Consider the following 57,671-nt stretch of genomic DNA (forward strand, 5'->3'; position numbering starts at 1 on the left):
GCAATTTATACAAAATTGTATTGATATGGAAAATAACCAGTTACTTTAAAACTTCCGTGATCTTTTGTGCTGCCTCTTTCAACTGAATAGCCGAGAATACCTTTAGCCCTGATTCTTTGATGATTTTAGCTCCTTCTTCGGCATTGGTTCCTTGCAATCGCACAATAATGGGAACCGGTATGTTGCCCACTTTTTTGTAGGCTTCTACCACGCCATTGGCTACCCGATCACACCTTACAATTCCACCAAAGATGTTGATTAATATGGCTTTAACATTGGGATCTTTAAGTATAATTCTAAATCCAGCCTCTACCGTTTCGGCATTGGCACCACCGCCCACATCCAAGAAGTTGGCAGGCTCACCACCCGATAGCTTAATGATATCCATAGTGGCCATAGCAAGGCCTGCACCGTTCACCATACAACCCACATTGCCATCCAATTTAACATAGTTGAGGCCTGATTTACCAGCCTCCACTTCCAATGGATCTTCTTCCGAAATGTCTCTTAATTCTTCTAAGTCCTTGTGCCTGAACAAAGCATTGTCGTCTAGGTTAACCTTTCCGTCCACCGCCAAGATTTTGCTATCGGATGTTTTTAGCACGGGGTTGATCTCGAACATGGAGGCATCTAATCCGATATATGCTGCGTAAAGTGAGTTCACAAATTTCACCATCTCTTTAAAGGCATTTCCCTCTAAGCCCAAAGCGAAGGCAATCTTTCTTGCTTGAAACGGTTGCAAGCCAATAGTAGGGTCAATCCATTCTTTTACAATCTTTTCAGGATGGGTGGCCGCCACTTCTTCAATGTTCATACCTCCTTCGGTGGAGGCCATGATCACGGGCTTGCTGGTAGAGCGATCCAACAAAATACTCATGTAGTATTCTTTGGGTTCAGATTCGCCCGGATAGTAAACATCTTCGGCAATCAATACTTTGTTAACTTTCTTTCCGGCAGGGCCTGTTTGAATGGTTACCAATGTGCCGCCCAAAATGGCTTTCGATTTTTCAAATACTTCATCTACGCTTTTGGCCAATACTACACCGCGCGAACCGGTTTCTTTAACCGTTCCTTTTCCACGGCCACCAGCATGGATTTGTGACTTTACCACAAACCATTTAGACCCAGTCTCGGTCATTATTTCTTTGGCTGCTGCAACTGCTTTGTCAGGTGTATCGGCAACAATACCGCGCTGCACGGCCACACCAAACTTTTTTAGAATATCTTTCGCCTGGTATTCGTGAATATTCATGTGAAATAGATTAGGATATTAATTTTGGAAGCAAGCTAGTTTTTTTAAACCTTTATTTCAAGAAATAAATTTTCATGCTAAAAGGAAGATCATTGACAAAAAAGTATGGCGACTTGCCCGTGCTAAAAGGGGTGGACATCGACATCCGAAAAAGTGAGGTGGTATCCATTGTGGGCGCATCGGGTGCTGGCAAAAGTACGCTGCTTCACATATTGGGTACATTGGATACACCCGATGCAGGTATGCTGGAGATTGATGGACAAAATGTAGTTGGTCGCAAGCCTGCCGACTTAGCAGCCTTTCGAAATGCAAACATCGGGTTTGTGTTTCAGTTTCATAATCTCTTGCCCGAGTTTTCGGCTTTGGAGAATGTAATGATACCCGGATTGATCGCGAAGAAATCTCAAACGCTTGTAAAAGATCGGGCCATTGAATTGTTGACGATGCTTAGATTGAAAGAACGAGCCGAACACAAACCTGCTGAGTTATCAGGAGGGGAGCAGCAGCGTGTGGCCGTGGCGCGGTCGCTGATCAATTCACCTAAGTTAGTTTTAGCCGATGAACCGAGTGGAAATTTAGATTCGAAAAACGCAACCGAATTGCATCAACTGTTCTTTAACCTGCGCGATCAATTTGGGCAGACATTTGTGATTGTTACCCACAACCAAGAGTTTGCTTCTACCACTGACCGAAAGTTAGAGATTAAAGATGGAATGATGCGGGTTTGAGATTCTAACAAAAAAAGGCAGTTGCCTGACTCCCTTTTTTTTCCACTTCTACTTTTTTAAACCGCTTTGGTTCAGCTTTGCTGCGTTTGTACTTCGGGCTGATTTTCGAATATCTGTTTTGCGCGAGCTGCCCGACATCTCGTATTCATCTGAGTCTTTGCCGAACTCCGATGCCACACATGTGACCATGCGCCATTCTGCTGTTGTTGATCTTTGACCGTGGGAGATGAGGAAGTGCATCACCAATAATCGATATGAATTGTTTCCTGTTAGCGCGCCCTTGATCGTCAGTACTGGATTGGAGCAACAATTCTAAAAGTGACACTTTCTTTTTTTGATGATGAAAAAGTCTAATTTTCTATTGATGCGAATGGGTCTCATGTCGTTTCAAAAAACGTGCCTTCGGTACATCAGCAGATAGAGAACTTTGCAGTTACAGTATTAAAAATCCCAGAGGCTATCGAACAAACCAAATGGTAGAGTAAGAAATTGGTAGAGTAAGAAATCACGCCACTAGCGCCTTAAGTCTTTTTAACAATGGCGGATGTGAATAACAAAAAAACACGTAAACCGGATGTGGATAAAGATTGTCTAAAGAATCCACCGAAAGTTTTTTAAGTGCATTGGCTAGCGACAAACCATTAAAGGTTTGCTTCGCATACGCATCGGCCTCAAATTCATTTTTGCGACTGTAGATGCTCATGAGCAAACCAGTAATCCCTGAAATAGGGGAGAACAATATCCCAAAGGCAATCAAGTTGAGATGCAATGCTTGTTGCGTACCGCCTAGGGCAATAGACAATTGTTGATTGAACACCATCAACGACAAAATATAAAGTGTGAAAGCTATTTGCATGGCCGAGAGTACGAACGCATACACAATATGCTTCTTTTTAAAATGTCCTACTTCGTGTGCAAGCACAGCTACCAGTTCATCTTTGCTATGATTTTTAATGAGCGTATCAAATAGAACAATTTTCTTTTTTTTACCAATGCCAGAAAAGAATGCATTCGCTTTATTTGAACGCTTTGACCCATCCATCACAAAGATGTTATCCAACGGGAAATTTACTTTCTGTGCAAACGTCTCAATACTTGTTTTGAGTTCACCTTCTTCTAGCGGAGTAAGCTTATTGAATAGTGGCAGTATCAACGATGAGTAAAACATGTTCACAAAGAAAATGAAAGCAATGGCGATTAATCCAAACCAAATCCAAAAGTTATCACCTATGGATTGGATCAAATAAAGTAAAATAGAAATAAGCAATCCCCCAATAATGACACCAAGGGCATACCCTTTCAACTTATCGGCAACAAAAGTTCTAATGCTTGTTTTGTTGAAGCCGTATTTTTCTTCAATCACAAAGGTGTCGTATAGTTGAAATGGAATCGTAATAATGTCTGATACCAGTATAGTGGCCCCAAAAAAAGCCAACGCTAGGGGTATTTCTTGTGTGATATAATTTCTGAGAAAATTGTCTAACCAGCCAAAACCACCTAGCACTAAAATCGACATCGACAATAAAAAACTGAAACCTTCTTTAAAAAAACCAAAGAGCGTTTGTTCGTTTGTATAACTCAAAGACTTAAGATACTTTTCTTGATCGTAGAAAGATGCTATTTCCGATGGAATTTCTTTTCGTTGTGCTTTTAAATTTACTATTTCCAAAAGTAAATCAAACACGTAGCTAACAATCGAAATAGCCAAAATGATATAGAGTATTATTTGGGGCGTCATATTCGTTTGATAACTTTGTTGCAAAGGTATTAGATTAACTTTTTTATGCAATTCACTATGTTGATCCGTGTTTGGAAAAGAGTTAGCGACAATTGGAAATGAAAAACAGCAAACCCGAAGCGATAAAACGAGAACAATCAACAGGCGAAGAGATTGCCAACAGCATCAGCCACGGGGTAGCTGCAGTGGGTGCAATAGCCATCACGCCTATTATGATTGTGAAGGCAATACCTGCGGGTGCGGCTGCCGTTGTTGGTGTGAGTATCTTTGGCACTACCATGATTTTGCTCTACTTATCATCTACACTTTATCACGCCTTCACGCACAATTTAACAAAAAGGATATTCAACATTTTTGATCACGGTGCCATTTTTCTGTTGATCGCGGGAACCTATACCCCTTTTACTTTGGGTGTGCTTCGGGGTGTGTGGGGTTGGTCTTTATTAGTAGTGGTGTGGGTGTTAGCCATTTTGGGTGTTGTTTTAAAGTCAGTAGCAGGCGCGCGCAGCGGAAAACTTTCTACCGGATTGTACCTTGCCATGGGTTGGCTGGCGGTTTTGGCGATAAAACCATTTTGGCTACACATGCCGGGTTTGGGGTTGATTTGGTTAGTGGCAGGTGGACTGATGTATTCGGCTGGAGTTTTCTTTTTTGTTGCCCATCGAATTCGATACCATCATTTCATTTGGCACATTTTTGTAATGGCAGGCACCGCTTGTCATGTGGTGGCTGTGATGGGGTATGCTTTTTAGCCTTCGCCCTTGGCAAGCCTGGCTACTCAACGTTTGATTTGGTAAATTGACAACCAATGCAACACCAGAGAAGATGGAAAAACTGCTCTTGTATGCTGGCAAGGATCTGCAGGATTTAACTAGGGAGGAGTGGCTGAAAACCAAAGCCCCGATACTGCAGCCAATTGCCAAAAAATGGTTTACTGAAATCAAAAATTGCGGAGAGGATGTTCAAATCATTTTTCACGATGGTTATCCAATAGGGTGTGTCCACCAAGCACCATTTACCTATGTGAACGCTTTCACCGCCCATGTCAATGTTGGTTTTTTTTATGGAGCCGAGTTGCATAACCAAAACGGAATGCTGGAAGGTAGCGGAAAACGGATGCCTCACATCAAGATAAAACCGCACATAGTCTTTGATGAAAGAGAAATTGTACGTTTAATGCGGACAGCTTATATAGATATTAAAAGAAGGTTAAGAGAACAATAACTATGAGCGAGGAGCGAATTCAGACATTACATCCCCAAGCGGGTAAAAAGAATAAGCTTATCTCATTGAAAAAATATGAGATCATAAAAGGTCAGCTACTAAAAATATTGACTAAAAGAGAATTGACCCATACGGAATTGATGGAAGAACTTTATAGTCGAGTGAAAAATACTTTTGAAGGTGGCGTGCAATGGTATGGAGAAACTGTAAAACTAGATCTGGAAGCAAGAATGATTATTGAAAGAACATCGAGCATGCCAGAGAAATATCGATTGAGAGAGACTGACAAGTGAGGGGTAATTTCGCCACTGCATTTGCCTAAATCCTGTGGTAATCTTCAATAAATTTAGTCAAAAATCCTCCGCAATATCTTCCACCTTCTTGTCTTTATCTCCATGCATGATTTTGATCACGGGCACCGAGCGGTAGGTGAGATGGCTGACTTGCCCTTTTTTGGACTTTTTTATTCAATTTTAGTTTTGGAATTAGTAAGCTTGGTTTGGATTGTGACTAATTCCTGCGGTGTGGATTTTACAGATAATCTCAAACTAAAATAAGACAAAATTGACCTCGCCATTCGGAAATTTTAATAAACCAAGATACTTCTATAATAGATGGCCTTTGAACTGGCGGCCAACAGTTTGTTTCATAATTGCGTTGATTTTAAAGTGCGTTTCGGTCAATGCGCAGAATGACTACCTGATAAACCCAACCAATTTAGACCCGCAATTTCTTTGTCGTCTTATTAAAAATGAGCAGGACAGCCTTAGAAAAAAGTTAAAACATGTTCCGCTCGTTAACCACGCAAGGTTGCAGTTTTTGGCACAAAAGGCAGCAGAGCAAAATCTCGAATTTAAGAAACTAAAGAAGACCCCGAAAAGAAAATCGTTACGAGCAGAATTGACCGATCTTGGATTTACGCTAGAGCTAGAAGGTGAGCTTTCAGTTATTACCTATTTGGAAGAGCCAATCAATTATTTTGCACCGTTAGAACTATTTACATTTCGCAACCAAACCTATAAGCAAGCTGCTAGAAATATTGTGGCGATGCTGAAAACCCAAGCCGCTCATTCAAGGATGATTTCAGATCCACGTGACTTGCAAATGGGAATAGGCATGGCAATAGACACCTTAACAAATATGCTTGCAGTTGTGCAATATTTTACTGCTGGCTTACCAGAGCAAACCGCATTTTATAAAGAGTTTTCTGAAAAAGAGTCTTTTCAGGCCTATGCAAAGTCACCTAAGCCATGGTTTAAACGTGCGCCTCGCACCAACCGAAACCTCCGACTTGCACAGAAATGGACAAGCAAAAAAAGTGCTTTTGAAGGTTGGATTACCACTTCCAAGAAAGATTTAAAGAGGGCATTCCGATGGTACCATCCACGTAGTGGGTTAGTGCTTGAAGTCAATTCAGAATCGCAATTTGAAAAGAAAAATGCATACCTAGCCACGCCATCTCGGAACAACCAACAGGCAATTGTTAATGGCACCATTGGAACACTCATTAAGCGAAAAGAAATTATTAGCGAATGGAAAAAACAGGCCAAGCCTCAGCCATTGAAAATTCTAGGGCTAACAACTCCGTTAAAAAGATGGCCACGCTACTCATCCATCAAATTGCCAGGCACCAATCAACAACAGAGATCTGCCCAAGTATTGGTTATCCGAAGAGGAAAGCTCTGCAATATCTTAGGGGTTTATCCAATTCCTGCTTCCGAACTTGACCCACCTTTTTCAAGACTGCCTTTTTTATTTCCCTCAGTGGGTTTTCAAATGGATAGCCTAGCTACTAATTTTTCAGATTCAAGCGCGTTTCAGGTTTATTATTTACCTGCAGTCACACAACTCCACGAGGACGACCAGCAGGCACTTTTAGGGTTAGTTCCTACTGGAGCTCAAATAAAAAAGATACGAATTCACGCGTTCGCTAGCATCGAAGGGAATGCTATTGATAATGAAAAACTGTTTAAAAAACGAGCGGCCAACATCCAAATGTTTCTTGAGCAACAAAATCTGGCATCAAGCAAAACGCAAATGGAGCTTTTCACTGAAGAAAATTGGAAACAAATGCGAGAACAGTTGGCCACCGATACTATTCTGTTACCGCTAACTAACTCACCAGAACCTAAGATTCGGGAATATATCAATAAACATGTAGGTGATAGCTTGATCCGTTCATGGCTTGATGCACAACGCTACGCATGGATTAGTTTTGAGTTGAATTGGCCAGAGCGGAAGCCTGAATCAATTGAAAGCGTCTTAAGCCAATTTGAGGAAATTCTGAATCAACCCAAGCAAAATACCACCTCATTAAATAAGCTCGCCTTTTTACAAAGAAAGTATTATGGCCTTTTGGTAGTAAACCAACAGGCACTTTCAGACAAGCTTACCTTTCCACCCGATGTCATATTCTCATTGCTTCGTTATCAAAAAGCCGTGTTTCAATATAAACAACAAGCCTTGCTTGAAAGCAAGTTTCTTGCTGAGTTAATGGCATTGGCCAGTACCAAAGGTTTAAGTGCAACGGTTCGACAGTATTGCGTGCAGCACCATCAAGTATATCTCGCCAATGCCATGTTTCATGACTTATCTTTACTGCCCAAAGAAGAAGATTGGAATTGCCCATGGGAGAAAAATAAAAGTTTGAATTTGATTGAGCCCAAGAAACATAAGCATGCCTATAGCGATTTACCATCGCTTGTTGAGGCACTGGATGTTCTATCCATTTTGATACAACGATATCAACCTTACAAGATTTACCGAGAAACTATTCGATCGTTGGATTTTTACTATCTCGTTACTCTGGCTCAGGCGTTACTTCGGCAGGACAAATTCAACTATTTGCCAATGGTGAAGGGATTGGCAACTAAAATATGGAATCGACATGTAATGCCTTACACACACACGGAAAAGGAGAGTATTGAGTTTGCGTTATTCTTCAACTTGACCAATCAGCGTTCATACTCCATTAAACTTTTGCAACCGTTGGTTATGCGCGCACATCCAAACCCTGACGCATTGATGATTTGGATTTCATTAAACTTTAATAGCCGCAATGAACTAAAAACTGAGAATGCATTGCTGGAAGCCCGTAAATATTTAACTATAAATCAATGGTGCGAATTAGTAGGTTCTGGAAACTATATACCGCTGAACTTTTTGGAGAGATTTAAGGTGAGGAAAGCTTGGTATGAAGCCTGCAAAAGTTTGGAGTTGTATTGATTTGCAAAAAAACTAACTCAAAAATCCTCCGAAATCTCTTCCACCTTCTTGTCTTTATCTCCATGCATGATTTTGATCACGGGCACCGAGCGGTAGGTGAGGGTAAGGTGCTTGTTGTGGCCTTTGAAAATCAGACTCAATGTATCTTTGGCTGTCCAGTAGTAGGTTTCCATGCGAATGCTGTAGATCGCTTTGCCATACAATTTCTCTAGGCCGCGCATAATCTGTGGGTCTTTGTCGGTGTGCACGAGTATTTCGTAGATGAGGCCTTTGTAGGTTTTGAGTTCAATCTTTTTTACAGGCACGCTGCCCACCTTCGAATATTCAGGATGCTCTACTTCAAATAGCTTGGCCGAAAATTGTTTGTGGGCTACAATGTCTTTTTTGAATAGGGCTCCTTTTACGCTATCGATGTGCATCCCTAGCTTTATATCTTTAAAGCCGTTTCGTTTGGCTAATTCGCTTTGCGCGAAGAGTAGGTAATTGGTGAAAACGAGCAGTGTGATTAGAATCAATCGCATAGAAGTCTAAGTGTTTGTCACAGATTCACAGAGAATGCAGATTCGAAAAACAATAGCGGTGAAAATCTGAGTCATCTGTGGCTTATCAATGATCATTTCGGTTCTTGAAATTGAATAGGAAATGTAACTTTGGTTTTGTCCCACAGCAGTGAGATAGTGGCCTTATCAGTTTTTTGGTCGATGAGGATGGTGAAAGGTTCGTACACTACCTCGGTGAGTGTTTCTACGGATACATCAAAGCGGAGTACATCTTGCTTGATGTTATAATTGTAAGAGCCCCACATGCCCACATCGCTGTTGACAATGATGGTCCAGTTCCCTTTGCTGGGAATAGTCAACAAAGAATAAGTGCCGGCTTTCAACGGTTGGTTGTTGATAAGTATGTCTTTGGTGATGGTGATTTCGGTTGTTTCGTTGGCACCCGTGCGCCAGACTTGGTTATAGGGTACGGTCTTTCCAAAAATTTCGCGGCCGCGCTTGTGCGGCTGGCTGTACACAATTTTTAAGTAGGTGTCTTTATAGCGAGCAGTGGCAATGGCCAAGGGGCTTGGTCTAGGAGTGACGGCCAGTTGCGAATAGCCAACTTCAGTTATAAATAATAAAGTAATGAGTAAAGTGACAGGTATGGCACAACTAACGAATAGTGGAGTGCGCACTCGGGGAGATCTCGCAGGAAGGATTTGCACCAAAAAGCCCGCCCGCCCGCATAGTATAAACTGAAATGAATTTACTAAAGCCATGTTTCGGTTCGAAAGATAAGAATTTGATGGCAATTGGATATTTTTACCACATGAGTGATAAACCGGCATTTGACGATATATATATGGAGTTGGCCGTTAACCTGGCCAAGCGGAGCCACTGCATCAAGCGGCATGTAGGCGCAGTGCTTACCAAAGACACGCGGATTATTTCGATTGGCTACAATGGCCCGCCATCTGGTACGCACAATTGCGATGAGGAATGGCCACAGCAAGGTTGCCCAAGAGATTCCAAGGGAGGGTGCTCTTTGGCCATCCATGCCGAGCAGAATGCAATTTTATATGCAGTGAAAAACAAAACGGCTGTGGAGGGTGCAACTTTGTATGTCACGCTATCGCCTTGTCTGGCGTGTTCGCGCATTATATATAGTATGGGCATCAGCAAAGTAATTTACTTAAACTCGTATGCGCAGTTTAAAGGATTGGCATCTGACGAAGGCGTTGACTTTTTGAACAAGTTTGGGGTAACGTGCCAGCACTATGAAGGTGAACTGAGTAATGTGACGCACATGATTTAAATGAGGTATTGGGCACGAGTACCAAAAACAAAAAAGGCTTCGATTCAGTCGGAGCCTTTTGATTTAGAATGCTTGTTCAACTAAGCATTCAAAGCTTTTTCAACATCGCCAATCAATTTGGCGGTAATGCCTTTTGTCTTTTTTGTCAATGCTTCTTTTAATATCGGCAACGCCTTTGCTGAAGTCTCGAACAAGCCCACTGGATTTTTGTCGTGGCTGTAGCTGCCGAGGCACCACTCCATTTCAGATTGTAATTCGGGTGATAGGCTTGCAGCCTTCAACTTTTCTAAAATGGTTTTAGATATGTCTTCAATGCTTACGGTTTTGCTGGCAGCGGCTGGCTTAGCGGCAGCTTTCTTTACTGCGGGCTTTGCGTCTGTTGTTTTGGCGATTTTTGCCATAGGTTTAATTTTTTTTGTTACAAAGTTATGTTGATAACTTTTTAGCAAGCAAGTGTTGACGTGAGTTTATTTACGCAACCGTTAACTGAAAAAAAGAATTTGCAAACGAGTAAAGGTTGGTTTGGCTTATGATTTAGCAGGTTTACTACTGACATGTTTCATTTTTAGTTTTACGAAGTTCATTCTTCAACCATGTCTTTTCTTATGGTTTGCTGTGAAAAGGAATTCAAATTCATTCTATCTATCGTTCGGCAATTACAAATAGTGTACTGCCACGGTAAACCGAATCCCTCACTTTTTTTGCCACAGAATTCCAGGAATACAAACAGAAGTTGTGTCTTGTGGGCTGATAAAAATATCAAGTACTAGTATTTGTTCTTTGTGGCAAATACAAGTGCGATAAAAAAATTGGATAAAAAAAAAGAGCAGTGATCCTAGATCACTGCTCTCCGAGAGAATCAAGCGTTGCTTGATTACTTCTTCTTCTTAGCAGCCTTTTTTGCTTTCTTAGCTGCTTTCTTAGCGGGTTTTTTTGCCATAGCGTTTTAATATTTTGGTTTAAAACTTACGAAATGTATAACAATTATTTAATCTGAAAAAATATTTTGCAAAATATTTTTTTATGACCGAAGAAATTCATGTCGATGATTTTTTATTTCGAGCGCATAACTGCTATTTTTTTTCATGCGATGATGTTTACTTCGGGTGTGAGTGTAACACCAAATTTTTCTTCAACACTCGCGATAATTTTTTGTGCGAGTGAAAAAATTTCAGCGCCATTTCCGTTTCCATAATTCACCAACACCAACGCTTGTTGTGTATGCACACCTACTTCATTTATTTTTTTTCCTTTCCATCCGCATTGTTCGATGAGCCAACCAGCTGGTACTTTAACTTCTTGATTTACAGAAGGATAATTTGGTATGCTTGGATTATTTTTTTGTAATGATTGATAGTGATGGAGAGATATGGAGGGATTCTTAAAGAAGCTACCTGCATTGCCAATCACACGTGGATCAGGCAACTTACTTTGTCGTATCGCCATCACTGCATTACTCACGGATTGAATGGTTGGTTCAGTGATGTTCATCTGCCGAAGTGTGTCTTGTATTGCTCCATACTGTAGGTTGATGCGATGACTTTTTTTGCTAAGAGTTAAAGTAACACTTGAAATAAAAAATTTTTCTTTCAGCGTGTGTTTAAAAATACTTTCGCGGTATCCGAAGGCACATTCATCTGCTTGGAAGGATCGCTCTTCTCCTGTAAGTAAGTCAATACCATGCACCGATTCAATCACATCTTTTACCTCTACACCATATGCACCGATGTTTTGTATTGGTGCGGCACCCATTAAGCCGGGTATCAATGATAGATTTTCGATTCCACCCCAATTATTTTTGACACAATGAAGCACAAACCCGTGCCATGCTTCACCCGCTGCTACTTCTAGCGTAATGATTTTGTCATTCTCGCGCACGATGTTGATTCCTTTCAGTTCAGTTTTGATAATCAGCCCATCAAAATCATGTAAGAACAGCACATTGCTGCCTGCACCAAGTATCAATCGCTTATTCTGTAGAAATACGTTTGTCTGTTGAAGTTCTTTTAATTCTGCGAGTGATGAAATAGTACAGAAATACCGTGCCGTGGCTGCAATGCCAAAGGTGTTGTAAGGCTTCAGGTTTTTATTTTCCTCGATCTTCATACTAAAGTGGAAGCAAGGAAAGAAAAACATACGACAATAATAAACGATGAGTTAATTTTTGATTGTGGATACTGGTTTTTAGATTCTAGCAACCAGTAACTTTTTTTGCGTTTTTTCTTGATTATTTTTCTTTGGTAAAGATTTACCCATTTTTGTTTAACAATTAGGTAACCATTGCAGATGAAACTCATTGAATGCCCCCGCGATGCCATGCAAGGCATCCACACCTTTATCCCCACCGAAAAAAAAGTACACTATATTAATAGTCTTTTAGAGGTAGGATTCGATACGCTGGATTTTGGCAGTTTTGTTTCACCCAAGGCAATCCCTCAATTGCGCGATACGGTTGAGGTACTTTCGCAATTGAAAGTATCTGACACAAAATTGTTGGCGATTGTGGCCAATACCCGAGGAGCAGAAGAAGCCAGTCAACATGACCGAATTACTTATTTGGGTTTTCCGCTTTCCATTTCCGAAACCTTTCAACAACGAAACACCAACAAGTCAATTGCCGAGGCATTGAATACGCTGGACGAAATCCAACAAATCTGTCTGCAAAGCAATAAGGTGTTGGTCACGTATATTAGTATGGGATTTGGTAACCCATATGGCGACCTCTACTCGGTTGACCATGTACTGAAAATCACGGATGTGTTAGCGACCATGGGTGTTGCCATTGTTTCATTGGCCGATACGATTGGGGTTTCGCAACCCGAACAAATTGAAAATTTGTATTCCCTTGCGGTGAAAAATTTCCCTTCTATTGAATTTGGTGCGCACTTGCATTCATCATCACAAAAAGCTTGGGAAAAAATTGCTGCTGCTTATCAGGCAGGTTGTCAACGGTTTGATGGAGCACTAAAAGGTTTTGGCGGTTGCCCCATGGCAGAGGATGAATTGGTTGGAAACTTAGCCACCGAAACAATTTTGTCTTTCCTCGATTCGAAGCAAGCTGCACCAGATTTAAATCGGGATGCGTTTTCAGAGGCCATGAAAATAGCGGATGACGTGTTTAGTTATAAATAAATGAACTTACAACCACTCCATCTTCACGATTCCCGCCTTCAACTGGTCCCGCTAAGGCGCAATGATTTTGAAAGATTATATTCAGTTGCATCCGACCCATTGATTTGGGAACAGCACCCCACTAAAGACCGCTATAAACGCGAAGTGTTTCAATCTTTTTTTGATTCAGCCATCGATGGCAAGGCTGCCTTTTTAATTGTGGATGCCAAAACAAATGAACCCATTGGCAGCAGTAGGTATTATGAGTATGATGAGGCAAAGAAATCAATTGCCATTGGCTATACTTTTTTAGCGAGAAAGTACTGGGGAGGAAATTGGAACCAAGCATTGAAGAAACTGATGCTCGACTATGCTTTTCAATTTGTAGATAAAGTCATCTTTCACATTGGCGAACACAACCTGCGTTCACAAATAGCAACACAACGTTTTGGTGCAAAAAAACTAGATAGAATTAAAGAGAAGGCCAACGGTTCTCAGGTCGTTCGCAATTTTGTCTATGAATTGAAGAAAGAAGACTGGAATCAACACAATCAATAATACAACAAGTCTTCCCCCCGATTTATAACCTGAAGCATGAAACGTGTACCATGTCGGCCATTGTCAACCTATTGCCGGTACAGCACCTCATATTCATCATTCAACACCTTCTTTCCATTCACTGGAATTTTTAGATTGAAATCAAATTTATGGATTTCTGAACAGGAAGCTACTTTAATTTAAGTAATTTAAGTCGGTATTCCTTTCCTGGAAGCGATTCAACTGCATTCTTAAATTCCAATCCCAACAATAAAGAGGCAAGCGATCCGGGCGATAACTCGCTCCGCCACATCAGTTCATCTACTTGTATCGGACTTTTTTCTTTTAGTACGTTCAAAATTTTCTTTTCATCATAGTCAAAGGCTGACCAATCAGTGGTCTCGGTTGATTTACTTTCTACTTTTTCGCCAGCCGACCAATTCATGATGTACTCTAAATCTTTCACTGAAGTATAAAGGTGGGCCTTGTTGGTTTTTATCAGCTTGTTGCAACCTTCTGAAAATGTTTCGCCTAATTTGCCAGGGATGGCAAACACATCTTTGTTGTAGGAGTTGGCAATATCGGCTGTGATGAGCGCACCCCCTTTTTCGGCTGCCTCGATTACAATCAAGGCATCGCACAGCCCTGCAATGATGCGATTGCGAGCAGGGAAATTATGTGCATCGGGTTTCGTGCCAAAAATATTTTCGGTCAAAAGGCCGCCTTGCTCTACCATCTTAGTAGCTGTTTCTTTATGCGCTGCCGGATAAATCACATCCATGCCGCTGCCCATCACACCAATGGTTTCTAAATTATTTTTCAAAGCTTGCTTGTGCGCATGAATGTCAATCCCATACGCAAGCCCGCTCACAATCAAAGCTTGATGCAACGCTAATTCGTGAACAATTCGCTCCACACTTTCTTTTCCGTAAGCCGTTGCTTGTCGTGTGCCAACAATGCCAACTGTTTTGAGGTGGTTTAAATTTGCGTTGCCTTGATAGTAAATCAGGGCAGGAGCGTCTTCAATTTTTTTTAGTCGGGCGGGATATTTTTTGTCTGTATAAAAAAGTATTTCGGTGTTGTTCTTTTCAGCTTTCTTGATTTCTTTTTCGGCTTGCGCGATGGATTTCTCAGAGACGATCGCCTCAGCCGTTACGTTCCCCACCCCTGGAATTTTCATCAACTTGCCTTTGGGAGTTTTGAATACTTGCTCGGCCGAGCCACAATAACTTACCAATTGCTTCAGCAGGTAATCGCCCACACCCGAAATGCTGTGCAAGGCAATAAATGAAAGTCGTTCTTGATTCACCTAGGCAATTTGAAATGGGACAATTTGAAGATTTGAAAATGCAAAGTTGTAGGTAGATTTCCAACTACGAGGCAGATAAGATTTAAATGTGGCTATTAGTTAATGACTGAGTCAATTTTCAAATTAACTCATCTTCAAATTCTCAAACTTGATTAAGAAAGCTTTTCTCTCACTTCCACCAAGAATTGGCGTACTTTTTTAAGAGAATCAAGCAAATCCATTTTGTCTTTAACGGATTGCGTATCATTCTTCAGCATTTCCTTAGCGCCATGTAGCGTAAAGCCTTTCTCTTTCACCAAATGATAGATGGTGCGAACGTTATCAATGTCTTCTTTGGTGAACTGCCGATTGCCTTTTCGGTTTTTCTTTGGTTGGATGGTTTCAAACTCTGATTCCCAGAAGCGGATAAGTGAAGGGGCTACATTAAACTGCTCGGCTACTTCACCGATTGAGTAATAAAGCTTCTCAATTTCTTTTTCTTTGTATGCCATGCAGCGGTTCAGGGGCGTAAGATGCTCAATTCAGCATTGAACATCATGCAAAATAGCAATTCTTTGTTCGCGGTGCAAAAGTGTGTTACTTTTTTATTGACAAGCTATTCAAATTCACCGCGTGGATTTCTTTTTGATTATTTTTAGGTTATAATAATGTGGTCAAGTATGTGTACTGCTTAAATCGAATGCTAAAGCGCCTTTCCGTCACCACAATAGTGTGCCACATCGCATTTAACTATTGTTTTTCTTCAGAAAACTATAATCTGCTCATTCAAGATACCCTTGACCTGACAAAAATTTCTTTCGCGATAAGTGATTCTTCCTTGCTTACTTCCATTTTGTCGGTGCCTTCTGATACTTTTTCCTCTACGAGTTATACTAGATTAAAAGGTATCACCACTTTTCGGGGTGGCCCCTATCGCGACCGCGCCTCTATCGGACGAATTTCGAAACGACCTGATTCACTGGTGATAAAATGGTCTGCTAAAACGGCTCCACAGGGTGAGTGGGGTGGTGGTGCTGGGTGGACGGGGCAGCCTAGCGTGGTTCAATGGCCAAATGAGCTCCGTACAAAAATGAATATTGACCCAAAATTTAGTGATTCATTATTTGTGGAGGTGATAGCTGCTTCTTTGGATGGAAATGTGTACTTCCTCGATTTGGAAACCGGCACTCCCTCTCGTAAACCAATAAAAATAAACAACCCCATTAAGGGTTCTGTCTCGATTGATCCACGCGGTTTTCCCATTTTGTACGTTGGCCAAGGTATCGCTAATAAGAAAATTTTTGGATTTAGGATCTTTAGTTTAATCGACCAGCAACTGCTTCATTTTTTGGATGGTAACGACCCTTTTTCTATTCGTAATTGGGCTGCTTTTGATGGTTCACCTCTCATTAATGCAGCAAATGATGTAATGTACCTCGGAGGCGAAAACGGATTACTGTATTGCGTCAAGTTGAATACACGCTACGATTCACTGACAGGGAAAGCGAATATTGCTCCACAAGAATTGCGACTGAGATACAAGGTAAATGATGACCATAAAGTTGGGATTGAAAATAGCGTGGCCGCTTATGGCAATAAAATTTTCTTTGCAGATAATCACGGGTACATACTGGCAATCGACCTTTCCACTCTCAAACCTTTGTGGGTTATCCATAATTATGACGATACTGATGCTTCACTCATTATTCAACCAGAAGCAGGAATTCCATATCTATACACGGGTAGTGAAGTAGATAAGCAGGGCAAAATGGGATTTTCCTATTTGAAAAAAATAAATGGACTTACAGGCGCTACGGTTTGGGAAAAGAAATACCCTTGCCTAACGGTGTTAGGCGACCACCCAGTGAATGGTGGAATGCTCGCAACACCTATTATTGGGAAAATGAATTCTTCAGGAAAAGTTATTTTTAATTTAGCTAGATACAAAGAATTGAACAAAGGATTGTTGGTTGCCTTAAATCAAACTACTGGCGAAGTGTTGTATGAAGTTTCGTTGCCAAATTACTCATGGTCTAGCCCTGTTGATATTTATGATGAAGAAGGAAACATGTTTATCTTTTTAGCTGACAGCAAAGGGTACGTAATGTTGCTAGATGGAGAAAATGGCACGATGATTTACAAAAAGAAAATTGCGGAATTGTTTGAAGCCTCACCAGTTGTTTTTGACAACAAGATTATTATCCCTTCGCGACCCAATAAAATATTTTGCTTGGAGATCCGATAATGCAGGTGTCTTTCACTTGTGTAGGCAGATTTTAAATCGCATCGGACACCTTCTTCTTTTTTCAATCAAGCTTCTTAGGCCTCACTTTAATGATTTTATTATACTCGTCTTGTGCTAAAGTAGTATTGAGGAAGTGAATCGGATTAACATAATTTCCATTATACATTACTTCATAATGTAAATGGTCGTTGGTAGAGGTGCCAGTGTTACCAACAAAACCAATAAGCTGGCCTCTTTTCACTGTTTCTCCTTCTGTAACATTGTATCTGGATAAATGCGCGTAACGTGTTTCAAATCCAAAACCATGATGGATAAAAATCACGTTGCCGTAACCAGCGTTTGGCCGCGCAAAAGTAACATATCCATCACCAGAGGAATATACTGGAGTACCGTGCGGAGCAGTTAAATCTAAACCATTGTGTGGACGTACATAATTAAAAATTGGATGCAGCCGCATTCCAAAAATAGTATTCAATCGAGTAAGGTCGCGATTATTGATAGGTTGAATGGCAGGCCTCGCAGCCCACATTTTTTCTTTTTTCTGAAGCTCGTCTTTCAACTGAGTCATCGATTGAGATTCAATGTCCAACCGATTGACGATTTTCTCTGATTTTTCGTAAGCCTTTCGAATGAGCGGGTATTCAATAGTCGCACTTTCTTTTTCTCTACCCCCCGCACCGGCCTCGCGTTGGCTCGATGATAGTGGTTCTAAATTCAAAATAATTCTGAAGTTTTGGTCATCATTTTGTTCAAGTGCCAATAACTGTTCTGATACATTTTCCATTTGTTGGTAAAGCGCACTCCATTCAGATTTTAGCTCTTGATTCTTTTGAAGTTGATAGATTTCATCTATCAATGGCATTTTTATAGTCACATAAACCAATCCCGTAAGGCCAAGCAAAAACGAAATACCTAAAAACCGAAAAATGTTTTTGCCCATTTGCTTAGGCGTAACCACAATCGGCTCATACTTACATGTTTCGGGGTTATATGTGTATTTTATTTTCGCCATCGAAACTTAATCAAGTGATTGGTTTAGCTTATTGCTATTATTTACCATTTGCTGATACTCCGTGCTACTAAGGCCTCCAATCATATATTTTACAGGGTTCACCTTATGGCCATCTTTTATTACTTCATAATGAAGATGCGGAGCAATAGAGCCGCCCGTGCTACCAATAGTACCAATTATTTGTTCTTTGGTTACGCGCTGACCGTACCTGATTTTTACTTCTGCCAAATGTGCGTAGCGAGTAACAATCCCTTTGCCATGGTCAATATCTATATAGGTACCATAACCTGCGAGCAAATTACTTTGACCAATATTTACAACCAGTCCTGGCCCACTTGCCAAAACATTTGTTCCGATGGTGGCAGCAATATCCACACCTTCGTGAGAATCTAAGCCCTTGTGAAACGGGTTGATACGCCTTCCAAATCCGGATACCAATTTGTCAACCTCAAAATTTTGAATAGGCGGGATGGTTGGTAGATTTTTCAAAATCCTAAGCTCATGCTTTTCGATACTCGCACTTTCAGAAAAATAGTAATTGTTTGTTTTGGCTTGCGCACTTACCATTTCTGATTTTTCTACTACCGAGGTCATCCAATTTGCAAAAGAACTTGAATTGGCCGTGAGTATCTCTTCCTTGTAAGCTGTGGGATCAGACTCTCCAGTTTCAAGTGTTGTTTCAAACAACTTTTCGTATAAATCTTTATTCTCTGACTTTAGTCTTTTAATCCTACCTGACGAAGCTTGCAACCTGCTGGCCAAAATTACTTGGTGGCTTTCCAACGCCTCGTTTTCAGCCCTTAACTTAGTTTCCAATTCAGTGTCAAAAATAGAATTCTGCAAAAGTACCAATGCCACCAAGAAGAGGGAACCAAAACTAAGGTAGCCAATCACTCTAAACGTAACGCCCAATATAGAAATACCGGCCCGCTCGTAGCGCAAGGTTTTGGGGTCATACTTGAATTTTGTTACAGCCATTCTATTAATCTATACCTTTTGGCGATTATAGTTTTCAAAAGACGCTAAATGCCAGTAAATTTGACGTTTTGGACGATTTTGAACTCATAAATATATAGAAAAAAAGTTGTTTACAAAACACATAAATCGTTGAGTGTCATGGATTCCCGTCAAATACGCAATAATTTCCTTGAATTTTTTGAAAACAAGGGCCATAAAATTGTCCCTTCTGCTCCCTTGGTACTTAAAAATGACCCAGCTCTGGTATTTACCAACTCGGGCATGGTGCAGTTCAAGGACTATTTTTTGGGTAATGCAATGCCCCCAAGCAAGCGAATTGCGGACACACAAAAGTGTCTCCGCGTTAGTGGAAAGCACAATGACTTGGAAGATGTGGGATTGGATACCTATCACCACACCCTGTTTGAAATGCTCGGCAACTGGAGCTTTGGCGACTATTTTAAGAAAGAAGCCATTGCCTGGGCTTGGGAGTTACTCACAGAAGTTTATCAATTGCCAAAGGACAGATTATATGTGAGTGTCTTTGGTGGGGATAAAGATGACAATCTTTCAATCGACCAAGAAGCATTCGACTTATGGAAGTCATTTGTTGAAGAAGATAGGATAATACTGGGGAATAAGAAAGATAATTTTTGGGAAATGGCAGATGTGGGGCCCTGTGGTCCATGCTCCGAAATTCATATTGACCTAAGACCAATTGATGAAGTAAAAAAGAAACCGGGCAAAGAACTCGTCAATAATGATCATCCCCAAGTAGTTGAGATATGGAATTTGGTTTTCATGGAGTTTGAGCGCTCTTGGAAAGCGGGAGGATCAAATGCTTTGATGCAATTTGACCTAAGTTTAACCAATACCGATAAGAAAGCTCGTGAAAAGCTACGATCTGCGTCAACCACGCTTAAACCGCTTCCTGCAAAGAATGTTGATACGGGCATGGGCTTCGAGCGGCTGTGCATGGCAATTCAAGCGAAAACTTCCAATTATGATACGGATGTGTTCCGCCCACTGATGGATTTTATTTGCAACAATGTTAAGCCAGAGTCTTATAAATACGGAACTGATACCAAAAAAGATATTGCTGTTCGTGTTATGGCAGATCATATCCGTGCTGTATCCCTTGCTATCTCCGATGGGCAGTTGCCAAGCAACACAGGTGCTGGTTATGTGATTAGAAGAATTTTACGAAGAGCGGTGCGCTATGGATTTTCGTATTTGAATTTCAAAGAGCCTTTCATGCATCGATTGGTGCCGTTGTTGGCCTTGCAATTAAAAGATGTTTTTCCGGAGTTGCATCAACAATTGGAATACGTGAGCAAAGTGGTGCATGAGGAAGAAAAGTCATTCTTGAGAACACTAGACGATGGTATATTTTTATTCAATCATAACTTCTTAACCCTGATTAGGAAATCACTTCGTAATTATCTCATGCAACAGAACGTAGAATGGGAGCAGGTACCTGGCAATGAAAACTTCCCAGATTTTTTTCTACGAAAACATCAGTTGGTTATTGAACTGAGTTCAAATTTTGAGAACAAATCGCTGAACAAATCCAAAAAGACAATTGACGGCACATTAGTGACGGTAATTAGTTTGAATCCTTTTTTAGTATTGAAAGATTCTACTTGGCGTGATGGCGATTTGAAAACAATTTTTAACTCGATTCCGGACCTACAAAGAGTTATTGACGGTTGGACTGCCTTTGAATTATATGACACGCATGGGTTTCCAATAGATCTAACTCAACTCATGACGAAGGAAATTGGATTTACAGTTGACATGGATTCTTTTAACCAGTATTTGGCTGAACAAAAAACCCGCTCTAAAGCCGATGCAGCCAAAGAAACAGGAGATTGGGTAGTGGTGTCTGAGGGAGAAAAACCCGAATTTATTGGTTATGACAATTGGAGTGCATCATCCAAAATTTTGCGTTACCGAAAAGTGAAGCAAAAAAATAAAGAGTTGTTTCAATTGGTATTGGATAAAACACCTTTCTATGCCGAGAGTGGCGGTCAGGTGGGCGATACGGGTATATTGGAAATTGGTACTGAAAAAATCCATATTATCGACACCAAAAAAGAAAATGATTTGATTGTGCATTGGGTGGAGAAATTGCCCATTAATTTAGAAGGTAATGTGAATGCTGTGATTGATTCGCACAAGCGCACACTTTCCATGAGCAATCACTCGGCTACGCATTTGTTGCACGCTGCATTGCGCCAAGTATTGGGTAAGCATGTAGAGCAAAAGGGTTCGTTGGTGAATGATAAGATTTTACGTTTCGATTTCTCGCACTTTGCGGCCATGACCAGCGAAGAGATTTATAAAGTTGAAACGTTGGTAAATGAAAAAATCAGAGAGAATATTCAATTGAATGAGCAGCGCAATGTGCCCATCGAAAAAGCAAAATCACTTGGTGCGATGGCTTTGTTTGGTGAAAAATATGGTGATTTTGTTCGCGTGATTACGTTTGATCCAAAATATTCTGTGGAGTTGTGTGGAGGAACACACGTGCTCTTTACAGGCTCAATTGGTTTCTTGAAAATTACTTCAGAAAGTTCTGTGGCCGCTGGTGTGCGTAGAATTGAAGCGGTGACATCCGAAGGTGCTCAGGAATTTGTTAATCAATCACTGGCGATGTTGGGCGAAGTAAAATCCTTGCTAAAAAATCCGAAAGATTTAGCAGCTTCTGTGCAAAGTTTGATAGAAGGGAAGCATTCGCTGGAGAAGAAATTGGAAGTGATAAACATCGAGCGTGCTAATCTCATCAAAGAAGACTTGGTGCGGAAGGCTGTAAAACAAAATGGAATTACATTAATTAATGAGAAAGTGACCGTGCCTAGTGCCGATGCACTGAAAAATATTGCTTACGCGCTCCGAAATCAATTTGAAGATTTGGTCATGGTGCTAGCGGCCGATGTTGAAGGCAAACCCAACGTGGCTGTGATGTTGGGCGAGAAGATTGAAGCTTCTAAAAAATACCATGCTGGCAATATGGTGAAAGAGTTGGCAAAAGAGATTGATGGTGGAGGAGGAGGGCAACCTTTTTATGCTACGGCCGGGGGAAAGAACTTGGGAGGATTAGAAATAGTTAATGAAAAAGCAAAAGGATTAATTGGTTAACTTTGCGGTATGCTGGAACATGCTAGAAAAATTCACTTGATAGAAGAGCTCCTGAAAGTAGAGGATAAGTCTACATTGGAACAACTGGAAAAAGTTATCAAGAAGTCGAAAAAAGCACAACGGATTTCTGCAAAGGAAAAATTTCTGAATGAACTAAAGGCCTCAATTGAGGAGGTCAAGCTTGCCAGAAAAGGGAAAGTAACACTTCAGTCTGCTAAGGCTTTTCTTAATGAACTTTGAGGTTTGTGTTACTTCGTATTTCAAAAGGCAATCTAAAAAGTTGCTGAAGAAGTACCCTTCGCTGAAGCATGAACTTGCTTCCTTAATTGAAAATCTTTCAACCCTTCCGATTCAAGGTAGTTCGTTAGGAAGAAGCTTTTATAAAATCAGATTGTCCATTGCATCAAAGGGTAGTGGCAAATCGGGTGGCGCACGGGTGATAACTTATGTTCAGGTGATTGACAAGAAAGTCAATTTGCTTTCGATATATGACAAATCAGAAATCCCAAATATCTCTGGTAATGAACTTTCCACCCTTCTCAAAAGTATTGAATGATTGACAATTTGTCTGATAAGTACCGAATAGTGGTTGGACTAGAAATCCACGCACAACTTCTTACCAAAACGAAAATCTACAATTCGGATTCAGCCGCATACGGTGGCGAGCCAAATACCCATGTGAGCACCATTACTTTGGCGCACCCCGGAACACTACCCAAATTGAATAAGAAGGTAGTGGAGCATGCCATTAAAATGGGCATTGCTTGTGATAGCAAGATTTCGCGCCATCAAATATTCGACCGCAAAAATTATTTTTATCCTGATTTACCAAAAGGGTATCAGCTTACACAAGACAGAACTCCTATTTGTGTGGGTGGATTTATAAGCATCAAATCAAAAGATGGAGCAGAACGGAAAATTGAATTGAACCGTATCCACATTGAAGAAGATGCTGGTAAATCCATTCACTTGGAAAATGAGTCCGACACATTGGTAGATTTTAATCGTTCGGGTGTGGCGTTAATTGAAATTGTTACCAACCCGGTAATCACAAGCGCTGAAGAAGCAGCCACTTCATTTGCAGAAGTGAGAAAGCTGGTTCGCTATTTGGAAATCTGCGATGGCAACATGGAAGAGGGTTCTTTGCGGTGTGATGCCAACGTGTCGGTGATGTTGAAGGGTGCAAAGGAACTGGGCAAGAAAGTTGAAATCAAAAACATGAACTCGGTACGCAATGTGCAGTATGCGGTTACGTACGAAGCCGAGCGACAAATAGCGTTACTCGAAAAAGGAGAGTCCATTGTTTCGGAAACGCGAACGTTCAATGCCGATAACGGAAAGACCTACGGCATGCGCACCAAAGAGGAGCTAAACGATTATCGCTATTTTCCTGACCCCGATCTAAGTCCGCTAGTGGTGTCAGATGAGTGGTTGGAGAAAATAAAATCCTCTATGCCCATGCTTCCCAAGCAATGGTTTGAGAAATTTGTTTCGCACTTTGGGTTGCCGACCTACGATGCCCACGTTTTAACCGAGTCGAAAGAAATGGCGATTTATTTTGAGCAGGTGGCGAGCCACACGCACTACTACAAAGCGATTTCAAATTGGTTGATGGGGCCAGTAAAATCCTATCTCAATGAGAAGAATTTGGAGATAGAAAACATAAGTTTGAAACCGGCCACCCTTTGCAAATTGATTGAACTGGTCGAATCGGGAAAAGTAAGTTTTGCGGTGGCAGCGCAATCTATTTTTAATGAATTGTTAACAGATGATTCGCTTGAACCTTTGGCCATTGCCCAGCGTTTAAATCTTATTCACGAAAGCAATGCCGATGTTATTATACTTTTGATTGATGAGGTGATAAACGAATTTCCGTTGAAAGTAGAAGAGTACAAAAAAGGAAAGAAGGGAATTGCAGCCATGTTTATGGGTGAAATTATGAAACGCAGCAAAGGCAAAGCAGACCATAAACTCACAAATCAGTTATTGGCGAAACGGTTAGCGGAGGTGAGTGGTAAATAGTATTCAATAATCAGTTTTCGGTAATCGGTAGTCAATCAACAAATCAACGAATTAGCACATTAACACATCAAAACATGAAATACATTCTCACATTTCTTCTTACGATCTCGTTGTTGGCCAATTGCTCTCCGGAAAAAAAGACAAACGAGGCGAGTTCGACAGCATGGGTTGTTACAGTACGGGGTAAAGTAATAGTGCCGGTTGCAGGAGGACAAATTTTAATCGAAGAGATTAAGCAAGATGGCACGGGAACAAAACAGTCCACTATTTTGAAAGCCGATAATAGCTATGAAGCAAAATTAAATTTGTCATCACCCGGATATTATCGCTTCAACTTCTTTAATCGCCAAGTGCTCAACATTATGGTGAATAAAAGTGACTTAGAATTGAATGTTGATGGTAGCCAGCAACAAGGTTTTTGGGAAATCAAGGGCTCACCTGACCACGATTTGATTGCCAAAGTTCAAGCGATGGTGCAACAATCACAAGCAGGCCCAGAAATGCAAGCCATAGAAACTGAATATCAGCAAGCTGCGGCTTCTAATAATGAAAAGCGTGTGGAAGAATTGCGAAACCAAGCCATGGCGTTGATGGAAAACAATAGCGTGAAGTTGGCCAGTTTTTTAAAGGAACAGCCCGTTTCACTGGCCTTGTTCAATTTGCTGCAAGACCCCAACTTGATTGACAAAGACAAAAACCTTGATTTGTTTATTTCTACATCTGAAAAGTTTAAGAAGGAGTGGCCAAACTACGTTTTTACGAAAGAACTTTCCAACCAAGTGCAGAAAATGAAAGTAACGGCCATTGGTCAATTGGCACCCGAGATTGCATTGGCAAACCCCAACGGACAAATTGTAAAATTATCTTCCTTGCGTGGCAAATATGTATTGATTGATTTTTGGGCGAAGTGGTGTGGCCCCTGTCGCAGAGAAAACCCGAACGTGGTAAAAGCCTATCAACGATTTAAAGACAAAGGGTTTGAAGTATTTGGCGTTTCACTCGACCGAACAAAGGAAGATTGGGTAAAAGCCATTGCCGAAGATGGATTGACATGGACGCATGTGTCTGACTTAAAATATTTTGAATCACAAGCGGCCAGAGATTACAATATCAACGCCATTCCATTTTCCATTTTGCTGGATAAGACAGGAAAGATTATCGCGAAGAATTTGAGAGGTGCTGCGTTAGAACAAAAATTAGAGGAAGTGTTTAAAGAGTAGAGGAAGCTGAGAAACCTCCTCTACTCTGAATACCTAGCCTAGTTTAAATACAATGGGCACTGTAAATTTCTGCCTGACGATTAAACCAGCTTGTTTTCCTGGCTTCCATTTTGGTGATGCAGCCAATAATCACCGCAGCAAGTCCGATATTTACTTGTAAGTAGTAAGTTGGTAAACTCATGGCTTTTTCTGTTTAAGTTCCTCCAATTGTTTTACGAGCAAGTCAATATCCTGCACACCCATTTTATTTTCCGCTGCGAAAAAAGAAACCAAGCTTTGAAAGGAACCTCCAAAATATCCCTTCACTAGATTGTTCAAATAGAAGTGCGTGTACTTGTCTTTTGCGATCAACGGATAATACTCGTGAGTCTTTCCATACGCAGTATATCCAACAAATCCTTTTTTCTCAAGAATTCTCACAATAGTGGAGACCGTGTTATATGCCGGCTTCGGGTTGGGTAGTTGATCAACAATGTCCTTTACAAAAGCTTTTTTCAACTTCCATAAAATTTGCATGATTTGGTCTTCTGCTTTCGTCAATTCTTTCATAACTATCAATTACGTTGTAAAACTAAATAATTGGTTATAAGAAACAAATCAATCGTAAAACTATGTTTGGAGTGCCCGAATTTTGATTTTTAAATTGAAGTTGGGAAAAGACTACGACCTAAAGTCCTCATGAGTAATGCTCACTAATTTCAATTTGCCGTAAAGCAATACGAAATAAGATTGGCACCCATTTTTAAAGCCTGTTGCCTTTTTTCTTCCGGGTCGTTATGGATGCGAGCATCTTCCCAGCCATTTCCCAGGTCGCACTCATACGAATAGAAGACGACCAATCTGCCTTGATAAAATAACCCTAGTCCTTGAGCGGGCTTTCCATCATGCTCGTGGATTTTAGGCAAGCCATTTGCAAACTTAAATTTTTGGTTGTAGACGGCATGATTGAAGGGAATCTCGACCAACTCTAGTTCAGGGAAAACCTTTTTTAATTCGATGCGTACAAATTTGTCCATGCCGTAGTTGTCGTCAACATGTAAAAAGCCTCCGCCTATTAAGTAGTTTCTAAGATTGGAGGCATCTGAAGAAGTGAAAACCACATTGCCGTGGCCAGTAATATAAATATAAGGGTAACTGATAATGCCCGGGCTGCCTACTTCAATCACATCCTCTTCTTCGTTCAATTCAGTACTTAACTCTTTGTTGCAGAAGTTGATGAGGTTAGGCAATGCAGTTTTGTTCGCATACCAATCGCCACCTCCATTATACTTCAGTTTGGCGATTTTTAGGCTCTGCCCGGTTGCCGGTAAGGTTATTAACAGCAAGACCGCTGCAATACAAGCCAAACTCTTGGCTATGCATGAAATGTGGAAAACTGAAAGCAATTCAGCGATTTTTAAATTTTTCCTTTGTGCCATTAAACCAAGCGTTAAGTTCTATCTTTAAGCAATAAACAAATTTAAAAACCTCTATGAAAGCATTGAAAAGTGTATTTACATTTAAAACGATTTGGATCTTAGCTATATCCATGGTGTTAAACTTGGTGTACTCTCTTGCTTGCCGGATTTCTAATAAAGGTTTCATAGCTGTAAGCGGCACCAAAGTATTTGTGGTCGATAGCAAAACGTACACGATAGATTAAGGAGATGGTAACTGAGATAACGACATTACCGTTACAGTAGGGTAGTTTCCAAAACAATTAATGTAAACGCAGACGGTAACTAACCTAGCTGATAAGTGATCAAACAGAGCCCTGCAATTGCGGGGCTTTTGTTTTTTTTGAAAAAATATTTTTGAAAGAGATTAAACCTTACCAAGTGGATCTGCTCTAAATGACAAAACCAACAAAAAACACGCATGAAAACAATCAGCAATTTATTCAGTCTAAAATCAGCCTCCGCACTGGCAACAGCCCTTGTGCTGACGTTGGCCTCGTGTAACAAAACCAACGAGGCTTCCCTTTCAAGTTTAAACAACGAAACAGCCATCGATTCGAAGGTTGATGAGGTAAACGACATTGCCAGTTCGGCATTGAATAGCAATGACGCGCCCACGGGGAGAGTAGAAGATCGAGATGATCGTTTGGATTGTGCCACCGTTGTTAAAGATGCAGGTAACACAAAAGAAACAGGAAAAATTACATTGACTTTTACTGGAGACTGCAAAGATGACGATGATGATGTAAGAACAGGTAAAATTATCATTACTTGGTCTGGCGGAAGGTGGTTTATCCCAGGTTCTGTTCACATCATCACATTAGAAAATTATACTGTGAATGGGGTCGTGATGAATGGCATACGAACGGTAAAAAATATCAGCACAACCGAGTCTCCACTTAAATGGACTATTGAAGGAGACCACAACTCCACTTGGCCCGATGGCACTACTGCTCAACGCACTGTAAAAAGAACTCGTCAATGGATGAGATCATCTACTAACCCTCTACAAGACAAATGGATTATTTCACAAACGGATCCAGCAGTTCCCGCAGCAATAGGCACTAACCGCAATGGAAAAAACTACTCTGTACAAATCACTACCCCTTTGCAATATGTGAGGGCATGTGGGCGCAGGGTACACATACCTGTATTGGGTGTAAAAACCGTAACTGTAGACACTGAAGTTTTTGCGGTTGATTATGGAGATGGAACTTGCGATAACCTGATAACGGTTACCAAAAACGGGGTTTCTAAAACTGTTAAAGTCAACAAAGACGGTAACTAGGGTTACTTCAATTTGAGTAGGAATCAAAAGCCCCAAAAATGGGGCTTTTTTAGTTTTTGAACAACTACATTTACTATCAGGGAAATCGCTTTTAAGAAATTTTCAGATAACAAAATGATTATGAAGTATTTGGAGCAAGGGCAGTGATACTGTATTTTTGATTCATCAAAATGAGTTACGTGAAAAAAAATGCGTAGCCCAAATCCCCTTAGAGATAGCAACTCGGTTTTCCATACATCCTTCAGCCCCTTGCCCGACCCTCGCAGAACCACCAAAGGCCACTTTCAATACCCGCTGGATGAGATTTTGTTTTTAGTGATCTCGGCCGTACTGAGCGGGGCCGATGGCTGGTGCCCCGTACACGTTTTCGGGAAAGCCAAACTGGACTGGTTGCGCCAATACCTTCCCTATGCAAATGGGATACCTTCACACGATGTGTTGGGGAAGGTGTTTGCGTTGATCGACCCCGTTGAGTTCAACCGGTGTTTTATGCTTTGGGTCAATTCCCTGTCCAAACTAACGGACGGGGAAGTGGTTGCCATAGATGGGAAGACGCTTTGTGGATCAGCTTCGCAAGACCGGACAGCTTTTCACCTGGTCTCTGCTTATGCCACCCAAAACAGGCTTTGCCTGGGCCAACAATGTGTGAAGGAAAAGAGCAATGAGATCACCGCCATCCCTGTTTTATTGGACATGCTTGCCATTGAAAGCTGTGTGGTCACTGTGGATGCAATGGGCTGCCAACAGGATATTGCCCAGAAAATCCTCGACAAGAAGGCCGATTATATTTTGATGGTGAAGGACAACCAGAAAAGTCTGAAACAACAGATCGAGAAAGTGTTCACCCTTGAAAAACCTTCCCATTCCCATAGGCAGACAGATATGGGGCATGGGCGTGCAGAAAAAAGGGGATGTGATGTGATCAGTGGGCTGAGGTTTTTAGATGACCGTTCGAATTGGCCGGGGCTTCAAAGTATCGTGCGGATAAGATCAGAACGGGCAGAAAAGAAAACAGGGAAGATCACGCGGGAGGCCCGCTATTATATTTCTTCTTTGCGCGGGGATGCCGCACAGTTCAATGCCAAGATCAGGCAACATTGGGCAATCGAAAACAACCTGCACTGGTCATTGGATGTGCTCTTCAACGAAGATGCCCTGCTGATGAAATCCGGAAACTCGGTTATCAATTTCTCGATTGTCAACAAGATGGCCTTGGCTTTGTTGGACAAAGAAAAATCCACCAAAATGTCCAAACGATCTAAACGGTTGACCGCTGCACTAGATGATGGTTACAGAAGTTTGGTGCTGAAATGTTAAAAGCGATTTCCCTGCATTTACTATAAGCCGTATACCGATATTGGTTTATTTTGTTGACTTTTGTATGTGAATGTAACCTGTTAATTAAGTTATGATAAAATATAGGTTTGGCTTTCTCATCGTATCAATTACCCTTTTGTTACAAAGATTTCAAAGATCTATCTGCTGATAGTTCGGTCGTTGCAGATAATGATGTTATTTCTGATTCCTATTCAGTTGATTTAGAGGATATAACTTCATTGGCTTTGCTGTCCGATCCAAATTCAGGTGGCCGAGAGCAGTCGGGTGGTTTGGACGATCGGTTTACTTGTGCCAACATTACGCGTACACCTAGCACTACAGAACAATATTCAGGAACAATTGAAATAGATTTTGGTACAGATGGATGTAAAGATTCAAAAGGAAACATTCGGAAAGGCAAGATGATTATCGCTTATAAAGGAAAGAGATATTTGCCTGGATCTAAGGTTACTACCAATTTGGAGAATTATTCGATCAACAATTTAAAGGTAGAAGGTGTTCGTGCTACTACATTTGGCAGCGCTAGCAAAGAGACAAGGCCCGTAATCACTACGGAATTAAAAGATGGAAAAGTAACTTGGCCGGATGGCACTTTTAGTACTCACGATTTTGTACATAACAGAACATGGTATCGCGAGACCAATCCTGCCCAAGATTATTGGACGGTAACAGGAAGCGGCAAGGGCACTACCAAAAAAGGTGTGAAGTATGACATGGTTATAAGTAAAGACTTACTCTATAAAAAACAATGTGAAGCAACGGGAGTCTTTATAGCTGTTTCGGGTATTAAAACAATTACCAAAGAGGGTAAGAATATTGCCATCGATTATGGAAATAGCATTTGCAATAACTTGGTGACTGTAACCAGCAATGGTGTCAGCAAAGTGATTGAAATCCACAAAAAAGGTTGGTAAGGTCTTGCAAAGCTTAGGATATTTAAAAGGCTCCTAATTGGGGAGCCTTTTTATTTATCCAATTTGCCATTTCCATTATATTTGTTGCACATCCCTATTAATGAAACAATACCACGATTTACTAAAACATATATTGGCTGCTGGTGCCACCAAAACAGATCGCACGGGCACAGGCACACTTTCAGTTTTTGGCTACCAAATGCGATTTGATTTGCAAGAGGGTTTTCCGTTGGTCACTACCAAAAAACTTCACTTGCGCTCCATCATTTATGAATTGCTTTGGTTTTTGAATGGCGATACCAACATCAAATATTTAAAAGACAACGGTGTAAGTATTTGGGATGAATGGGCCGACAAAAATGGCAACTTAGGGCCCGTGTACGGATACCAATGGCGGTCGTGGCCGGGTAAAAACGGTACCACCATTGATCAGATTACCAAAGTAGTGGAGCAGATTAAAAAAAAACCAGACTCCAGAAGGCATATGGTTACGGCTTGGAATCCGGCCGATGTAGATGACATGGCATTGCCGCCTTGCCATGCGTTGTTCCAATTTTATGTAGCAGACGGAAAACTGTCCTGTCAACTGTACCAGCGCTCGTGCGATACTTTTTTGGGTTTGCCTTTCAACATTGCATCGTATGCGTTGCTTACCCACATGATGGCGCAGCAATGCGATCTGGAAGTGGGAGAATTTGTGTGGACCGGTGGTGATGTCCATATCTATTCGAATCACCTAGATCAAGTACAAACACAACTTGCGCGCGAACCTTTTGTATTACCTACCTTACACATCAAACGGAAACCGAATTCGATATTTGATTATCAATTTGAAGATTTTGAAATCTTGAATTATCAAGCCCATCCTTCCATCAAAGCCCCCATTGCGGTATAGATAGCTATGCGAAATCTTGTTTCTTTAGTATTTCTTTTGCCGATGATCTGCTGTGAGGTAAACTCTTCTAAAAAAGAGTCCAAAGACGGCAAAAATGGAATTGTTAGATCATATTATGATAATGCCAAGAAGATAATCAAAGCTGAAGTGACCATGAAAGATGGTAAGAGAAATGGCCCAGCTATTCAATACTATAGAACCGGCAAAAAGTCAATTGAAATGAATTATGTCAACGGGGAACGGGATGGGCTCTCTACTCGTTATTTTGAGAACGGTACAATTGGTCAGCAAACGACTTTCGTAAAAGACAAAATGCATGGGGTTCAAAAAAGATTTCGTGAAAATGGTAAGCTGTTGTCGGAGATAACTTTTTTCAATAATCAACCTTGCAAAGGGCTGAAAGAATATTTTAATGATGGTACTTTAAAAACCGAAAAGGACTTTCCTCGAATTGTTATCAAGCCTATTGATAGAATATTTACGGATGCTATTTACTTGTTGAAGTTATCCTTATCAGAAAAGGCCAATGAAGTTGAGTTTTATGTAGGTAGCCTCACCGATCAAAAATATTTAGGTGATAAAGCTTTAAGGGCTTGGAGCGTTGATTCCAAGGTTGAGGCAGATTTGGTTTTTAGATTGCCGCCTGGAACTTTGATGATGGAGAAAATCAATATCATAGCTAAGTTTAAAACGATTAACGGTAACTACTACATTACCGAGGCACCCTATAACTTAGCGATTGAAAACCGAAATTAATTCATCAGTCTTTTTCTCGCCATCAACTCACGGTTGCCAGGGGCAAACTCTAACCCTTTATCGATAAAGGACTTCGCCTTGGCCAATTGCGATCTTTTAAAGTAATAAACCGCTGCTTGCGAATAAGCCTGCCCAATCAACGATGGGTCCACGGTTAGATCTTTATTCGATGTGTATAGTTTTTCAAATTCAATTTTATACTTGTCACCCTCCGAGGGTTTATTGTTTTCATATTGATCTCCGAAATAGCCCAAGTATCCATTGGCCAACATTGAGTTGTAGACATTGTTTGTTCTTAATGTGGGGTGCTGTTGGCCAGCTTCCAGCAAACTTGTTACTATATGCTTTATGTCTGTATAGGTTCTAAGATTATTGCTCAACAATTGAATATAGATTTGTTGTACATCTTGATTATTTGGTCGTAATGCGAAGGCTTTTTCAAAATATGGTTTTGATTCGGTGAATTTGCCTTGATTGAACATATACCTCCCTAATTCGTACGAATAAATAAACTCTAAATCTTCTTTTAGATCTTTGTTTTTAATGCTTGCCTCCAATACTCGGTAATACTTTTTAATTTCTTCAGGGTTGCCTTTGTCAAACAAAACTTCTTGAATGGCTCGTCCAAATTCGCCTTTAACGTTATCGGGTGCTACACCAAACTTGGTAAAACGAGATAGTTTGCCAACCAGCGATGCATGTAGGGAATCTTTTTTTGACAGGTTTTGAAAAGCATTATAATAGCTAACGACCAATCCATTAATTACCTGATCCGTCTTATAAAACAAATACGCTTTTTCCCAAAGCTTATAGGAATTGATAAAATCATCGTCTTCAAATTTAAAGATGCCATTGTTCATGTATTGGATACCTACCAATTGATCGAGTGTGATATTGGTCTCTGCTCGAAAAAAATACTGATCAAAAAGTTTTGTTGGATCGGTATTCTGAACTTCTTGATTACTCACTAGTTTTTGCTTGCGTAAATTTTCAACATATAATCGCTTAAACTGATCACTAAATGCAATGGAACCTACCATTGGGTTAGTGGTCTCAACCACTACTAAGTCACTTTGTGGGTACGCTACCGGATATACGTGATTAGGTTTTTCTTTTATTGAATAGGGAATTTGAAAATAATCGAAGGCCATAGAATAAAGAGCTGTGGCCGATACACAATTGTAATAACCATTTTCAAAAATTTCGCTGAAGTGATTTTTTGCTTGATACTTGGTGAGAAAGGCTTGGTGTACATTTTCATAAACATACTTTACCCGTTTGCTATTCTTTTTGCCCCCTTTGTTTTCCAAGTCAAGGCCTTTTAAATAACTATAGAATTTTGCTTTGCTCTGTTCATTCTTGGCAAGGTTTGCATAATTAAAGAGACTAAAATAGTCCGGCTTTTTATCTACTAATGCGGCATGAATGGCTACCCTTTCGGCAACCGAGGAGTAACTTATCTCAGCTAGTGAAACCAAACTATCTTGTGAAAATGACCTGCCGCTGAATAGCACTGTCAGGATAAGGAAAACCAACCTTTTAAACATAGATAAATGATATTATTTCAAAAATAAATATTGAATGAATAAGATTCATTGGCATGGTGAACTATAATCTTATTTTTGCACAAAAAATACCGCTTAAAGGTTCATAAATACACAAAAAGAAATATCCTTTTCCTATTTATTGCGTTATAAACCCCGTATGTCTGAAAAAAGCAGCGTTTTTGATATGATTGGCCCTGTTATGATAGGCCCTTCAAGCTCGCATACGGCTGGGGTGGTGCGCATTGCCAAGGCGGCCATCAAAGTGCTAGGTGGCACACCCGATCAGGCAGACATCACTTTTTATAATTCCTTTGCCAGAACGTACGAAGGTCACGGAAGTGATCGGGCCATTTTGGCTGGGTTGATGGATTTTGAAACCGATGACAAACGCATAAAAGAATCCATTGAGATAGCTGAGAAAATCGGACTAAAGTATCATTTTAAATCGGTAGGCAATGCCTCCACTCTTCATCCCAACTCCATTAAATTAAATCTCACGAAGGGAAATAAGCAAATTGAAGTTCTTGGGGAAAGTAAGGGAGGAGGCATCATTAACATTGCGGAGATTAATGGCTTTAAAGCCGACTTTACTGCCAACCTGCACACCATCATTATCTTTGCGGCCGATGTGAAAGGCAGTATTGCATTTATTGCTGACATCATCGCACACGATGATTGCAACATTGCAACTATGTCGGTATCGCGTAAGGGCAAAAATGACTTAGCTTGCCAAGTAATTGAAATGGATTCGGGCATTAAGCCCGTAACATTTGAGTATTTGAAGAGTCTTAGTTGGGTTCACGATGTAATTTATATTCCGGATATTAATCGATAATATGAGAAAAGGTTTACTAATTTTTGGTTTGGTCTTTACGATTTGCACGTCCACGTTTTCGCAATCTGCAGGCAAAAAGGTTTATACCCTTAAGGAGTGCATTGAAATTGCATTAAGGAATAATCTCGCGGTAAAGCGGAGTGCCTTGGGTTTGAAAGGTGCTGACATTAATCTGGATCAGGCTCGTTATACGATGTTGCCTACTCTTAACTTATCAAGTTCGGGAGGCTCTAACTGGGGCCGCTCGGTAGACCCCACCACCAACTTGTTCATTGATCAGAAAATTGACAATGCCAACGTAAGCGCCAACGCCAGTTTGTTGCTGTTTAATGCTTTTCGAGTGATGAATGGCATCCGTCAAAGCGTAAATGACAAAGCGGCTGCTGAAAGTGATTATACCAAAGCAAAAAATGACGTAATCCTTAGCGTAATTACGTTTTATACCTCGGTAATTTTTAATCAAGAACTATTGCAAAATGCTCAGTTTCAATTGCGAACTACTCAGCAACAATTAGAGCGCACCAAAAAACTAGAGCAAGCAGGCTCAGTACCGTTGGGTAATGTTCTTGATTTGGAGGCACAGGATGCAACCAACGAATTGAATCTGGTGCAACGCGAAAACAACTACAACTTATCACTTTTGCAGTTAAAGCAAGCTCTTCAGTTGCCAGCTTCTACTCCCTTAAATGTGGAAGTGCCAGCGATAAATGTTGAAGATCAGGTGATTGATCAAACAACGGAGCAGATCTATGACATCGCTCGGCAAAATATGCCGGAAATAAAGGCTGCTGTTTTCCGTACCGAAAGTGCTGCGTATGGACTAAAATCTGCACGCGGTTCCTTGTACCCACGTTTGAGTTTGAATGCCAATGCATTTACTAACTATTCGAGTGCAGCTCGAATCTTTAGTACTTCTACCGTAATCGATCCAAATCCAGTTATAGGTTTTATTGGATCTGACCCTCTCAATTCTGCAAATCAAGTTCGATCCATTCAACCTGCTTCTATACCAAATTTTACAGAGAAGCCATTTAGCAATCAATTTTCAGATAACATTTCGCGCGCCTTATCGCTTAACTTAACCATTCCCGTGTTCAATAGCTACAATGCACGCGCCAATGTTTTGCGTAGCAAGGTCACAAAAGAAACCGCTTCCATCAATTTAACCGATGTGGAAAATCGCCTTCGTCAAGCCATTGAAACAGCCTACAACGATGCCACCGCAGCCGCCAAAACATATGCCTCCTCTACGAAGGCAGTCAAAGCTCGTGAGGAGGCGTTTCGTATGACCAAGCAGCGCTACGATGCGGGGGCTTCCAACTATGTAGATTATCAGGTTTCTGAAAACAACCTGTTCCAAGCCAAATCAGATCAAGTGCGTGCCAAATACGACTTGATCTTCAAAAAGAAAGTGCTCGACTTCTATCAAGGTAAACCAATCGACTATTAATTAATTCTATCCATAAACTTCCATGGCAACTAAGCAAAAGAAAAAATCCAACAAATTATTGTATTGGGGCATCGGTGTGTTGATCTTCCTAATCGTATTCCTCGTTATCGGAAAATCCGCAGGTTGGATTGGTAAGTCTCGAGAGCTTGAGGTGGAATTCACTAAATCCAAAAAAGCATCCATCACCGAAAAAGTGAGTGCTTCAGGCACGGTGCAGCCAGTAATTGAAGTAAAACTTGCACCCGAAGTATCGGGTGAAATTATTGATCTTCAAGTTCAAGATGGTGACGCGGTGAAAATGGGTGATGTTTTGGTCAAGATTCGACCTGATGTATGGATCAGTCAGTTGGAAAGGTCAGAGGCTTCATTGAGTCAGCAAAAAGCAAACTTAGAATCCTCTAAGGCCGCCCTGGCGCGTGCAGATGCAACTTATCTCAGGTCCGAACAAGATTTCAAGCGACAAGAAAAATTGTGGGAGCAGAAAGTAATATCCGAGTCGGATTGGCAATTGGCACAACAAAACTATAAGGTGGCACAGAACGATTTGAAATCGGCAAAGCAATCGTTAGAGGCGGCTGGATTTATTGTCAGCAGTACGAATGCAACGGTAAAAGAATCGCGCGAGAATGTAAGGCGCACAACCGTTTATGCACCCATGACCGGCACCGTATCAAAACTGAATGTAAAAAAAGGGGAGCGAGTGGTAGGTACTGCCCAAATGGCGGGTACCGAAATGCTGCGCATTGCTGATCTGAATAAAATGGAAGTGCGGGTAAACGTAAATGAAAATGATATTGTGCGTGTGCATTTGAATGACAGTGTGGTGATAGATGTAGATGCCTACAGCGGATCGGGCAAGCAGTTTAAAGGATTGGTTACTAACATTGCCAATACCGCCAAAGACAAAACATCGGCTGATGCCATTACCGAATTTGAAGTGAGGATTTTGATTTTGCGTTCTTCGTATGAAGACCTGATTGCGAAGGGAAATAAATTTCCTTTCCGCCCCGGCATGACGGCCTCCGTGGATATTATCACCACCAAAAAAGAAAATGTGTTGTCCGTTCCGTTGGCGGCTGTTACCACACGTAATCCTGACGAGAAGGGTGTAAAAGCAGAACCTCGTAATGATGATGATAATAAACGAGAAGTGGTGGATACCAGCAAACCCAAGGCAGAGAAGAAGGCGGACAAGGTGGTGGTTTTTGTAAATGAAAAAGGCATCGCCAAAATGAAGGAAGTAAAAACAGGTATCAGCGATTATGATAACATCGAAATTATTTCAGGCATAGCCGAAGGTGAAGAGGTGGTAACTGGACCCTTCTTGGTGGTTTCCAAGCGATTGAAAGATGGCGAGAAGATTGTGGAAGCCAAGAAAGATAACAATGATAAAGACAAAGAGAAAAAATCAGATAAGTAGGTTTACCCCAAAACCGAACAAACGAGTCCCGCACCTGCGGGACTTTTTGTTTACCTTCGTGTTACTAATTTCTAATTGAAATGATACTACACCCTTGGCATGAGGCCCCCGTTGGCACCAATCCCCCTGAATTTGTAAATGGAATAATTGAAATATCCACCGGCATGCGCACCAAGTATGAAGTGGATAAAGAAACGGGTTTGCTGAAGTTGGATCGAATTTTATATTCGGCCGTATATTACCCAGCCAATTATGGATTTATTCCACAGACTTTGGGTGATGACAAAGATCCACTCGACATTATGATTTTGTGTCGTGAGCCCATTCAACCTTTATGCTTAGTGCCAGCTCGTGTAATTGGTGTGATGCGCATGGTGGACCAAGGTTTGGCCGATGATAAAATTTTAGCGGTAGCCGAAAATGATGCCAACACCAAACACTTAAAAGACATCAGCGAATTGGCTACGCATTTTAAGTTAGAGTTGAAAGAGTTTTTTGAAAGCTATAAGAAGCTCGAAAACAAAGTGGTGACCGTACCCGATTTTCAAGGGAAGGAAACTGCACAAATCATCATTCAAAGAGCAATTGAGTATTATAAATCAGAGTTAAAAAAGTAATGCCACCAAAGTCGTTTCTCATTATACAAACCGCATTTATTGGCGATGTTATTTTAGCCACTGCGTTGATTGAGAAATTGCATCAACACCATCCGCTAGCACAAATTGATTTTTTGATACGGAAAGGGAATGAAGGTTTATTAATCAATCATCCATATCTGCGCGAGGTCATAATCTTCGACAAGAAAAACAAGTACAGAAATCTACTCGCGCTGATCCGAAAAATTCGTAGCAATAAATATGACGAACTTATTAATGTGCAGCGCTTTGCGACAACGGGTATAATCACAGGTTTTTCGAAGGCAAAACATAAAATTGGATTCAATAAAAATCCATTTTCTTTTTTGTTTAGTGAATCCGTTTCTCACGAAATTGTAAATGTTCATGAAATACTCAGAAATCAGAGATTAATTGCTTCAATTACTGATTCTGCCCCTTCCAAACCTAGGTTATACCCTTCTCATTCAGATGAGCAAGCAATAACACCCTATCTGGTTGACCTATTTTATTGCATTGCCCCTACATCGGTTTGGTTTACAAAGCAATGGCCTGCTGAAAAATGGATCGAACTCATTCAATCTGTAGAGCGACAAGTGCAAGCTATTTATTTATTGGGCGCACCCAACGATCATCATGTTTGCGAATCAATTCGCTTGGCCAGCGCAGCCAAGAACGTGGTGAACCTGGCAGGCAAATTAAGCTTTCTAGAATCGGCTGCGCTAATGAGTAAAGCCAAAATGAATTTTGTAAACGATTCAGCACCCATGCACTTGGCATCCGCTACTAATGCTCCCGTCACGGCCATCTATTGCTCTACTATTCCTGAATTTGGGTTTGGACCACTTTCCGATGAAGCGTATGTTGTACAAACCGAAGACGAGGAGCTCGCTTGCCGCCCTTGCGGGTTGCATGGATTCAAAGACTGTCCGAAAGGACATTTTAAGTGTGCGTATTCGATTGATGTGAAGACTGTATTAAGGAACTAAACAAAAAAGCCCCGATGTTTCCATCAAGGCTTCTTCGAAGTTCTTACGATCACTGCAGTTCTCCTTTCTTCTCCGTTATTTTTTCCAGCGCGGATTCTTTGGATAGTTTTCCGTTCGAGTAATCTTTCAATACGCTGTACTTTATAGCGTACTCCACCCACGTTGGAATAGCGCAACCTTTACATCGCGTGAGCTTGATGTTGAAAATAACGCTCTCTTCGTCTTTCAAACTTTTCAGCGTGCGGCCGTATTCTAAAATATCTTCCTTAATGCTTTTGGTAAAGACTGGATACATCTCTTTCACTTTTTTGTCCCGGGTTTCAGGATCCACCCGTTCATTTCCGAGCGTTGGCATCACAAAATCCCCATAGATATCTTGATTGGTTGAGTACACCTGCAGGTAGTAAATCACCCCGTAATCTTTCAATCGCTCGTAATACGTATTCTCTTGTGTGAAATAAGTTTTTGATAAATCACTTCGGTATAATCGGTTGAAAATACTTGTGAGCAACTCTAAATCGGGATGCAGTTCGTTCTCGCTTTCGGTATTGATAACCTTCAGTTTGCCCATCAATTGGGCACGACTGATTTTACCTTGGCGGAATTGTGCAATGTCTGATTTTAATCCTTCTACTGATAAATAAGGATTACGACTCTGGAGATTGTACACCCCAAACCAATTTTGATTTCCTTCGCCACGGTTGGTGATGATGATCCGTTCATTGGGTGCCAATTGACTGATTAAATCACCATAATCAGTAATAAATTCTTTCGCTGCGTTAAGCATTTTATTGATGGATTGATCTTGAATGCTGTCTTGGTTTTGCACGCGTGCGCGTGCCTTACCGATGCGTGATTGACCATTTACAATCACATCGTTTTTTCTTTGTTGGTCATTTTTTAATCGATCGGCATTGGCGCGAGCTTTGGCTATTTCTTCTTCTGAAGCCTTATTTCCGCTGCCATTGCGGTAAACCACTTTTCCATTGGTGGAGCCGACATTATTGCTATACGACCCAGGCCCTTCTTCTTCCCACTCTTCACCCCAAGTGGTGATGGTCATTGGCTCGGAAGCCCAGCTCTGGACAAAGAAATTATTGCTTATCTCTGAGGGCAACTGAAAGGTAACTCCATACCCAGGTCGATAGTTTCCGTGCACTTCCATTGGGAAAAATGAGCGCTTGTCAAACTGTTGCTTGAGCAACGTGCTCAAAATATTTTCTGCCACTTCAATATCGCGCTGCATGCGCTCTTCATCTACTTTGCCTTGCGCAAAACTACTTCCCACCATTACGGCCATCATGGCCACCACCATCAAAATTCTCTCTATCATTTTCATATTTTCAACGTTTAAACTTTCCTACTTAAATCTTTTCTTGTTTATCCTCCGTAGCTTCAGCGAAGGAGGACCGCCTCCTTTTCAATCAATAACTATTTTTATTCTTCCCTCCAGGATTTGAAATAATACTCGCCAATATCTGTTCTGTCTCTTGCTTGAATAAATCCGTATTTTTCTCCAAGCTAGTTACGCGCGTTTGCACCATCATCAAATCTTGTTTGCGTTGTTCTTTTAAATAACCTGAGAAATCGGCCAGCAAACTTTCCATGTACTTCTTTTGGTCGGTGCTGGAGAGTTGAAAATAATCTTTCATCAATTTCAAATTCTCATTTTGCAAGCTGGCCACAAACCCACGCACTTCTTCTTGCGTTGCCTGCGAAGCTGTCTTCATCAACCCATCAATCCGTTTGGAGTTCATGTCCAGATTATTTGCAATACTGCGACTGAGTTTTTGTTGCTCCTCATTCCAACTGGCCTCTAATACTTCATTGTTTTTTGATAACGAACTTTCGATCATGGCCTGCACTTTTTCTTCTGTTACCGAAGGCATTACGTTTGCCACATTGGGTATTTCTTTCTTTCCGCCAAAGCTGATTTTCAATTCACCATTTTGGTAATTGATTTCTGTGCCTAACAATCGTCCTGCAACCATAATAAATAACAGTGATGCAGCAATGCTCAATGCCATACGAAAGTAACCCGTTTGCCACAGGGGTTTTGCATTGTCATCTCCCATAAAAATTGGCGGAGCAATGACCTCTTTGTTTTGAATCTGGCCCATCAGTTCGCGAACGTTGCCAAACCCTTGCAGCTTTGCCAATACCTCGGGATTTTGTTGCAAATACGTTTGCACTTTTTCAGCTTCCGTTGCCTGTAACTCACCATACAGGTAAGCCATCAGCGTTGCTTCATCTGGTTTATAGTTCATACCCAATTGTTTCTTTCGTAATATTTTTTCGTTCCAAAATCTTTTTCAACCCCTCCAACCCATAATACATTCTGGACTTTACCGTGTTCTCCGAAATGTTCAGTGTCTCAGCTATCTCCCGAAACTTCAACCCCTCGTACTCTTTCATAATCACTACCTCGCGTTGCTCCACACTCAGTTCCAGTAGGCAGTCTTGCAACAAATCCGACAGCTCTGATTGCCGCAGTTGCCGTTCCGGATTTTCGCTGCGGTGATGGCTTTCTTCCCACCGGTAACTTTCTTCCCCTTCGCCCGGCCGCAAGTCGTGTAGCGACATCGCGCGAGTGGCCTTTTTCTTGCGTGCTTCTTCGCGGCAGTAGTTTACGGCAATGGTGTATATCCAACTCTTAAACCTGCCCACCTCTTGCAAGCCCGCAATGTTTTTGTGCATGCTGATAAACGTCTTCTGCGATACCTCCATGGCCAAATCGTGGTCGAAAAAGAATTTATAGGCAAAGTTGTAAATCCGTTTGTACCACAGTTGCACCAGCTTGCCCTGGGCATTCTTATCCCCTTCACGGGCCCGTGTAATGAGGGAGTCCGAATGCATCATAGCGATATCCAGTAGAGTTTCAGCCAAGGGTTTGAGCGTTTCTGCGGTTAAGATGGGTAATGAAGGTAAAAAGTTTTGCGGGAAAGAGGAAATATTAGTTTTTTGAGTGGCCTTTCGCGCCCACACGCGAACTCATTGCAAGCTCAATCAGGCGATTCGCTCATACTCCTCGTGCCCACGCACATAAGAGATTGTGAGTTAAGAATGTGATTTTGTAGATCTGGAAGTTTTATAAGCACAATTGTTGTGAGCAAGTTTGCCAGACAATTTACTAGACAAAAAAAATACAATATGAAACTATTGACCTTACTAGCATTAAGGGCATCTCTAAAAACCTGTTTTAATTTTTTTTTATGTTCTAGTTTATCAAATTTTTTCTTTGCAATCTTAAAAAGTAGCGATTAAGTACTCGTTTGACTTTTTCTTGTCATCCTTGGCAGGATGATGATTGCCCGTTTGGTCAAACTATCTTACTGTTCAAAAAAGCCATTTCTAGCTTTTAGGGCATTTCCACAGCCTATTCTACTCAGGTGATTAGTCCATTTTACTTTGGCCCAGTCTAATCTTTAGGTGAGAAATGACACAAAATCCTATTTTTTGGATTTTTTTTGATAAAAATTGTAAAAAAGTGGTGTAAAGTGGTGTAAAGTGGTAGAAATTTCCTTACGTTTGTTTAGGAGAAATAGACAACCACTACAGTCATGACTTTCTTCACCAGCGAATACGAAAGTAAACTTGATGCCAAGGGCAGATTGGTGCTGCCGTCACGGATTAAGGCTCAGCTACCCGCTTCAGACGGGGACGTGCAAGAGCTTGTCATCCGCAGAGGCTTTGAGCCATGCTTGATTATGTATCCGATGGTGGAGTTCAAAAAAGTATTCTCAAAAATTTCAAGTCTCAATGAGTTCAACGAAGAGTACCGCAAACTCCAGCGCAACTTTTTGTCGGGGGTAGTTACAGTAGAGTTAGATGGCAATGGCCGCTTCCTCATCCCCAAGAACATGCTGACCTACGCGAAGATTGAAAAAGATGCGATGCTGGTTGGTACAGGAACCAAAGTTGAGATTTGGAACCCTACCCATTATGAGAAGCACATTATCCAAGACCAAAGTGAGTTGTCGAAGTTGGCAGAGAAGTTTTTGAATGAGTAAAAATAGCTTCGAGCTATGAGTTGTGAGTTTTCGAGTTTCCTTTCACAAATCATGAGTTGGTAGTCGAGCTTTTAACAGATGAAGAACTTTAAGAAACTGAAGATATGGCAAAAGGGGATGGAACTAGTGATATCGGTTTACAAGCTGGCCGACCAATTGCCGAGGGAGGAGAAATATGGATTACGAAGTCAGATGACTAGCGCGGTGATTTCAATTCCATCGAACATAGCGGAAGGCAGTTCGAGAACCAGTAAAAAAGATTATGTGAGATTTTTGGAGTATTCACTTGGGTCAACCTACGAATTGGAGACGCAAGTGGCTGCGATTGAAATGTTAAACTTCGGAGAAAAGGAATTGACGGAGTTGATTCTTAATCAAATAGACGAGGAGCAGAAGATGCTTCAAAGCTTCATTACAACGGTAGGAAGCTCATGAATGGTGACCAGCTAGCTCGCAACTCGCAACTAAAAACTTGCAGCTAATGTACCACAAACCCGTCATGCTCAGTGAGTGCCTCGAGGGTCTCAACATCAAACCCGATGGCATCTATGTAGATGTAACATTTGGTGGAGGTGGACATAGTTTAAAGATTTTAGAGCAATTGCGGGAAGGAAGATTGATTGCCTTCGACCAAGACGAGGATGCGAAGAATCAGGCAGAGAATATTCAGAGTCGTTCTTTTACATTTTGTCAGGCAAATTTCAGGCATATGAAACAGTACCTGAAGCTGAATGGGGTAAGCAAAGTAGATGGTGTGCTGGCCGATTTAGGTGTTTCATCGCACCAGATTGATTCGGCCGAGCGCGGTTTTTCAACCCGATTTGATGGGCCACTTGATATGCGGATGGACAAGAAATGCAAGTTGACAGCAGCCAAAGTGCTGAACGACTATCCCGAAGAGAAGCTGCACAAGATATTGGGCATGTATGGTGAAGTGAAGAATGCCAAAACGTTGGCACACGCCATGGTGCAGCAACGAAGTGTAAAGAAATTTGAAAGGAATAAGGAATTGGTGGATTTGCTACAGACGGTAGCACCACGCGGAAAGGAATTTAAATATTTCGCCCAGGTGTTTCAAGCACTGCGCATCGAAGTGAATGAAGAGATGCAAGCGCTGGAAGATTTTTTGCACCAATGTGGCGAGGTATTAAATATAGATGGACGGTTGGTGGTAATGAGTTACCATTCGCTGGAAGACAGACTGGTGAAGAACTACATTAACACAGGCAAGATGTTCGGTGAAGTAGAGAAAGATTTTTATGGGAACAAATTGAAACCCTTTGAAGCGGTGAACCGCAAACCAGTAGAAGCGACAGAGGAGGAAGTGAAAGAAAACAACCGAGCGAGAAGTGCGAAGTTGAGAATCGCTGAGAGAATATAGTTGTTGGTTAGTAGGTGTTCGTTAGTCGCGAACAACGAATAACAAACAACTAAAAACGAAAAAGAAATGGAAAACAAATTCAGGATTGAGCCACCGCAAAAAACAAACGAAATGCGGGTGAAGCCACAGGCGAAAGCAGGTAAGGGCACGAGCCCTGACGGTACCGTCAGGGCGAGTGTGTTTTCTGTATTGGAGAAGCGTTTAAAATTAGAAAGCTATTTTGAAGAAGGGTTTCCGGTTCAATACCTACCTAAGATTTTGTTTGTAGTTTTTTTGAGCCTCGTGTACATCAGCAACACACATTATGCAGAGAAAACCATTCGGCAAATTGATAAGTCACAAACCGAAGTTGAAGATTTGCGTGCTGACTTTACCACGTTGAAATCAGACGTGATGTTTGCCAGTAAACAGAGTGAAGTGGCGAGAAGGGTAAAAGCAATTGGATTGAAGGAAAGTCTAAGGCCACCGTACAAAATTGTTGTGAACGATTGAACATTAAAAAATCCATATTGATCCGTGTGCGACTGGCCTTTTTAGGAGTGCTGGTGTTTGCGATTTGCGTGGCCGCGAAAATTGGTCACATCCAAATTGCGCAGGGAGAGAAATGGAAAAAGATGAGCGAAGAAATTAACTTCGATTATAAAAAAGTAAAAGCAACTCGCGGCAATATTTATTCTGATAATGGTAGCTTGCTGGCTACGAGTTTGCCTTTTTATAAAGTAGCCATCGACCCCACGTTGGCAAAAGATGAAGTATTTAAAGAGGGCGTTGACTCATTGGCTTACTTTCTATCCAAATATTATAAAGATAGGTCTAAACAGGACTATAAAGAATTGTTGATTGATGCCCGCACTTCGGGTAAGCAATACGTCATACTTAATCGCAAGCAAATAAATTATCAGACCAAAAAAGAAATGATGAAGTGGCCCATCTTCCGCCAAGGTCGCTACAAGGGTGGAGTGCTATTTGAAAAAATGGACGTTCGCTATCGCCCCTTTTCAAATTTAAGCAGAAGGACGGTTGGCTTTGTAAATGAAGATGGTAAAGGCGCAGGCTTGGAATTTAGTTTCAACAATGCATTGGGCGGCCAAGATGGAGAAGCATTATTTCAAAAAATTGCGGGTGGAACTTGGAAACCCGTATTTGATGGTAATAACATCAAAGCCATTGATGGGTTGGATATCCAAACAACGATCGATGTCAATCTGCAGGACGTGGCAGAGACATCTTTGTACCGCGCCATGCAAGCGCACAATGCCGATGCGGGCACTGTGGTGGTAATGGAAGTGAAGACTGGTCACATCAAAGCCATTTCTAATTTGTCTTTTGATGGCAACGGTGGCTTTCAAGAAGAATTCAATCATGCCGTAGGCGGTTCATTCGAGCCAGGCTCTACGTTCAAATTGGTAACGATGATGAGTTTGTTAGAAGATACCAACATTGAATTGACCGACAGTATCCAAACCGGAAAAGGTGAATACACCTTTTATAATCGCAAAGTGCGCGACCACGAAGAAGGCGGTTATGGAAAGATCACCATTAAAGATGCGTTTGAGCGCTCCTCCAACATTGCTATGGCGAAATTGATGGATAAACATTTTGGTACGAAGCCTTCTAAGTTTTTGAAATATGTAGATGATTTAAAACTATCGAAACCGTTGGGCTTGCAAATCAATGGTGAGTCGTTTCCTAAGATTACTCGACCAACCGACAAAGCCTGGAGTGGTATCACACTTCCGTGGATGGCGTATGGATATGGTTTTGAAATTTCTCCATTGCATACGCTGGCTCTGTACAATGCAGTGGCCAACGATGGCAAAATGATTAAACCAGTATTTGTTACCTCGGTAACCCAAGCAGAAAAAGCAACACAAGAATTTGAAACCGAAACACTCAATTCAAAAATTTGCTCTAACAAAACGTTAAGTCAATTGCGTTTGCTATTAGAAGGTGTGGTAGAGAACGGCACGGCCAAGAATTTGAAGAGTGCTTACTATCAGATTGCCGGAAAGACCGGAACAGCGGTAATTTTGAAAGATGGCCGCTACGAAAAAAAATACATCACTTCGTTTGTAGGATACTTTCCTGCACATGCCCCCAAGTATTCCGCTATCGTGCTGATTAAAAATCCACGCGGCATTTATCAATATGGCAATAGTGTGGCCGGGCCTGTGTTCAAAGACATAGCGGATAATATTTATGCTCGTGATATCAACATCCACCAAGCGATGGAAAAAAAGAGATTGAATGAACCGGGCGTATTTCCAACACTTCGCGCGGGCAAGCAAGAAGAGTTGACGATGCTCAGCAATGAGTTGGGCGTATCCAATCATTCGGCCACTGAAGAAGAATGGATTAAAGTTGCTAAGAATGGAAATGCGGTGGTGTGGAAAAAAAACATGGTAATAAAAGACCACGTGCCAGATGTAATCGGTATGACGTTTCGCGATGCAATTTATTTATTAGAGAAATCGGGATTGCGCGTTTCTTATGAAGGCAAAGGGAGGGTAGCGGAGCAGTCGCTTTCGCCTGGAACACGAATTTCAAAGGGAAATAAAATCTATTTAAGACTTAGTTAATGTCGGAGCTCAAAGACATATTATATAGAGTGAATATCACGTCCGCCTCTGGCAGCATGAATGTGGAGGTGAAGAATGTCTGCTTTGACTCCCGTAAGGTGCAGCCGGGTTCGTTGTTTGTGGCCATCAAGGGTACACAATCAGATGGGCATGTGTTTATTGAAAAGGCAGTGGCTAGCGGAGCGGTTGCTATTGTTGCTGAAAAATTACCAGGCAGCATTGCAGAAAGTGCCACCTATGTAACCGTGAAAGAAAGTGCACATGCACTCGGCATCATCGCTTCCAATTTTTATGGCAACCCTTCTTCCAAATTAAAAGTAGTAGGCGTTACGGGGACTAATGGCAAAACAACTGTGGCCACACTTTTATATAAACTATTTTCATCTCTTGGCTATCGCTGCGGATTGTTATCCACAGTTGTGAATAAGATTGTTGATAAAGAACTAGCGGCCACCCACACCACCCCTGATCCGATTCAGATAAATGAATTGTTGGTGAAAATGTTGGAAGAGAAATGTACGCATTGCTTTATGGAAGTAAGCTCGCATGCAGTGGCGCAGGGACGTATCGAAGGAATTCGTTTTATTGGAGCACTATTTACAAACATAACACATGACCACCTTGATTATCACCGCACATTCGAGAGTTACATCCGAGCTAAGAAAGGTTTTTTTGACGGCCTGTCATCTGATGCTTTTGCTCTCGTAAACATTGATGACAAACGCGGCATGGTTATGCTGCAAAATACCAAAGCAAAAAAGTATAGCTACGGCCTCAAAAAAATGGCCGATTATAAAGCAAAAATCATTACCAACTCCATGGAGGGATTGGAGTTGGAGATTGGTGAACGCACGGTTTGGTTTAAGTTGATTGGCGATTTCAATGCCTATAATTTATTGACAGTATATGGTGCAGCCAGTTTATTGGGTGAAGATCAGGAGATGATTTTAATGAAGTTGTCGGCACTCACCACTGCACCCGGGCGATTTGAATTGGTAATGCCTGGAGCGAAGTTCACCGCGATTGTGGATTATGCCCATACACCCGATGCGTTGAAAAATGTGCTGGAGACCATCACAAATTTTCGAACAGGGCAAGAGCAAGTGATATCAGTAGTGGGCTGTGGCGGTGACAGAGACAAAACCAAGCGACCGTTGATGGCCGCAGTAGCTTGCAAATATTCGAACAAAATAATTTTCACCTCGGATAATCCACGCAGTGAAGATGCAATGGAAATAATCAAAGAGATGCAAGTAGGTGTAGGCCCAACTGATGCAAAGAAAACATTGGTGATGGTGGATAGAGAAGAGGCTATCAAGACAGCGTGCATGTTGGCGAAAGAGAAAGATATTATTCTGGTAGCGGGCAAAGGCCATGAGAATTATCAAGAGATAAAAGGAGTGAAGTATCCTTTTGATGATAGAGAAGTGCTGACGAGAATGTTAAAGATGTTTAATAATTGATTCGTTGATGAGTTGATTCGATTATTAGTTGATTCGTTGATGAAAACCGAAAAAGAGACTAGATGACACAGGCGCAAAATTTTATTTACCGAACTACCGAATCATCGAATCACCAAATTATCGAATCATCGAATTAGAAATGCTGTACTACCTATTCGACTATATCGAACGAAACTTTGACTTCCCAGGTGCTGGGTTGTTCCAATACATTTCTTTCCGGGCGGGAATGGCGGCTGTGTTGTCGTTGTTGATTACGATTTTCTTTGGCAAGAGTTTGATTAGCATGCTGAGAAGAAAGCAAGTGGGAGAGGACATTCGCGATTTGGGATTGGAAGGACAGATGCAAAAGAAAGGTACACCTACCATGGGTGGTTTGATTATTCTTGCTGCCATTTTGATTCCAACATTATTGATGGCCAAGTTGGACAATGTCTATATTATTTTGTTGGTGGCTACTACCTTGTGGTTGGGTTTAATTGGTTTCCTAGACGACTACATCAAAGTTTTTAAAAAGAACAAAGAAGGATTGGCCGGTCGATTTAAGATTGTGGGACAAGTTTCCATTGGTTTGATTGTTGGGCTTACACTCTTTTTTAATGACAATGTTGTTATCCGTGAGAAGTCAGCTCCATCAGTCGCTAGCGTTGAAATAGCTGCAATTCCTGCTTACGTAAAATCGGAATATGATGTAAAATCCACAAAGACAACTGTACCCTTTTTGAAAGACAATGAATTTGACTATAGTAGTTTAATATCATGGTGGAATGTTGATTACACATGGATCGTCTACACTCTTTTTGTAATATTTATCATTACGGCAGTTTCAAATGGAGCAAATATCACAGATGGTATTGATGGACTTGCGGCTGGAACCTCCGCGATCATTGGACTAACACTAGCCATCTTCGCTTATTTATCAGGTCGTGTTGACTTTAGCACGTACCTGAACATTATGTATATACCTAACCTTGGTGAACTAGTTATTTTTTGTACTGCTTTTGTAGGCGCGTGCCTTGGTTTTCTATGGTACAACTCTTACCCCGCGCAAGTGTTTATGGGTGACACAGGAAGTTTGTCAATGGGAGGAATTATTGCGGTGTTGGCTTTGGCAGTAAGAAAGGAATTGATGATCCCCGTTTTATGTGGAATCTTTTTTGTGGAGCTGGTTTCCGTAATGGTGCAGGTGACCTACTTTAAATACACCAAAAAGAAATATGGCGAAGGCAGAAGAATATTACTGATGTCTCCCCTCCACCATCATTATCAGAAAAAGCAAATACATGAATCGAAGATTGTGACACGATTTTGGATTGTGGGGATATTATTGGCAATTGTAAGCCTAGCAACATTAAAGTTAAGATGAGCGAGAGAGTCGTCATATTAGGATCAGGTGAAAGCGGAACAGGCGCAGCTATCTTGGCGAAAGCGAAGGGCTACGAAGTTTTTGTTTCTGATTTTGGAACAATCAAGGACAAATACATAAAGGAGCTAGTCCAGAACGAAATTGAATTTGAAGAATCGCAGCACACGGAGAGTAAAATTTTAAACGCTTCCTTGATTATAAAAAGCCCTGGCATTCCTGAGAAAGCAGAAGTGGTGAAGAACGCAAGAGCGGCAGAAATTGAAGTCATTGATGAAATTGAATTTGCGTATCGATTCTTGAGTGGAAAAATTATTGCCATTACGGGCACTAATGGAAAGACTACAACTACGCTATTGACCTATCATTTGTTGAAGTCCGCTGGTTTAAATGTGGCCTTGGCGGGAAATGTAGGTGAAAGCTTGGCACGGAAAGTAGCTTTTGGGAATTACGATTGGTACGTGATCGAAATCAGCAGTTTTCAATTGGATGGAACTTCCACCTTCCGCCCTGACATCGGAATCTTGTTGAATATTACTCCCGACCATTTGGATCGGTACGAATATAAAATGGAAAACTATATCCAATCGAAGTTTGGGTTGGTGAAGAACATGATGGCTAACAATCAGTTCATTTACTATGCAGACGATTTAGTAACAGGTACTGAGGCGAAGGCGAGAAGAATTACACCAAATAGCGTAAAAATTTCATTACAAGATAAATCCACACCTTCGCATTACGATGGAGCAAAAATGAATTTCAATGTAAATGGAAAATCATTCTCAGTTGCACAGTCAGAAACGACATTGAAAGGCCCGCATAACTTAATCAATACCATGTCGGCAGTTTCTGCGGCCTTGTTTGCTGGTGTTAGCGAGCAAGCAGTTCGTGTTGGATTAAAAACCTTTAAGAACGCTCCGCATCGACTCGAATCAGTTGCAACTATAAATGGAGTGGAGTTTGTCAACGATTCAAAGGCGACCAATGTCGATTCTGTTGTTTATGGTCTCGGAAGTTACAAGGGTCCGTTGGTTTGGATTGCGGGCGGAATTGATAAAGGCAATGATTACAAATTGATTGAAGACCAAGTGCGTGAAAAGGTACGCGTGTTGATCTGCCTGGGCAAAGACAACGAAAAATTGAAGAAGGCATTTACTGGTGTCGTAAATGAGATATACGAAACACAAAGTGTAAAAGAATTAGCGCAAATGGCCTTGCGTGTTTCGAAGCAAGGAGACGTTGTATTGCTATCTCCAGCGTGTGCAAGTTTTGATTTGTTCAAAAACTATGAAGACAGAGGAACTCAATTTAGGGAAGCGGTTGTGGAGTTGAAGAAAGAAGTTGAATTGGTTAAACATTAATCAATATGAAACTAAGTAGCATTAAAGAATGGGCCGATAAAAACCTGCAAGGTGACAAAGTCATTTGGGCAGTAGTGTTTGCATTATCACTTATTAGCATTCTTGTAGTTTACAGTTCTATTGGTACTCTAGCTTACAAACGCACTGCGAGTACGGAGTCCTATTTGTTGAAACATACCTTCATGGTATTGTTAGGCCTTGGTGCAATGTGGTTAGCTCACAAGATTGATTATCGTTACTATTCAAAAATCTCTCGGTTAGCATTGTGGGTCAGTGTACCTCTGTTGTTGTACACGTTTAAATATGGTACTACTCTTAACGAAGCGGCAAGGTGGATTACGCTCCCCATCATCAACACTTCATTCCAGCCTTCCGATTTTGCGAGCTTGGCACTGATTATTAATCTCGCTAGTATGCTTTCAAAGAAGCAGCAAAATATAGATGATATCAAAGATACCCTTATTCCTATTCTTATTTGGTGTGGTGTAATCTGCGCTTTAATCGGTTTGACGAACGTATCGACAGCGGTTTTGCTTTTTGCCACTTGCATGCTTATAATGTTTATCGGGCGAGTTTCAGTAAAGTATCTCGCGATGCTTGTGCTTGTTGGCATACTGGCGGGAGCCGCAGCAATTCACTTTGGAAACAGATGGGAAACAGTGAAGAAGCGCTGGGAAGCTTTTGTTACTAGTAATTATTCGTTTCAGGCAACTCATGGATTCATTGCAATAGCTACTGGTGAAGTATTTGGCAAAGGCCCTGGCAACAGCGAACAACGAAACATCCTTCCGCACCCGTACTCTGATTTTGTGTATGCCATTGTAATTGAAGAGTACGGAATGATTGGAGGCATTGTGGTGTTGGTTTTGTATTTGATTTTACTCCATCGCGGCATGAAGGCAGCATACAACAGTGAGCGCGCATTTGGCGGGTTGCTGTCGGCCGGGTTGAGTTTTGATTTAGTCTGCCAAGCGATGGTGAACATGGGCGTGGTGGTAGGCCTTGGGCCTATCACCGGCCAACCATTGCCGTTGATAAGTATGGGTGGTACTGCCATGGTGTTTACTGGCCTGTCGGTAGGAATTATTTTAAGTGTGAGTCGCGGTGAGCAAGAACAAAACTGGGGACAAGCAACCACAGAAAAATCTTCAGAAAAGGAAGAGTCAAGTGATAGGAATTTGGAAATGAAGCCAGCTTAAGAATTTGAAAATGAGTCAATTTGAAAATTTGAAAATTGAAGTTCTGATGAAAAGCCTGAGGCTTGCGGCATGTAGCGTGCGGCCTTTTATTAAGAGAGCAGAAATATTTATTAAGTGATAAGCTAGTTGACACCAACAAAACCATATCGATTAATCATTAGCGGAGGCGGCACAGGCGGTCACATTTTTCCTGCGTTGGCTATTGCCAATGAATTTAAAGAGCGCCATCCCAATGCTGAGATATTATTTGTAGGTGCGCAAGGTAAAATGGAAATGACAAAAGTTCCGGAGGCGGGCTACAAAATAATTGGGCTTTGGATAAGTGGTATTCAACGCAGGCTTACGCTTTCGAATTTGTCGTTCCCTTTCAAATTGATTTCGAGTTACATCAAGGCAGGAAATATTGTCAAGAAGTTTCAGCCTGATGCGGTGATCGGTACAGGCGGATATGCAAGCGGCCCTGTTATGTTGGCTGCTACAAAAAATAATATCCCATCCCTAATACAGGAACAAAATTCGTATGCGGGATTGACCAACAAACAATTGAGCGATAAAGTGGCGAAGGTTTGTGTAGCGTATGCGGGAATGGAAAATTATTTCCCGAAGAAAAAAATTGTATTCACGGGAAATCCTGTTCGCAAAGACATCTTTCGATTGGAAGAAAAGAGAGAACGAGCTTTGAGCCATTTTGCTTTCAGTTCGTCAGAGCGCACACTGTTGATTATTGGGGGAAGTTTAGGTGCGCGCACCATCAACGAAAGTATTTTAGCGGGCATTGATAAGTTAATTGATGCGCGTGTGCAGGTGATTTGGCAAACCGGAAAAATTTATTTTGATAACATCAAACAACAAATTGAAACGAAAGACCTACGAAGAATTCGTGTGTTTGACTTTTTAAAGCAAATGGATTTTGCTTACGCTGCCGCGGATGTGGTGGTTGCGAGAGCAGGTGCGCTGTCAATTTCGGAATTGTGCTTGGCGAAGAAACCGTGCATTCTCGTGCCATCGCCTAACGTGGCCGAAGACCATCAAACAAAAAACGCGATGGCCTTGGTGAACGAACAGGCGGCCGTGTTGGTAAAAGATGTTGACGCAAGCAAACTATTGGTGAGTGAAGCATTGAAGCTTGTGTATGACGAAAGCCGTTGTGAAAAACTTTCTAAAAACATTTCACCCATGGGCAAGCCAAATGCAACGAAGGATATAGTGGATGAAATTGAGAAGATGTTAGGTATTCGAAATGAAGAGAACAAAGTAAACCATGCGATTGGAGCAATACGATAGCGTTTATTTTTTGGGCATTGGCGGCATTGGCATGAGTGCGATTGCGCGCTGGTTCAAGCACAAGGGTTTGCGCGTGGCCGGCTACGACCGCACGCCTACACCGCTTACGCATGAGTTGATTGAGGAGGGAATGGAAATTCATTTTGATGATAAAGTGGAGTTGATGCCAGGTTATATCAGCAAGGAAAAAACATTGGTGGTGTTTACGCCAGCGATTCCAAAGAATCACGTAGAGCACGCTTATTTGAAAGAACAAGGCTACATAATTTTGAAACGAAGCGAGGTGCTCGGCTTGCTCACAAAAAATTATAAAACGATTGCCGTTGCCGGAACGCATGGTAAAACCACCACCTCTTCATTGATTGCACACATCCTAAAAACCGCGAAAGTAAACATGGTTGGATTCTTAGGTGGCATTACTACCAACTACGAATCGAATTTGGTGATGGAAGGCGAAGTGAATAAAGATACGTGGGTAGTGGTAGAAGCAGACGAGTTTGACCGCTCCTTCTTGCGATTGTTTCCGCAGATAGCTGTGGTGACCTCTGCCGATGCTGACCACTTGGATATTTATGGTGATCACGCGAGTATGCTTACTTCGTTCAAAGATTTTATCAAACAGATTAACGCAGGTGGCAATTTAGTGATTCATGAGTCGGTGGCTTCGTTGGCCAATGGTGTGAACATTGTAAAAGAAACGTATGGCATGAGCCGGGGACAGTTTTTTGCCGGCAATATTACTTCGAGCAATCGAGGATTTTTTGAATTCGATTTTCACGGCTATGCTGCGAAGATGGAGAAAATTCAGCTCGGTGTCCCTGGTTTTCATAACATGGAGAATGCGATGGCGGCCATCATCGTATCCAAGAAATTGGGTATAGAAGATAAAATTATTCGAGAGGCGCTATTATCGTTTAAAGGTGTGAAGCGCAGATTTGAGTACATCATCAAACAAAACAATTTGGTGTACATCGATGATTATGCGCATCACCCCACGGAGATCGAAGCATTTCTAAAATCGTTAAAGTCGATGTATGCTGGTAAAAAAGTGACAGTTGTTTTTCAACCTCACTTGTTTACGCGAACGCGCGATTTTGCTGAAGGATTTTCGAAGAGCCTTAGTTTGGCCGATGAAGTATTGTTGATGGACATTTACCCGGCACGAGAGGAGCCGATACCGGGAGTAACATCAGACATGTTGCTTAAAGACATTACCAGCAATGTAAAAGTGAGGTGCGGAAAAAGTGATGTGATGCAAAAACTGGAAGACATGGAAGTGGAAGTGCTGGCAACCGTAGGGGCGGGAGACATTGATACGTTTGTGAAGCCGATTAAGGAGATGTTGCTTAAGAAATTAGCCAATTAATTGATTTGAAAATTTGAAAATTAAAAACAGACTATAATTAAACAGTTCTTAGTCTTGCACTAAAGAAGAAGTTAAACCCGAAAATAAGTAAAGTAAGGAATGGGGTCAAAATTCAACATACGAAAAGAGATAAAGATAGGCATGGTGCTAGTGGGTCTTTCCTTTTTGATTGCGTTTGCAGAACGTAAGCAGGGAGGGTCTGTATGCAAGAATATTTCGGTAGAGATTAATAACCTGAACGAAAATCACTTTTTGGATGAAGCCGATGTATTGCAATTGGTAGAAGGAAGTGGCGAGACGATTAAAGGTATTGGCATCGACCGCATCAATCTAAAGCAGATTGAAAAGAAGTTGAAATACGACAAACATATTTTGGATGCTGAATTGTTTGGCGACCTGAAGGGAAATTTGATTGTGAACGTTGAGTTGCGCAGACCGATTGCCCGCATAGTGCAAAAAGATGCACCTGATGCCTACATCGCGAAGGATGGTGTAATCATGCCCGTGTCGGAAAAATATACTTCACGCGTGGTATTGATAAGTGGTTATGTGAAGCCATTGTTGGAAAGTGAAGATTTGAACAAGACCGAAGAGGGAAAGCAATTGATGGAAATGATTGAATACGTAAACGCAGATAGATTTTGGAGTGCACAAGTTGCGCAGTTGGACATTGAGCGTGATGGTAAGATTAACATTTTTCCCCAAGTAACAGGTCAACGGGTAGAGTTTGGCCGAGCCGAGAACATTGAAACGAAGTTTAAGAAATTGATGATTTTTTATAAAGAAATTTTGCCCATACGCGGCTGGACGAAATACGAGCGGGTGAATTTAGAATACGAAGGGCAAGTAATTGCAGAGTAATTTGAAAATGAGTCGATTTGAAAATTTGAAAATAAAATCGAGGCACGAACTAAATGAGGACACTGAACAGCTTATGGCTTGAGGCATGCGGCTTGTAGCCATAATAGAAAGAACAGAATTAGAAGTTAAAGAAATAAATCAATAGATAAACTAACAATAAAGAAAATGGAAAACGATAAAATAGTAGTAGGCCTTGACATTGGTACCACAAAAATTTGTGCCATCGTGGGTCGTCAAAATGAGTTCGGAAAATTGGAAGTGCTAGGCATGGGCAAAGCCGAATCAGAAGGCGTTATAAAAGGGATTGTCACCAATATCGACAAAACCGTTTTCGCCATTGAGAAGGCGGTGAAAGAAGCCAGCGAAATGAGCGGCATCGACATTGGTGTTGTCAATGTGGGTATTGCGGGCCAGCATATTCGTAGCTCTATTCATCACGGCAGCATTACGCGCTCCTCAAATGATGACGAGGTGAGCATTGAAGATGTGAACCGGTTGACCGAAGACATGTATCGCATCGTCATTCCACCCGGCAGTGAAATCATTCACGTGATGCCACAAGACTATACCGTGGATTACGAAGAAGGAATCAAAGACCCCGTGGGCATGAGCGGTGTGAAGTTGGAAGCGGATTTCCATATTATTACGGCACAGACCAGCGCCATCAACAACATTAACAAATGTGTTCGCAGAGCAGGGTTGGAAATTCAAGATTTGATTTTGGAACCACTGGCATCGAGCATTGCGGTGTTGAGCGAAGATGAAAAAGAAGCAGGTGTTTGCTTAATAGACATTGGTGGAGGAACAACTGACATTGCAATTTTTCATGATAGCATCATTCGCCACACGGCTGTAATTCCTTTCGGTGGAAATATTTTGACCACTGATATTCAACATGGGTTGATGGTGATGGCGAAACAAGCCGAGCAGTTGAAAACACGGTTCGGTAAGGCAATTGCTGAAGAGGCAAGCCCAAATGAAATCGTTTCAATTCCCGGAATCAGAAATAGAACGGCCAAAGAGATTTCGGTGAAGAACTTGGCGAGCATCATTCAAGCAAGAATGGAAGAAGTGATTGAGATGGCACACGCTGAAATCATCAGTTCTGGATATGAGAACAGATTGGCGGGTGGCATTGTGATTACAGGAGGTGGCTCTCAGTTGAATTCGTTAAAACAATTGGTAGAATACATGACGGGCATGGATGCGCGCATTGGCTACCCGAATGAACACTTGGGCAAGAGTAAATTGGAAGTGGTGAAAAGCCCGATGTATGCAACGTCTGTTGGCTTGGTGTTGTCAGGATTCCGTTCGTTGGATGAGCGCGAAGACCGCTATAAAGAAGCGAAGGCAGAAAGCAAAAGCAATCAGAAAACGGTGAAAGTGAAGAAAGTAAATCCAGCTTCTGATTTCTTCTCAAACATTTTGAACAAGACGAAGGGATTGTTGATTGATGATTTGGGGGACAAAAATGAGTACTGATTTGAAAATGAGACGATTTGAAAATTTGAAAATGAAAAGAGCCTCAAGCAATATACCAGCTTCAAACTGTTTTGAAAAGCTGAACAGCTTGCAGCCTGTGGCCAACGATAATGAACAATAACAATTATTAAAAGAGAACAACCACTAAAACACCATAGTCATGTTTGAACCAGTAACAGGATATAAATTTGACCTCCCCAAACACCACAAGTCCATTATCAAAGTGATTGGCGTTGGCGGTGGAGGTAGCAACGCGGTGAACCACATGTACAAACAAGGCATTAAAGATGTTGAGTTTGTGGTGGCGAACACAGATTTACAAGCGCTGAACGGCAGCCCCGTGCCG

The 57,671-nt window shown here is 41.4% G+C and carries 56 protein-coding genes and 1 pseudogene (1 of these 57 cut by a window edge); 40 read left to right on the forward strand and 17 right to left on the reverse strand.

Features of this window, described 5'->3' with window-relative positions; translation table 11 throughout:
* Positions 1–40: 40 nt before the first annotated feature.
* Entirely contained in the window at positions 41–1,252 is a 1,212-nt protein-coding gene (gene sucC, locus KA713_20725) for an ADP-forming succinate--CoA ligase subunit beta (GenBank protein UXE66828.1), read from the reverse strand.
* A 74-nt stretch (positions 1,253–1,326) separates the two neighbouring features.
* Between sucC and KA713_20730 the strand changes: the two genes are divergently transcribed.
* A complete protein-coding gene (locus KA713_20730; protein ID UXE66829.1) occupies positions 1,327–1,980 on the forward strand; it encodes an ABC transporter ATP-binding protein in 654 nt (217 codons plus the stop codon).
* Between the two features lie 505 nt (positions 1,981–2,485).
* On the opposite strand, the gene KA713_20735 is transcribed toward KA713_20730, so the two are convergent.
* Positions 2,486–3,718: a M48 family metallopeptidase gene (locus KA713_20735; GenBank protein ID UXE66830.1), complete on the reverse strand. Its 1,233-nt coding sequence runs from the start codon at positions 3,716–3,718 to the stop codon at positions 2,486–2,488.
* A 98-nt stretch (positions 3,719–3,816) separates the two neighbouring features.
* Between KA713_20735 and KA713_20740 the strand changes: the two genes are divergently transcribed.
* The 4 genes from KA713_20740 (at position 3,817) to KA713_20755 (ending at position 8,167) form a co-directional block, all read left to right on the forward strand.
* Complete coding sequence (locus KA713_20740; protein UXE66831.1) at positions 3,817–4,470, forward strand: hemolysin III family protein; 654 nt, start codon at positions 3,817–3,819, stop codon at positions 4,468–4,470.
* Between the two features lie 73 nt (positions 4,471–4,543).
* The gene (locus KA713_20745; protein UXE66832.1) at positions 4,544–4,942 is read left to right on the forward strand and encodes a hypothetical protein; all 399 of its coding nucleotides are present in this window, start codon (positions 4,544–4,546) and stop codon (positions 4,940–4,942) included.
* A 2-nt stretch (positions 4,943–4,944) separates the two neighbouring features.
* Positions 4,945–5,235, forward strand: a complete 291-nt coding sequence (locus KA713_20750) for a hypothetical protein (GenBank protein UXE66833.1) — start codon at positions 4,945–4,947, stop codon at positions 5,233–5,235.
* 526 nt (positions 5,236–5,761) lie between these two features.
* Complete coding sequence (locus KA713_20755; GenBank protein ID UXE66834.1) at positions 5,762–8,167, forward strand: hypothetical protein; 2,406 nt, start codon at positions 5,762–5,764, stop codon at positions 8,165–8,167.
* A 17-nt stretch (positions 8,168–8,184) separates the two neighbouring features.
* On the opposite strand, the gene KA713_20760 is transcribed toward KA713_20755, so the two are convergent.
* Together KA713_20760 and KA713_20765 are read right to left on the reverse strand one after the other, a co-directional pair.
* Positions 8,185–8,688, reverse strand: coding sequence for a hypothetical protein (locus KA713_20760; protein ID UXE66835.1), 504 nt, complete (start codon positions 8,686–8,688; stop codon positions 8,185–8,187).
* Positions 8,689–8,780: 92 nt separating this feature from the next.
* Entirely contained in the window at positions 8,781–9,428 is a 648-nt protein-coding gene (locus tag KA713_20765) for a DUF2911 domain-containing protein (protein UXE66836.1), read from the reverse strand.
* A gap of 50 nt (positions 9,429–9,478) precedes the next feature.
* Between KA713_20765 and KA713_20770 the strand changes: the two genes are divergently transcribed.
* Positions 9,479–9,964, forward strand: a complete 486-nt coding sequence (locus KA713_20770; GenBank protein ID UXE69209.1) for a dCMP deaminase family protein — start codon at positions 9,479–9,481, stop codon at positions 9,962–9,964.
* Between the two features lie 80 nt (positions 9,965–10,044).
* Here KA713_20770 and KA713_20775 read toward each other — a convergent pair whose 3' ends face one another.
* Both KA713_20775 and murB read right to left on the reverse strand, forming a co-directional pair.
* Positions 10,045–10,365, reverse strand: a complete 321-nt coding sequence (locus tag KA713_20775) for a hypothetical protein (protein UXE66837.1) — start codon at positions 10,363–10,365, stop codon at positions 10,045–10,047.
* Positions 10,366–11,047: 682 nt separating this feature from the next.
* The gene (murB, locus tag KA713_20780; GenBank protein ID UXE66838.1) at positions 11,048–12,070 is read right to left on the reverse strand and encodes a UDP-N-acetylmuramate dehydrogenase; all 1,023 of its coding nucleotides are present in this window, start codon (positions 12,068–12,070) and stop codon (positions 11,048–11,050) included.
* A gap of 180 nt (positions 12,071–12,250) precedes the next feature.
* Here murB and KA713_20785 point away from each other — a divergent pair, with 180 nt between their 5' ends.
* Both KA713_20785 and KA713_20790 read left to right on the forward strand, forming a co-directional pair.
* Positions 12,251–13,096, forward strand: a complete 846-nt coding sequence (locus KA713_20785) for a hydroxymethylglutaryl-CoA lyase (GenBank protein ID UXE66839.1) — start codon at positions 12,251–12,253, stop codon at positions 13,094–13,096.
* On the forward strand, positions 13,097–13,633 hold the full coding sequence (locus tag KA713_20790; GenBank protein UXE66840.1) for a GNAT family N-acetyltransferase: 537 nt from the start codon (positions 13,097–13,099) through the stop codon (positions 13,631–13,633).
* A gap of 169 nt (positions 13,634–13,802) precedes the next feature.
* On the opposite strand, the gene dprA is transcribed toward KA713_20790, so the two are convergent.
* Together dprA and KA713_20800 are read right to left on the reverse strand one after the other, a co-directional pair.
* Positions 13,803–14,921, reverse strand: coding sequence for a DNA-processing protein DprA (gene dprA, locus KA713_20795; protein UXE66841.1), 1,119 nt, complete (start codon positions 14,919–14,921; stop codon positions 13,803–13,805).
* Positions 14,922–15,073: 152 nt separating this feature from the next.
* Entirely contained in the window at positions 15,074–15,412 is a 339-nt protein-coding gene (locus tag KA713_20800; GenBank protein ID UXE66842.1) for a MerR family transcriptional regulator, read from the reverse strand.
* A gap of 188 nt (positions 15,413–15,600) precedes the next feature.
* Between KA713_20800 and KA713_20805 the strand changes: the two genes are divergently transcribed.
* Positions 15,601–17,145, forward strand: coding sequence for a hypothetical protein (locus KA713_20805; GenBank protein UXE66843.1), 1,545 nt, complete (start codon positions 15,601–15,603; stop codon positions 17,143–17,145).
* 61 nt (positions 17,146–17,206) lie between these two features.
* Here the strand turns inward: KA713_20805 and KA713_20810 are convergent, their stop codons facing one another.
* Together KA713_20810 and KA713_20815 are read right to left on the reverse strand one after the other, a co-directional pair.
* On the reverse strand, positions 17,207–18,157 hold the full coding sequence (locus KA713_20810; GenBank protein ID UXE66844.1) for a peptidoglycan DD-metalloendopeptidase family protein: 951 nt from the start codon (positions 18,155–18,157) through the stop codon (positions 17,207–17,209).
* Between the two features lie 6 nt (positions 18,158–18,163).
* Positions 18,164–19,135 (reverse strand): M23 family metallopeptidase, encoded by a 972-nt coding sequence (locus KA713_20815; protein UXE66845.1) that lies wholly within the window; start codon positions 19,133–19,135, stop codon positions 18,164–18,166.
* 138 nt (positions 19,136–19,273) lie between these two features.
* Between KA713_20815 and alaS the strand changes: the two are divergent.
* The 6 genes and pseudogenes from alaS (at position 19,274) to KA713_20845 (ending at position 25,497) form a co-directional block, all read left to right on the forward strand.
* Positions 19,274–20,545: pseudogene (gene alaS / locus KA713_20820) on the forward strand (alanine--tRNA ligase).
* A 15-nt stretch (positions 20,546–20,560) separates the two neighbouring features.
* Positions 20,561–22,255, forward strand: a complete 1,695-nt coding sequence (locus KA713_20825; protein UXE69210.1) for a hypothetical protein — start codon at positions 20,561–20,563, stop codon at positions 22,253–22,255.
* 9 nt (positions 22,256–22,264) lie between these two features.
* Complete coding sequence (locus KA713_20830; GenBank protein UXE66846.1) at positions 22,265–22,495, forward strand: hypothetical protein; 231 nt, start codon at positions 22,265–22,267, stop codon at positions 22,493–22,495.
* Positions 22,485–22,811: a hypothetical protein gene (locus tag KA713_20835; protein UXE66847.1), complete on the forward strand. Its 327-nt coding sequence runs from the start codon at positions 22,485–22,487 to the stop codon at positions 22,809–22,811. Before KA713_20830 ends, KA713_20835 begins: the two co-directional genes overlap by 11 nt.
* Complete coding sequence (gene gatB / locus KA713_20840) at positions 22,808–24,277, forward strand: Asp-tRNA(Asn)/Glu-tRNA(Gln) amidotransferase subunit GatB (GenBank protein UXE66848.1); 1,470 nt, start codon at positions 22,808–22,810, stop codon at positions 24,275–24,277. The genes KA713_20835 and gatB overlap by 4 nt, the downstream gene beginning before the upstream one ends.
* Before the next feature lie 362 nt (positions 24,278–24,639).
* Positions 24,640–25,497, forward strand: coding sequence for a TlpA family protein disulfide reductase (locus KA713_20845; protein ID UXE69211.1), 858 nt, complete (start codon positions 24,640–24,642; stop codon positions 25,495–25,497).
* 43 nt (positions 25,498–25,540) lie between these two features.
* Here the strand turns inward: KA713_20845 and KA713_20850 are convergent, their stop codons facing one another.
* From KA713_20850 to KA713_20860, 3 genes are all read right to left on the reverse strand, one after another.
* Entirely contained in the window at positions 25,541–25,678 is a 138-nt protein-coding gene (locus tag KA713_20850) for a hypothetical protein (protein UXE66849.1), read from the reverse strand.
* Positions 25,675–26,046, reverse strand: a complete 372-nt coding sequence (locus tag KA713_20855) for a BlaI/MecI/CopY family transcriptional regulator (GenBank protein ID UXE66850.1) — start codon at positions 26,044–26,046, stop codon at positions 25,675–25,677. Before KA713_20855 ends, KA713_20850 begins: the two co-directional genes overlap by 4 nt.
* A gap of 149 nt (positions 26,047–26,195) precedes the next feature.
* Positions 26,196–26,915 (reverse strand): DUF4159 domain-containing protein, encoded by a 720-nt coding sequence (locus KA713_20860; protein ID UXE66851.1) that lies wholly within the window; start codon positions 26,913–26,915, stop codon positions 26,196–26,198.
* 53 nt (positions 26,916–26,968) lie between these two features.
* On the opposite strand from KA713_20860, the gene KA713_20865 reads away from it, so the two are divergent.
* From KA713_20865 to KA713_20890, 6 genes are all read left to right on the forward strand, one after another.
* On the forward strand, positions 26,969–27,139 hold the full coding sequence (locus KA713_20865; protein UXE66852.1) for a hypothetical protein: 171 nt from the start codon (positions 26,969–26,971) through the stop codon (positions 27,137–27,139).
* Positions 27,140–27,354: 215 nt separating this feature from the next.
* On the forward strand, positions 27,355–28,221 hold the full coding sequence (locus KA713_20870) for a hypothetical protein (protein ID UXE66853.1): 867 nt from the start codon (positions 27,355–27,357) through the stop codon (positions 28,219–28,221).
* A 189-nt stretch (positions 28,222–28,410) separates the two neighbouring features.
* A complete protein-coding gene (locus KA713_20875) occupies positions 28,411–29,538 on the forward strand; it encodes an ISAs1 family transposase (GenBank protein ID UXE66854.1) in 1,128 nt (375 codons plus the stop codon).
* 107 nt (positions 29,539–29,645) lie between these two features.
* On the forward strand, positions 29,646–30,473 hold the full coding sequence (locus tag KA713_20880) for a hypothetical protein (protein ID UXE66855.1): 828 nt from the start codon (positions 29,646–29,648) through the stop codon (positions 30,471–30,473).
* A 100-nt stretch (positions 30,474–30,573) separates the two neighbouring features.
* Complete coding sequence (thyA, locus tag KA713_20885; GenBank protein UXE66856.1) at positions 30,574–31,368, forward strand: thymidylate synthase; 795 nt, start codon at positions 30,574–30,576, stop codon at positions 31,366–31,368.
* 6 nt (positions 31,369–31,374) lie between these two features.
* Positions 31,375–32,124, forward strand: coding sequence for a toxin-antitoxin system YwqK family antitoxin (locus tag KA713_20890; GenBank protein UXE66857.1), 750 nt, complete (start codon positions 31,375–31,377; stop codon positions 32,122–32,124).
* Here the strand turns inward: KA713_20890 and KA713_20895 are convergent.
* Entirely contained in the window at positions 32,121–33,671 is a 1,551-nt protein-coding gene (locus KA713_20895; protein UXE66858.1) for a hypothetical protein, read from the reverse strand. The genes KA713_20890 and KA713_20895 overlap by 4 nt on opposite strands.
* Before the next feature lie 157 nt (positions 33,672–33,828).
* Between KA713_20895 and sdaAB the strand changes: the two genes are divergently transcribed.
* The 5 genes from sdaAB to KA713_20920 all read left to right on the forward strand — a co-directional run bounded on the left by sdaAB (position 33,829) and on the right by KA713_20920 (position 38,979).
* Positions 33,829–34,506: an L-serine ammonia-lyase, iron-sulfur-dependent subunit beta gene (gene sdaAB, locus KA713_20900; protein ID UXE66859.1), complete on the forward strand. Its 678-nt coding sequence runs from the start codon at positions 33,829–33,831 to the stop codon at positions 34,504–34,506.
* Position 34,507: 1 nt separating this feature from the next.
* The gene (locus KA713_20905) at positions 34,508–35,956 is read left to right on the forward strand and encodes a TolC family protein (GenBank protein ID UXE66860.1); all 1,449 of its coding nucleotides are present in this window, start codon (positions 34,508–34,510) and stop codon (positions 35,954–35,956) included.
* A gap of 22 nt (positions 35,957–35,978) precedes the next feature.
* Positions 35,979–37,376, forward strand: coding sequence for an efflux RND transporter periplasmic adaptor subunit (locus tag KA713_20910; GenBank protein UXE66861.1), 1,398 nt, complete (start codon positions 35,979–35,981; stop codon positions 37,374–37,376).
* 83 nt (positions 37,377–37,459) lie between these two features.
* Positions 37,460–37,993 (forward strand): inorganic diphosphatase, encoded by a 534-nt coding sequence (locus KA713_20915; GenBank protein UXE69212.1) that lies wholly within the window; start codon positions 37,460–37,462, stop codon positions 37,991–37,993.
* Entirely contained in the window at positions 37,993–38,979 is a 987-nt protein-coding gene (locus KA713_20920) for a glycosyltransferase family 9 protein (GenBank protein UXE66862.1), read from the forward strand. Before KA713_20915 ends, KA713_20920 begins: the two co-directional genes overlap by 1 nt.
* Before the next feature lie 49 nt (positions 38,980–39,028).
* Here the strand turns inward: KA713_20920 and KA713_20925 are convergent, their stop codons facing one another.
* The 3 genes from KA713_20925 to KA713_20935 all read right to left on the reverse strand — a co-directional run bounded on the left by KA713_20925 (position 39,029) and on the right by KA713_20935 (position 41,844).
* Positions 39,029–40,318, reverse strand: a complete 1,290-nt coding sequence (locus KA713_20925; protein UXE66863.1) for a hypothetical protein — start codon at positions 40,316–40,318, stop codon at positions 39,029–39,031.
* Between the two features lie 85 nt (positions 40,319–40,403).
* Complete coding sequence (locus tag KA713_20930; protein ID UXE66864.1) at positions 40,404–41,246, reverse strand: hypothetical protein; 843 nt, start codon at positions 41,244–41,246, stop codon at positions 40,404–40,406.
* On the reverse strand, positions 41,236–41,844 hold the full coding sequence (locus KA713_20935) for an RNA polymerase sigma factor (GenBank protein ID UXE69213.1): 609 nt from the start codon (positions 41,842–41,844) through the stop codon (positions 41,236–41,238). Before KA713_20935 ends, KA713_20930 begins: the two co-directional genes overlap by 11 nt.
* 695 nt (positions 41,845–42,539) lie before the next feature.
* Between KA713_20935 and mraZ the strand changes: the two genes are divergently transcribed.
* From mraZ to ftsZ, 14 genes are all read left to right on the forward strand, one after another.
* The gene (mraZ, locus tag KA713_20940) at positions 42,540–42,989 is read left to right on the forward strand and encodes a division/cell wall cluster transcriptional repressor MraZ (protein UXE66865.1); all 450 of its coding nucleotides are present in this window, start codon (positions 42,540–42,542) and stop codon (positions 42,987–42,989) included.
* Positions 42,990–43,067: 78 nt separating this feature from the next.
* Positions 43,068–43,424 carry a four helix bundle protein gene (locus KA713_20945; GenBank protein UXE66866.1) on the forward strand — a complete coding sequence of 119 codons (357 nt, stop codon included), beginning with the start codon at positions 43,068–43,070 and terminating at the stop codon, positions 43,422–43,424.
* 46 nt (positions 43,425–43,470) lie between these two features.
* The gene (gene rsmH, locus KA713_20950) at positions 43,471–44,370 is read left to right on the forward strand and encodes a 16S rRNA (cytosine(1402)-N(4))-methyltransferase RsmH (GenBank protein UXE66867.1); all 900 of its coding nucleotides are present in this window, start codon (positions 43,471–43,473) and stop codon (positions 44,368–44,370) included.
* 117 nt (positions 44,371–44,487) lie between these two features.
* Positions 44,488–44,862: a hypothetical protein gene (locus KA713_20955; protein ID UXE69214.1), complete on the forward strand. Its 375-nt coding sequence runs from the start codon at positions 44,488–44,490 to the stop codon at positions 44,860–44,862.
* On the forward strand, positions 44,859–46,949 hold the full coding sequence (locus KA713_20960) for a transpeptidase family protein (GenBank protein ID UXE66868.1): 2,091 nt from the start codon (positions 44,859–44,861) through the stop codon (positions 46,947–46,949). The genes KA713_20955 and KA713_20960 overlap by 4 nt, the downstream gene beginning before the upstream one ends.
* Positions 46,949–48,412, forward strand: a complete 1,464-nt coding sequence (locus KA713_20965) for a UDP-N-acetylmuramoyl-L-alanyl-D-glutamate--2,6-diaminopimelate ligase (GenBank protein UXE66869.1) — start codon at positions 46,949–46,951, stop codon at positions 48,410–48,412. The genes KA713_20960 and KA713_20965 overlap by 1 nt, the downstream gene beginning before the upstream one ends.
* Before the next feature lie 139 nt (positions 48,413–48,551).
* The gene (locus tag KA713_20970) at positions 48,552–49,775 is read left to right on the forward strand and encodes a phospho-N-acetylmuramoyl-pentapeptide-transferase (GenBank protein UXE66870.1); all 1,224 of its coding nucleotides are present in this window, start codon (positions 48,552–48,554) and stop codon (positions 49,773–49,775) included.
* The gene (murD, locus tag KA713_20975) at positions 49,772–51,133 is read left to right on the forward strand and encodes a UDP-N-acetylmuramoyl-L-alanine--D-glutamate ligase (protein ID UXE66871.1); all 1,362 of its coding nucleotides are present in this window, start codon (positions 49,772–49,774) and stop codon (positions 51,131–51,133) included. The genes KA713_20970 and murD overlap by 4 nt, the downstream gene beginning before the upstream one ends.
* 5 nt (positions 51,134–51,138) lie before the next feature.
* Positions 51,139–52,332 (forward strand): FtsW/RodA/SpoVE family cell cycle protein, encoded by a 1,194-nt coding sequence (locus KA713_20980; GenBank protein ID UXE66872.1) that lies wholly within the window; start codon positions 51,139–51,141, stop codon positions 52,330–52,332.
* Positions 52,333–52,458: 126 nt separating this feature from the next.
* On the forward strand, positions 52,459–53,616 hold the full coding sequence (gene murG, locus KA713_20985; protein UXE66873.1) for an undecaprenyldiphospho-muramoylpentapeptide beta-N-acetylglucosaminyltransferase: 1,158 nt from the start codon (positions 52,459–52,461) through the stop codon (positions 53,614–53,616).
* The gene (locus KA713_20990) at positions 53,594–54,982 is read left to right on the forward strand and encodes a UDP-N-acetylmuramate--L-alanine ligase (GenBank protein ID UXE66874.1); all 1,389 of its coding nucleotides are present in this window, start codon (positions 53,594–53,596) and stop codon (positions 54,980–54,982) included. Before murG ends, KA713_20990 begins: the two co-directional genes overlap by 23 nt.
* 99 nt (positions 54,983–55,081) lie before the next feature.
* Positions 55,082–55,843 carry a cell division protein FtsQ gene (locus tag KA713_20995; protein ID UXE66875.1) on the forward strand — a complete coding sequence of 254 codons (762 nt, stop codon included), beginning with the start codon at positions 55,082–55,084 and terminating at the stop codon, positions 55,841–55,843.
* Between the two features lie 165 nt (positions 55,844–56,008).
* Positions 56,009–57,325: a cell division protein FtsA gene (gene ftsA / locus KA713_21000; protein UXE66876.1), complete on the forward strand. Its 1,317-nt coding sequence runs from the start codon at positions 56,009–56,011 to the stop codon at positions 57,323–57,325.
* Positions 57,326–57,485: 160 nt separating this feature from the next.
* On the forward strand, positions 57,486–57,671 hold the 5' end (the start) of the coding sequence (ftsZ, locus tag KA713_21005) for a cell division protein FtsZ (protein UXE66877.1). It continues 1,440 nt past the right edge of the window; the window shows 186 of its 1,626 coding nt (coding positions 1–186); its start codon is at positions 57,486–57,488; its stop codon lies beyond the right edge, outside the window.

It is taken from the genome of Chryseotalea sp. WA131a, assembly GCA_025370075.1.
In the GTDB taxonomy this organism is placed as follows: domain Bacteria; phylum Bacteroidota; class Bacteroidia; order Cytophagales; family Cyclobacteriaceae; genus ELB16-189.

What these genes read in the sequence shown, in the direction of transcription:
- KA713_20740 (UXE66831.1), top strand. Translation starts at nt 3,817, where the DNA reads ATGAAAAACAGCAAACCCGAAGCGATAAAACGAGAACAATCAACAGGC.
- KA713_20835 (UXE66847.1), top strand. Translation starts at nt 22,485, where the DNA reads ATGAACTTTGAGGTTTGTGTTACTTCGTATTTCAAAAGGCAATCTAAA.
- KA713_20865 (UXE66852.1), top strand. Translation starts at nt 26,969, where the DNA reads ATGAAAGCATTGAAAAGTGTATTTACATTTAAAACGATTTGGATCTTA.
- KA713_20735 (UXE66830.1), bottom strand. Translation starts at nt 3,718, where the DNA reads ATGACGCCCCAAATAATACTCTATATCATTTTGGCTATTTCGATTGTT.
- mraZ (UXE66865.1), top strand. Translation starts at nt 42,540, where the DNA reads ATGACTTTCTTCACCAGCGAATACGAAAGTAAACTTGATGCCAAGGGC.
- KA713_20970 (UXE66870.1), top strand. Translation starts at nt 48,552, where the DNA reads ATGCTGTACTACCTATTCGACTATATCGAACGAAACTTTGACTTCCCA.
- KA713_20730 (UXE66829.1), top strand. Translation starts at nt 1,327, where the DNA reads ATGCTAAAAGGAAGATCATTGACAAAAAAGTATGGCGACTTGCCCGTG.
- KA713_20850 (UXE66849.1), bottom strand. Translation starts at nt 25,678, where the DNA reads ATGAGTTTACCAACTTACTACTTACAAGTAAATATCGGACTTGCTGCG.
- KA713_20825 (UXE69210.1), top strand. Translation starts at nt 20,561, where the DNA reads ATGCAACAGAACGTAGAATGGGAGCAGGTACCTGGCAATGAAAACTTC.
- KA713_20760 (UXE66835.1), bottom strand. Translation starts at nt 8,688, where the DNA reads ATGCGATTGATTCTAATCACACTGCTCGTTTTCACCAATTACCTACTC.
- KA713_20930 (UXE66864.1), bottom strand. Translation starts at nt 41,246, where the DNA reads ATGAACTATAAACCAGATGAAGCAACGCTGATGGCTTACCTGTATGGT.
- KA713_20800 (UXE66842.1), bottom strand. Translation starts at nt 15,412, where the DNA reads ATGGCATACAAAGAAAAAGAAATTGAGAAGCTTTATTACTCAATCGGT.
- KA713_20810 (UXE66844.1), bottom strand. Translation starts at nt 18,157, where the DNA reads ATGGCGAAAATAAAATACACATATAACCCCGAAACATGTAAGTATGAG.
- KA713_20905 (UXE66860.1), top strand. Translation starts at nt 34,508, where the DNA reads ATGAGAAAAGGTTTACTAATTTTTGGTTTGGTCTTTACGATTTGCACG.
- KA713_20745 (UXE66832.1), top strand. Translation starts at nt 4,544, where the DNA reads ATGGAAAAACTGCTCTTGTATGCTGGCAAGGATCTGCAGGATTTAACT.
- KA713_20920 (UXE66862.1), top strand. Translation starts at nt 37,993, where the DNA reads ATGCCACCAAAGTCGTTTCTCATTATACAAACCGCATTTATTGGCGAT.
- KA713_20830 (UXE66846.1), top strand. Translation starts at nt 22,265, where the DNA reads ATGCTGGAACATGCTAGAAAAATTCACTTGATAGAAGAGCTCCTGAAA.
- KA713_20770 (UXE69209.1), top strand. Translation starts at nt 9,479, where the DNA reads ATGAGTGATAAACCGGCATTTGACGATATATATATGGAGTTGGCCGTT.
- murB (UXE66838.1), bottom strand. Translation starts at nt 12,070, where the DNA reads ATGAAGATCGAGGAAAATAAAAACCTGAAGCCTTACAACACCTTTGGC.
- KA713_20750 (UXE66833.1), top strand. Translation starts at nt 4,945, where the DNA reads ATGAGCGAGGAGCGAATTCAGACATTACATCCCCAAGCGGGTAAAAAG.
- KA713_20845 (UXE69211.1), top strand. Translation starts at nt 24,640, where the DNA reads ATGGTGAATAAAAGTGACTTAGAATTGAATGTTGATGGTAGCCAGCAA.
- KA713_20910 (UXE66861.1), top strand. Translation starts at nt 35,979, where the DNA reads ATGGCAACTAAGCAAAAGAAAAAATCCAACAAATTATTGTATTGGGGC.
- KA713_20890 (UXE66857.1), top strand. Translation starts at nt 31,375, where the DNA reads ATGCGAAATCTTGTTTCTTTAGTATTTCTTTTGCCGATGATCTGCTGT.
- murD (UXE66871.1), top strand. Translation starts at nt 49,772, where the DNA reads ATGAGCGAGAGAGTCGTCATATTAGGATCAGGTGAAAGCGGAACAGGC.
- KA713_20805 (UXE66843.1), top strand. Translation starts at nt 15,601, where the DNA reads ATGCTAAAGCGCCTTTCCGTCACCACAATAGTGTGCCACATCGCATTT.
- rsmH (UXE66867.1), top strand. Translation starts at nt 43,471, where the DNA reads ATGTACCACAAACCCGTCATGCTCAGTGAGTGCCTCGAGGGTCTCAAC.
- KA713_20785 (UXE66839.1), top strand. Translation starts at nt 12,251, where the DNA reads ATGAAACTCATTGAATGCCCCCGCGATGCCATGCAAGGCATCCACACC.
- KA713_20965 (UXE66869.1), top strand. Translation starts at nt 46,949, where the DNA reads ATGTCGGAGCTCAAAGACATATTATATAGAGTGAATATCACGTCCGCC.
- KA713_20790 (UXE66840.1), top strand. Translation starts at nt 13,097, where the DNA reads ATGAACTTACAACCACTCCATCTTCACGATTCCCGCCTTCAACTGGTC.
- KA713_20875 (UXE66854.1), top strand. Translation starts at nt 28,411, where the DNA reads ATGCGTAGCCCAAATCCCCTTAGAGATAGCAACTCGGTTTTCCATACA.
- KA713_20925 (UXE66863.1), bottom strand. Translation starts at nt 40,318, where the DNA reads ATGAAAATGATAGAGAGAATTTTGATGGTGGTGGCCATGATGGCCGTA.
- KA713_20765 (UXE66836.1), bottom strand. Translation starts at nt 9,428, where the DNA reads ATGGCTTTAGTAAATTCATTTCAGTTTATACTATGCGGGCGGGCGGGC.
- KA713_20895 (UXE66858.1), bottom strand. Translation starts at nt 33,671, where the DNA reads ATGTTTAAAAGGTTGGTTTTCCTTATCCTGACAGTGCTATTCAGCGGC.
- sdaAB (UXE66859.1), top strand. Translation starts at nt 33,829, where the DNA reads ATGTCTGAAAAAAGCAGCGTTTTTGATATGATTGGCCCTGTTATGATA.
- KA713_20995 (UXE66875.1), top strand. Translation starts at nt 55,082, where the DNA reads ATGGGGTCAAAATTCAACATACGAAAAGAGATAAAGATAGGCATGGTG.
- KA713_20855 (UXE66850.1), bottom strand. Translation starts at nt 26,046, where the DNA reads ATGAAAGAATTGACGAAAGCAGAAGACCAAATCATGCAAATTTTATGG.
- KA713_20990 (UXE66874.1), top strand. Translation starts at nt 53,594, where the DNA reads ATGCGATTGGAGCAATACGATAGCGTTTATTTTTTGGGCATTGGCGGC.
- KA713_20980 (UXE66872.1), top strand. Translation starts at nt 51,139, where the DNA reads ATGAAACTAAGTAGCATTAAAGAATGGGCCGATAAAAACCTGCAAGGT.
- KA713_20870 (UXE66853.1), top strand. Translation starts at nt 27,355, where the DNA reads ATGAAAACAATCAGCAATTTATTCAGTCTAAAATCAGCCTCCGCACTG.
- thyA (UXE66856.1), top strand. Translation starts at nt 30,574, where the DNA reads ATGAAACAATACCACGATTTACTAAAACATATATTGGCTGCTGGTGCC.
- KA713_20815 (UXE66845.1), bottom strand. Translation starts at nt 19,135, where the DNA reads ATGGCTGTAACAAAATTCAAGTATGACCCCAAAACCTTGCGCTACGAG.
- sucC (UXE66828.1), bottom strand. Translation starts at nt 1,252, where the DNA reads ATGAATATTCACGAATACCAGGCGAAAGATATTCTAAAAAAGTTTGGT.
- ftsA (UXE66876.1), top strand. Translation starts at nt 56,009, where the DNA reads ATGGAAAACGATAAAATAGTAGTAGGCCTTGACATTGGTACCACAAAA.
- KA713_20775 (UXE66837.1), bottom strand. Translation starts at nt 10,365, where the DNA reads ATGGCAAAAATCGCCAAAACAACAGACGCAAAGCCCGCAGTAAAGAAA.
- gatB (UXE66848.1), top strand. Translation starts at nt 22,808, where the DNA reads ATGATTGACAATTTGTCTGATAAGTACCGAATAGTGGTTGGACTAGAA.
- KA713_20860 (UXE66851.1), bottom strand. Translation starts at nt 26,915, where the DNA reads ATGGCACAAAGGAAAAATTTAAAAATCGCTGAATTGCTTTCAGTTTTC.
- KA713_20945 (UXE66866.1), top strand. Translation starts at nt 43,068, where the DNA reads ATGAAGAACTTTAAGAAACTGAAGATATGGCAAAAGGGGATGGAACTA.